A 57,671-nucleotide genomic window follows, 5' to 3' on the forward strand; every position below is an offset into this window, starting at 1 on the left:
AATGCCCAAAATATTTTTAGAATCGCACAACATAAAAAACCTCAACTTTGGTTTTGGACAATTTAATTACCATTTAATTAAAGCGCTTTCAAAAAAAATTCCATCGAATTACAATGTAACGCTTTATGCTAAAAATATTGACAAGCTACAAGCTGAACTTGGTCAAACATTTTCTTATAAGAAATACCATTCTTTTAGGCGCTATCGATTATTTAGGATAAGAAAAAAATACGATTTATGGCATAGTTTAAATCAGAATACAAAAATAGAACCTTATCACGATATTCCTTATTTATTAACGGTTCATGATGTAAATTTTATGGAGGAATTAACAGGCGAAGACTTAAATAAAAAAATACATGCATTTAACGAAAAACTTAACCGAAGTCAAGCTATAACCTATATTTCTAACTATGCCAAAAGCATGACTCACAAGTATTTTAAGGTGCCCAATGTGCCCGAATACATTATTTATAATGGTAGTCCTGAAATTAACACGCTACAAACTTTTATGTCTCCTGAATTTTCTCCTAAATCGCCTTTTTTATTTACAATTGGTGAAGTATTGGAAAAGAAAAATTTTCATGTTTTAGTTGAAATGATGACACATTTACCCGACAAACAATTATTAATTGCTGGAAAAAACACTACTGAATATGCCAACAAAATTTCAGAATTAATAAAAAATTATAAGCTTGAAAATCGTGTGTTTTTATTAGGAAAAATAAGTGAAAATGATAAAAACTATTACTACAAACATTGCGAAGCTTTTGTATTTCCTTCATTACGCGAAGGTTTTGGAATACCTCCTATTGAAGCGATGAGCTTTGGCAAACCTGTATTTTTATCAAACAAAAGTTCGTTACCCGAAGTTGGCGGAAAATGTGCTTTTTACTGGGATAAATTTGATGCTTATTACATGAGTCATATGTATAACAACAGTATTGAAGAATTTAATAAAAACCCAGAAGAAAATGCTCAAAATATAATTGCTCACGCCAAATCATACTCTTGGGATAAAACTGCTGAGCAATATTTAGATGTTTATAAAAGTTTACTTGAATAAAAATTTAAACCATTGGCCAAAGTTTTTTTTCCAAACATAAAACTTAGTAGGCATAACCTGTTTTGCCATAATATTCTCTCTCAATTCTTCTAAAGTAGTACCAGCAACAAAATCTAACTCTGGCCATTTTTCAGGTTCTATATAAAAAAAGTCCTTTCTTTCTTTATAATTAGTTTTATTGGTTGTTCGCCATTTAGTCATAAAAGCCTCTCTGTCTTTTATATCTACATTATGTCCCCAATTATCAAATTTTGTGATAAGTTCTTTTTCATCTCTAGCTACACACTCATGCATTAAAATGTTTTGTGTATAAACTATTCGCCTTCTTGTATTTCTGGCGACTTTATAATTTGGATAATTAGTAGCCATTATACCTCGTGTTGGTTCACTTACATATAACACTCCATTGTCGGTGTATTTATACATGTTAACCAAGAAAGCTGCAATTTGAATATTATTTTTTTTGGGATTTTCTAAATAACTATCATATTTTCTTAAATCATCCACAAACTTTTTAAAATCTAAAAAATACTCATCACTATCTACCTGTACCAGCCAATTACCCACTCCCATTCTTAAAGACAACATGTGTCGCTCTCTATTATCGTTTTCTATTGCAGAAAGTTCAGGTACATAAAAATCGTCTTGATAAATAGTAATCTTGTTATCTACATCAAACGCTTCAAGCCATTCAAAAAAAGACTCCTCAACTGTAAATGTTTCGCCTGACCAAGTTCGTAGTTTTTCATCCATTGCGATAAAAATCTTATCGGCTTCATTATAAACAGGAGGTATTGAATATTTCAATTTCTCATAATCATAGGATAATAAATAACCTACATGTATATTTTTCATAGTGCCTTTTCATAGTTTATCTGTCACAAAGATAGTTTATCTATAGTAAATACCTATTTTTGTCAAATAATGTTGAAAACATGCCTGAGTTAACTGTTATTATGCCTGTTTATAATGGCGAAAAATATTTAGAAGAAGCCATAGATAGTGTATTACATCAAACCTATACCAACTTTACACTTTTAGTATTAAATGATAACTCCACGGACAGTACGCCAGCTATTCTTAAAAAATATCAAGAACAAGACCATAGGGTTCATGTTATAAGCAAAAACGAAAACCAAGGCCCTGCAAACTTAAGAAATGAAGGCATTAAGTTGGCCGAAACAGAGTTTATTGCGCTTTTAGATGCCGATGACATTGCATTGCCTACTCGGTTTGAAAAACAAATAGATTTTTTAAAATCCAATCCCGATGTGGGCGTTTGCGGTACTTGGTTTACTGTATTTGGTGATAAAAAAGAAAAGATATTAAAACATGCCGTAGACCATGAGGCTCTTAAAATACAATTTTTAAGTAGTTGTGGTATTGGCAACCCAACGGTTATGTTTAGGAAATCGGTATTAGGTGATTTACAATTCGAACACCAATATGTTCCTGCTGAAGATTACGGCTTATGGAGCCAATTAATTGCTAAAACTAAGTTTCATAATATACCCGAATCTTTATTGCGTTACAGATGGCATCCGGGAAATATTAGTCAAACAAAAAAAGACAATTTAATAAAATCTGAAATCCTTATAAAAAAGCGCCAATTAATACATTTAGCAATTGATGAGAATGATGCTAATATCAATTACTATTTACATGCTGTTTCATTAAAACGAAACTTGCCCAAAAATGATATTAAGCAAGTTATTAAAGCTGCTAAAACACTTAAAAACTTAAATTTAAAACATAAGTACTATAATCAAGAGTTATTTAATGCACACATAGACAAAATTTTGATACGAACCATTAGAAATGCCGAAAGCTATAATATGGCATTCTTTAATTACTTAAAAAAAGAGTCTGGTTATTTCTCTAAAATGCCCATTATAGATAAGATGGTAATTTTCTTTAAAAGTTTATTTTAATAATATGACAAATAAAAATATAGCATCACCTTTTGTGAGTATTATAGTACCATGTTATAATGTAGCACGTTTTATAGATAAAGGGTTAGGAAGCGTTTTAAACCAGACTTATATAAATTGGGAGTGTCTAGTTGTTAACGATGGCAGCAAAGACAATACAGAAAATGAAATAAAAAAATGGGTAAATAAAGATGCGCGGTTTAAACTAATTTCTCAAGAAAACAAAGGACTTTCTGGCGCACGAAATACAGGGTTAAAACACGCTAAAGGTGATTGTATTTATTTTTTCGATCCAGACGATATGTTAGATAAAAATTGTTTGGAAAGCCTAACCAATTTATATCAATCAAACGTTGATATTGTTATAGGAAAAAACGCTTCCGTTCGTAACCAAACAACAACAATTATTAACACTTTAGAACATTATAATACAACAAATACATTACTTGAAAATAAAAATTTTGTAGAGCTCGCCTTAAAAACACCTTTTAGTGTTGTCGCTTGGAATAAGCTATATAATACTGATTTTATTACCACTAATAATTTGTGGTTTAAAGATGGTTTTGTCCATGAAGACGAACTTTGGTTTTTTGAAACCATGTATTATGCTAAAAAGATTATTTTCAACTCTAAAGTTATCTACTATTATAATATTGGCAATCAAAGCTCTATAACAAAAAATTACAGCTTATACAATCTTACATCGTATTTAACGGTTATTGAAGATATTTATACTAAATATTATAAGCCCGAAAAAGACAAGCAAAGTAAATTAATTACAGGCACTTATATTTTAAACTTTCAAATTACAGTAGTTGCTGCTTTTTACAGATTTATAAAAAAGAATAAGAATATTACATATAAGGAAGAAGGCACAGCTTTAATAAAAAAACATCTTGAACATTTTAGAATTGAAGATTTCCTGCAATTCAATGCCAAAAAAACAAAACAGTATAACCTTTTTAAACGTTATGCCATTAAAACTCCAGAAATAGCTTTTAGGTTAATTAGAAACACCAATAAAAATAGTATTTTAAAGCGTTTTGAAAGTTGGTATTTAAAAAAGCGCGTTTAACACTAGCCGTTTTTAATAACCTGATACATGTTTATATCCTTAGAAAAACGTTTATTAAACGCATTACTTTTTTTTAGTTTCTGAAGAATTTCCTGTGGAATTTTTTTATTGTTAGTGTTAAGCTTACTTGCCTTTTCACCTGTTTTTTTATTATAGTTTTCCAGTAAAGTAACCGCTATACCTCCTAGAACTTCTTCAACACCTTTTTGTAAATAAAACGATTGACTCCTAAAATGCCTATCGGATAAATAATCGGGTAATTTCACCACTTTCTTGAGAAACTCATCAAAACTTATTTCGCTTTTAATACCAAAAAAGTTGGTAAGTCCTGAAGGGTCTTCATACATTACATTTTTGTTTGTAACCACATCTAAAAAACATGAATAGATACGTTCATATGGGTTTCTTATTACTAAATGCGCCACTTTACCACGACTAAACTTGCGGTATTTTTTAAAACTATAAAAGCGCTTTCTTAATACTTTGTCATTAGTTTCTAAAGCAGGATCAACCTGATGTATTTCAGGAAATTTACTTGTAAAATCGGGTTTGTAACGTCTAATAATATCTACCTTAACTGTGGAACAACCAGATTTGGATATTATGGGATAAAACGTATTTGTTTCCGGTATATAATAAACCTCGATAGAATCTATAAGTCTTGTTCCTATAAATCCTTTTATAAATTTAGAAAGCGTTAATTTTCCTATTCTCATATCATTATTTTACCAAACAAGGGAATTTTAAAACACTTTATTAGATAGTTTTTGGTATTGTTTTTCTGTTAACACACCCATGTTGTTTAGTTTTTCAATACAGTCATAATCTTTTTCTAAATACTGTATCAAATTATTAACAGCTAGATTCGATAAGTCAGTTTTCTTTTTATTTTTCTTTAAATGACTTTTAAGTGTAATATTAAAATGAGTCTTCAAGTCTTCGCTTAACGTTTCGGTTGCAAGAACAGCTACAATTTGTTTCTTTTTACACTTCTTTAAAAAATCTGCTAAATAAAAGTCGATATCTTCCTTAAGATGATGAATATAAAATTCGTCATTTTTAAAATCTAGCACAAGATTACCTTCTTCATCATAAATATTTTCAGCTAAGTTATTTATATCGCTATACTTTTCAAGAAGTTCTTTTTCACCTAGATATAAATCTTTTTGAGTTCCGTCTTCAACCACAAGTTTATAACGCCAATTAAACGCCGATACAAATCTAGATATCGGATTTCTAATAACAATAATATACTTTTTATTTCTTCTATAAGTTACCTCTCCTACATGCTTTTCAAAAAACTTAAGGTCTCTTTTATTTAATTCCTCTATAACGGAAGACCCACCACATTTTCCTATATGTATAACAACTTTATCTACTTTTTCTTTTCTTTTAAGCTTATCTACCAACCTCATTAGGTTATTATTAAATATTAAATTAGCCGGTAAATGTAGTAAAGTTAAATTAACTAAAGAAAGTTATCCATCTTAATAGAGAATACAACTTTTGGAATATCTTATTTTGTTAGTATAATTTAAAACCAATTAAATTATTTTTGCACTATGCAAAACGAAATAAACACCACCCTAACCGCCTTAAAACAAGGTAAAACTATTCTTTACCCTACCGATACCGTTTGGGGTATTGGCTGCGATGCCACTAATTACGAAGCTATAGAAAAAATTTTTAAACTTAAGCAACGCGACGAGAGCAAAGCATTGATTTGCTTGGTAAGCGATTTTAAAATGTTAGAACAGTATGTAGAAAACGTTCCTGAAGTCGCTTACGATATTTTAAAATATGCCAATAAACCCACTACTATTATTTACGATAAACCTATTCGCATTTCGGAAAACTTAGTCGCTGCAGATAACACTCTGGCCATACGCGTTGTTCGTGAAGGCTTTGCTAATAAACTTATTAGAAAGTTAAGAAAACCCTTGGTATCAACATCGGCAAATATGAGTGGCGAACCTACTCCAAAATCCTTTAAAGAAATAAGCGACCATATTTTAAAAGGTGTGGACTATGTTGTAAATTTGCAAAACGTAAAATCGGCTAATAAACCATCGTCTATTATTAAAATTTCAAACGACGGTATGGTGAAGGTTATACGAGAATAAAAACTCAAATTTCAAACAACAAACCATTATTGAAATTTGAATCCTATGAATTACAGAGACGCCTTACAACATAGTATTTTCAAGATTATATCAAAGTCTGCCAAAACGCTTAACCTAGACAGCTATGTTATTGGTGGTTTTGTTCGTGATTATTTATTGCAGCGGGACTCTAAAAAAGATATCGATGTTGTAGCTATTGGTAGTGGTATTGCTTTGGCCAAAGAGGTTTCAAAAAACCTTCCCAACAAACCAAAAGTAAAGGTGTTTAAAACTTACGGAACAGCCATGTTACGCCATGACGACTTGGAAATTGAATTTGTTGGCGCACGTAAAGAAAGTTACACCAAGGATAGTAGAAATCCCATTGTAGAAAATGGCACACTTCAAGACGATCAAAATCGTCGCGATTTTACCATAAATGCATTAGCCCTAAACTTAAGTGAAGACCGTTTTGGTGATTTATTAGATCCTTTTAATGGTATTTCAGATTTAGAAACTAAAACCATTCGTACACCTTTAGATCCTGATATTACATACAGCGACGACCCATTACGAATGATGCGCGCCATACGATTTGCTACGCAATTAGATTTCTGGATAGAAGACGAATCACTAAACGCCATTACCAGAAACAATCACCGTATAGACATCATCACCAAAGAACGTATTGTTACCGAACTTCATAAAATACTGGAAAGTAAAACACCGTCAAAAGGGTTCTTACTATTAGAAAAAACAGGACTTCTTGAGCGTATTTTACCTGAACTTACCGCTCTTAAAGGTATTGAAGAAAAAGAAGGACAACGCCATAAAGATAACTTTTACCACACTCTAGAAGTGGTTGATAATATTTCTGAGAACACAGACGATGTCTGGCTACGCTGGGCTGCTTTATTGCACGATATTGGCAAGGCACCAACCAAACGTTTCGATAAAAAAATAGGTTGGACCTTTCACGGACACGAGTTTAAAGGTTCAAAAATGGTGTTTCATCTTTTTAAAAGATTAAAAATGCCATTGAATGATAAGATGAAATTCGTTCAAAAAATGGTAAGAATGAGTTCTCGCCCTATTGCTTTGGTTGATGAAGAAGTGACTGATTCTGCCGTACGACGCCTAATTTTTGATGCAGGTGATTATATTGAAGACTTAATGACGCTTTGTGAAGCCGACATCACTACAAAAAACCCAAAACGTTTTAAGAGGTACCACAACAATTTCAAAATTGTACGTGAAAAAATGGTTGAAGTTGAAGAACGTGACCGCATTCGAAACTTTGAACCACCAATATCCGGGGAAGATATTATGACAACGTTTAACATTGGACCAAGTCGTGAAATAGGTACGATTAAAGAAACTATTAAAGAAGCTATTCTAGATGGTAAAATACCAAACGAGTATGAAGCCGCTTACCAACTGATGCTTGATAAAGGAAAAAAAATAGGATTAACAGCTGATGAAAAAAGACAATAAACGCGTTATATACTGGTTACTTACGGGCTGTTTGCTCATTTTTATAATGGTTTTAGTTGGTGGTATTACCAGACTTACCGATTCTGGACTATCCATTTCTAACTATAAGTTAATTACAGGAACCGTACCACCTTTAAACGATGCTGAATGGCAACAAGCATTCGAACTTTATAAACAGTACCCCGAATACCAAAAACTTAACTACCATTTTGAGTTGGAAGATTTCAAACAAATCTATTTTTGGGAATGGCTACACCGTGTTATCGGACGTTTGATTGGCATGGTATTTTTTATCCCATTTCTATATTTTTTATTAACCAAACAACTCACAAAAAGTACCATAAAAAAGAGTTTAATTTTAATGGGATTAGGTGCTTTTCAAGGCTTTTTGGGTTGGTATATGGTAAAAAGTGGTTTGGTAGACAAACCCGATGTTAGCCATTTTAGATTGGCGGCACACTTAATAACAGCATTTCTAACATTTGCAGCAACACTATGGGTTGCTTTAGATTTAATTTACCCTAACCGAAAACCTATAGAGTTTCCAAAGTTTAGGAAACTTATTATTATTAGCTTTATTATTCTTATTGTTCAAATTATTTATGGCGCTTTTGTGGCTGGCTTAAAAGCTGGTTTATTACACAACCATTGGCCCTTAATGAATGAAGGAAAATTTATGCATCATACGGTTTACATATTCGAACCATTTTACAAAAACCTTATCGAGAATCCTAGCGGCATTCAATTTATACACAGAACCATAGCTTATTTAGTTGTAGCTTTTATTATTATTCTTTGGGTTAAATCTAAAAAACTACAACTTTCCAAACTGCAACAGCAAGGCATTCAAAGTCTTTTAATTATTGTTTTTGTTCAGTTTGTATTAGGCGTATTTACTGTTTTACTTCAAGTCCCTTTATGGCTTGGCGTAGCACATCAAATAGGTGCTTTTTTCTTGCTTTCGGCTATGACATTTACACTACATAGGTTTAGTAAATAGCACTAAAAACTTTTCTAAAAACATATTACATAATTTTAAATCTCGCTTTGCAAGTAAATAATGGAAATGACGTAACTTTGCGGCAGATTTTTTTGAGATATGATTTATAGATTTAGAATAGTATTAGACAACGACACCGAAGACGATATTTTTCGCGACCTAGAAATACGTGAAACCGACACTTTAGAAGACCTTCACAACACCATTACACAATCGTTTGGTTTTGATGGCTCTGAAATGGCTTCGTTTTACGTAAGCAATGACGAATGGGAACAAGGTGAGGAAATTTCATTATTCGATTTAAGCGACAATGGCCAGGCGCGTTTAATGAATGAAACAACACTTAACGATGTAGTACATGAAGCACAAACCAAGCTAATTTATGTATATGATTTTTTAAGCCTTTGGACATTTTTTGTAGAATTGGCTGAAATTGTTGATGAAGCTGAAGGTACCGACTATCCTAACCTCATGTTTGTGCATGGACAAATTCCAGACGAAGCTCCAGAAAAAAACTTTGAAGCTGAAAACTTAGATGAGTTTAATGAGTTTGATGATGATTATGATGTTAATGATTACGATAATCTAGATTTTGACGAAAACTGGAATTAAAAAAAGTTTTTCATATTCATGCCTTGGTAATTTCGTTTAACGAAATCCAGGGCATTTTTCATGATATCCCCCATCGTATTACTTCGTCTAAATTCAACGTCCAGCGTGTAATTGTATATCTCTTCTTTTAATTGCATAATATTTTCTGGCGTAGAAAGGGTATCTCCTTCCATACATTCTAGTAGCTCCCCTATTCTATCATGATAACTAATCATACGCCTAGCCACAATAGAGCGTTCTTCAATTTTATATTGCTGGATAGATTCTTTTTGAATTTTTTCACGCACCAAATTAACCATTGCAATATTTTCCTTGAAAAACTGTGGTCTATATATATTTAATTTGCCTTCGTAGCATTGCTGATCAAAATCTATAGCGCGAATTTTATATACTACATGATCAAAATCGTGTGTTGGCACGATAACATAGTTATAAGAACGCATGTCTCCTAAAAGCCTAATCATACAACGCTCGTTAAACTTAACAAACTCTTTCGCTATTTGCGATTTCTCGGAGTGTGTACACTTTGGCAATATATTTTTTATAAACTCATCGCCTGGTATGCCTGCAATGTGCTCTTCTATTAGTGTGTCTTTATAAACTAAAAAATTAAGATTGTATGGTGAAAGCATATGTTCGAACTCTAAACCATAAACACGAGAAGCATCAGCTTTTTTCACATAAAAATAGGTGTAGTTATCGTTTAAAATATTTCTAATTTTTACTCGAAAAGGTTTAGAGTTTCCAAATGTGCAAAAATCTATAGCATCAACATTTAAGTATTTAAATATATTTTCGTTACCATCTGAAATTAAAATGGAATATACCCGCTTTAAAGCTAAATCGATTTCTTCTCTTTCAAACTCATTAAAATATACCCTAACCCAAAGTGTATCTTCATCATTTTTATCATACACTACTACAGAGCCTTGAAAGCGCAATAAATCATCATAAAAAATAGGTAATCGTATATTGCGATTATACTCCTGCAAGTAATCGTGTAATTTGTTTCCTATTGGGTAGGAAGGCTTCTTTTTCGATATCTTTAAATCGTCCATAACATAAAATAACCAACAACTAATGTAATGTTTTATAAATTAGTTTGTAACATTATGTGGTTAAGTTCGTCATATTTTTAACTAAACAATCTAGAAACACTTTGGAATCAATTCTTACAATTAACAATCTCACCAAAAAATTTGGTTACCTCACTGCTGTAAAAAACCTATCATTTACGATTAACAAAGGTAATGTTTATGGTATTTTAGGACCTAACGGAAGTGGCAAATCTACAACTTTAGGAATCGTTTTAAATGTGGTAAATAAAACATCTGGCGATTTCCATTGGTTTGATGGTAATATTTCTACTCACGATGCTCTAAAAAAAGTTGGCGCTATTATAGAACGTCCAAACTTTTACCCTTACATGACAGCTTACGATAATTTAAAGCTTGTTTGTAACATTAAAGGTGTGGATTTTAGTAAAATTCAAGAAAAGTTAGAGCTTGTTGGTCTTTGGGACAGAAAAGACAATAAATTTCGCACCTATTCATTAGGGATGAAACAGCGTTTAGCAATTGCCTCGGCCTTACTTAACGATCCGGAAATTTTAATTTTAGACGAACCGACTAATGGATTAGACCCACAAGGCATTCATCAAATCCGTTCTTTAATTAAACAAATTGCTGCTAATGGCACAACTATTTTATTGGCCTCACATTTACTGGATGAAGTAGAAAAAGTTTGCTCGCACGTTGTGGTGTTACGAAAAGGTGAAAAGTTATATTCTGGTCGTGTGGACGAAATGATAAGTAGTCATGGATATTTAGAATTGAAAGCTGAAAACCAAGAGCAGCTTTTAAAGTTCCTAAACGACAAAAACATATTTGGCAAAATAAATGTTGAAGACGATTTAATAACCGCTTTTCTTGATGAACCTTTAGACGCTAAGTCTGTAAACCAGTTAATGTTTGATAACGGTATTGTACTTACACATTTAGTAAAACGCAAGGAAAGCCTTGAAGAACAATTCTTACAACTAACAGATAACAACTAAAAACATCAATCAATATATGCTACGTCTTATAAAACTAGAACTACAAAAACTTTGGCTTAACAGAACAAGTAAGATTTTAATATTTATATCGTTTATTTTACCCTTTACGGTTTTAATTCTATCTTCAATAAAAATTAACTTTTTTGGTTTTTTTACTTTGGAATTAGGCGAGCTAGGCATTTTTAACTTCCCTATCATATGGCATATCACCACATTTTTCGCCTCATACTTTAAGCTTTTCTTTGCCATTGTTGTGGTAAGCATGATAGGAAACGAATACAGCAACAAAACACTTAAACAAAACCTTATAGATGGGCTAAGTAAAAAAGAATTTATCCTATCTAAATTTTACACCATTGTTTTTTTCTCTTTAGTGGCTACAATTCTTATTGGAGTAGCTACATTTTTTATTGGACTCTATTATTCCAGCTACACCGAAGTGTCGATAATTTTTAGAGAAACCAGCTTCTTATTGGCTTACTTTGTGAAGTTAGTAGGCTTTTTTAGTTTGTGTTTATTTTTAGGCATGCTACTAAAAAGATCGGCTTTTGCATTAGCATTTTTATTCATTTTATACATTTTTGAATGGCTTGTTTTTTGGGGAGCATACGAAGTTTTTGGCACTACCGAAACAGCTTGGAAAGTTAAAAACTTTTTACCGTTAGAGTCTATGTATAAGCTTATAGACCAACCTATGCAGCGTGTAGTTATGACAAAATATCCAGACAAAATTGATTTAACTTACGACTATGGTGTTTATTGGTATGAAATATTAATCGTTATTGTTTGGATAGGGGTATTTACCTTTTTATCGTACAGATTATTAAAAAAGCGAGATTTATGATATCTTTGGTAGCCATTTAAATTTGCTATCAAAAATGAAAAACTACATATTTTACTTTGCCTTAATTCTATTTACATTTTCGGGCTTTTCTCAAGATGAGGCTGCCAACTGGTATTTTGGAGAGAATGCAGGAATTCACTTTAATGATGATGGCACTGTCAACTCCTTAAATAATGGGCAATTAAACACTCGTGAAGGTTGTTCCTCTATATCTGACAAATACGGTAATCTATTATTTTACACTGATGGTGTAATTGTATACAATAGCAACCATAGTGTTATGGAAAACGGTATGGACTTAAATGGAGATTCTTCAAGTACGCAATCTGCCATTGTTGTTCCTAGACCCAATAATCCAGATATTTATTACATTTTTACTGTTGGATCCAATCAAACACTAACAGGCTTTAATTACTCTATCGTAGATATGTCTGCCAATAATGGATTAGGAAAGGTGGTAACAAAGAACATTAACTTATTAGATCATTGTGCTGAGAAAATAACTGCTGTTTTAAAAGATTGTAATTCTGGTGATATATGGGTTGTTGTTTTATCAACAACTAACGGCAACGCGACAGGAACTAACTTAAATACCTTCTATGCCTATGAAATTAGTAGTACTGGTGTAAATACAAATGCTATTACTTCTACATTCTCACAATTATCTACCTCAGATTTAAGAGGATATTTAAAAATATCACCTGATGGCGCAAAACTAGCCTGTGCCAACGTACAAGACGGACTCTATTTATTTGATTTTGATCAATCCACAGGGCAATTATCTAATATTCAACCCCTATCCATTAATGAAGCCAACAATAAGGCTTATGGTTTAGAGTTTTCTCCAGATAATACCAAACTTTATGTTACAGCTACTAATGATTTTAATGGAGCTGGTTCAACAAACCCTAGTAATCATCATTCTGTTTTAGTCCAATTTGATGTAACATCCAATGACATTCAAAACTCTCAAATAACTATAGATCAACAGACGTTATATCGTAGTGCTTTACAATTAGGCCCTGATGGTAAAATTTATCGTTCAATGAGTGAAACTTATAATCAAGGGTCCCCATTTTTAAGTGTTATTAACGATCCTAACGAACTTGGTACTTTGTGTAATTATCAAAATAATGCTATCAGCCTAGGACAAAACGACTCCACCCAAGGGCTTCCGCCGTTTATAGTATCTTTCTTTAGTGAAAAAGTTGACATTATAAACAACGGAAGTAATTCCAATAGTCTTGTACTATGCGAGGGAGACTCTTATACTTTATCTGCGGATCCTATACCTGGCGCAACTTACACATGGTATATGGATGGCGTTCATTTAACCGAAACCGACAATGACTTGGTCGTTACACAAAGCGCTGAGTACACCCTTCAAATTGAATTTGCTGGTGCTGGTGAATGCGATTTTATTGAAGGTGAAGCCTATGTTGAGTTTAACGAAAACCCTGATATTAATAACGCTACGCTTGTTCAATGTGACGACAATAATGATGGTTACACTACTTTCAACCTAAATCAAGCACAAGATGTATTATTTACTGATGTTCCTGAAAATATCGAATTAGACTTTTACGAAAGCCAACAAGACCTACAAAATGATACTGCCATTTCATCAGAAATTTACAGTAACATATCAAACCAACAAGTCCTTTTTGTAAAAGCTATTGATACTGAATCTGGTTGCTTTTCAACAGCACAATTAACTTTAGATGTTGTTCCTTCATCACAAATTAATGACATTGTAATTAATGATTGCGACATATTAGACTCTGAAGATGGTATTAACACTTTTAACCTTGAAGATATTACCACTCAAATTCAAACAGACAACAATATCACACTTCCAATCACGTATTATGCCTCTAGCAATGACGCTTTACTAGAAACCAACTCATTAAGTTCCCCTTACAATAACACAACACCATATTCGCAAACAATTTTTGCTAGAGCAGAAAATTCTAATGGTTGCTATGGTATAAGTGAAGTACAACTTAATATTGAGCCTTTACCAAACTTGGAAGATGACGAAACACTTTTATATTGCCTAAACACTTATCCACAAACCATAACATTAAACTCTGGCGTTATTGGAAATAGTAACAACTACACCTATTCTTGGTCTAATGGCGAACAAACTGAAAGTATTCAAATTAATGAACCAGGGACTTATACTGTAACGGTTACCAATAGCACACAATGTTCTAAAACAAGAACAATTACCGTTGAAGCTTCCAATATTGCTACAATCGATAATATTAATGTGGTAGACATTTCAGAAAACAACTCTATTACTGTTATTACTTCTGGTGAAGGTATATACGAATATGCTTTATTAAACGAAGACGGCACCATATATGCCAACTATCAAACTAGTAACACCTTTAATAATATTGAAGCTGGTATTTACACTGTAAGTATTAGAGATACTAAAAACGATTGTGGTATTGTTTCTGAAAGTGTTGCCGTTATTGGCTATCCTAAATTTTTCACTCCAAATGGCGATGGGTACAACGATAGATGGAATATTAAAGGCATCTCAAACACCTTTCAACCAAATACAAAACTTAAAATCTTTGACCGCTACGGAAAACTACTTAAACAAATAAACCCACTTGGAGAAGGCTGGGACGGATCTTTTAACGGTGAAATTATGCCTACTGATGATTATTGGTTTTCGGTTGATTTACAAGACGGAAGAACATTTAGAAGTCATTTTACTTTAAAACGATAACCGTTTAGTATGCTTAAACACTTAAAAAAAGGAATATTTGCAATATTCTTTATCACTTTCACAGTTCAATCCCAACAACCAACAGATTGTGTTGACGCTGTAGTCGTTTGTGGAAATTCTGAAATCAACCTTGATGTTAACGGCATAGGGACTCAAGAAGTTAGCGGATTAAATAGTTGTTCTAGTGGCGAAAACAACAGCCTATGGTTAAAAGTAACTGTTGTAACCGATGGTACTTTAGCCTTTACACTAACACCGCAAAGTACAGCAATAACAGAAGATTATGATTTTTTTATTTTCGGCCCAACACAAGACTGTAGCAATTTAGGATTTGCTATAAGATGCTCTACAACAAACCCTCAAGCTGCAGGACAAGGCAATAATCTTACGGGACTTAGCACTAACGAATCGGAGTCTTCAGAAGGCCCTGGGCAAGATGGAAATAGTTTTGTTAGCGCTATTAATGCTCTAGCTGGAGAAACATATTTTATAGTAATAGATAGACCCATAGGTAATAGTCCATTTTCTTTAGAATGGACAGGAACAGCAGAATTTTCTAGTCCTCCCAACAATGAATTAGGAAATCCACAAGCCCTTAATTTAGAAAAATGTGATACGGTAGAACCTTATAATGATGGCATTACTACATTTGATATTGAAGAAAACACAAATAATATAATTGGTAATCAAACAAATGTTCAAGTAACCTATCATGAATCAGAAAGTGATGCTAACATAGGGATAAATGCTATAACATCACCTTACAACAACATTTCAAACTCACAAGAAGTTTATGCTAAATTAACCAATACTGTTACTGATTGTTTCGAAATTATTCCGTTCACATTAACGGTAAATAGCGGCCCAAATTTTGCGACACCTTCAGATTTTGAAATTTGCGATGATTATACAGATAACGATGCCTTTAATGGGCAAACAACCTTTAACTTAACTAATAAAAATAATGAGATTTTAAACGGGCAAGACGCATCAAGCATTAACATTTCTTATCATGAAACCTTAACTCAAGCCGAAAACAACACAAATCCCTTAAACAATCAATTTTACAATACAACACCTGACGAGCAAACTATTTTTGTAAGAATTGAAGACGCTACAAATCAAGTTTGCTTTAGTACAACACCATTAACGTTAAGAATATTAGAAACACCTTTATCAAACAACATATCTTTATTCCAATGCGATGAAGATGGCATATCTGATGGAATTACAACTTTCAACCTATTGCAAGCTGTTAACGATATTACTAATGGTAATAACAATGTATTTACCACATTTTTTGAAACCTTTTCTGATGCCGAAAACGATATAAACGCTATCACCTCTCCCGAAAGCTATTCTTCGAGTGCTCAAACTATATTTGCACAAGTGAAAGACAACAATTCACTTTGTTATAGTATTGCTGAAATTGCTTTAGAAGTTAGTGCAACACAAATTCAAGATTTTATAGCCCCAATAGTTTGTGATGAATTAAACTCTGAAGATGGTTTAAACACTTTCGACCTTTCAAATTACACGCAAGATATTCATGATATTAATGGCATTAGCTTCCCTATCGTTTATTATGAAACTTATGAAGATGCCTTGCTTGAACAAAACCCTTTACCATCAATATTTAACAACACAACATCATATTCGCAAACAATTTTTGCTAGAGCCGAAAACAACAATGCTTGCTATGGCATAAGTGAAGTACAACTTAATATTGAGCCTTTACCAAACTTGGAAGATGACGAAACACTTTTATATTGCCTAAACACTTATCCACAAACCATAACATTAAACTCTGGCGTTATTGGAAATAGTAACAACTACACCTATTCTTGGTCTAATGACGAACAAACTGAAAGTATTCAAATTAATGAACCAGGGACTTATACTGTAACGGTTACCAACAGCGTACAATGCTCAAAAACAAGAACAATTACCGTTGAAGCTTCCAATATTGCTACAATCGATAATATTAATGTGGTAGACATTTCAGAAAACAACTCTATTACTGTTATTACTTCTGGTGAAGGTATATACGAATATGCTTTATTAAACGAAGACGGCACCATATATGCCAACTATCAAACTAGTAACACCTTTAATAATATTGAAGCTGGTATTTACACTGTAAGTATTAGAGATACTAAAAACGATTGTGGTATTGTTTCTGAAAGTGTTGCCGTTATTGGCTATCCTAAATTTTTCACTCCAAATGGCGATGGGTACAACGATAGATGGAATATTAAAGGAATCTCAAACACCTTTCAACCAAATACAAAACTTAAAATCTTTGACCGCTACGGAAAACTACTTAAACAAATAAACCCACTTGGAGAAGGCTGGGACGGATCTTTTAACGGTGAAATTATGCCTACTGATGATTATTGGTTTTCGGTTGATTTACAAGACGGAAGAACATTTAGAAGTCATTTTACACTTAAACGATAAAGGATTTTAGTATTTTTAACACAGCAACGTGTTAATTATGCACTGTATAAAGACGTACTTTATTCTATTAAGCATATTTTTTTGCAGCCCTGTTTGGGGTCAAGACATTACGTTATTTAACCAATTTAATGGACGATACGACTACCTAGCCATAGGTAATACTTTAAATGAAGTTGAAAACAATCTGGTGTCTGGTTACTGTGAAACCTTACCATCTTCTTCTGCTGTATTAAATCTACCTGAAAACACAACCATTATTTCGGCTTATTTATATTGGGCAGGCTCAGGAAACGGTGATACTGAAATCACTTTAAATAATACAGATTTTATTGCCGACAATACTTATACAGTTGATTATTTTGACCAAAACTATGGTACGCTTAATTATTTTTCGTGCTATAAAGACATTACTGATTTTATTGTTGATAATGGTGAAATTGCATACGAACTATCAAACCTAGATATTACTCAAACAATCACCAATAATCCTGGATATTGTAATAATAGTACCAATTTTGCTGGATGGTGTATTTATGTTATTTACGAAGATGCAAATTTACCACTAAATCAAATTAATTTATTTCAAGGCCTAGAAATTATAAACAGAAATGAACAAGAAAAAACCATAACACTAGAAAATATTAATGTATTAGACAACGAAGGTGCTAAAATTGGTTTTTTAACTTGGGAAGGCGATGCCAACTTAAACTATGGCGAATCGCTTTTTATAAACAACAATCTACTTTCTAACCCACCTCTTAATCCAGCCGACAATGCTTTTAATGGCACAAACTCTTTCACCAATTCTAACGAGCTATACAATTGCGATATAGACTACTACAACATACAAAACTATATAAATATTGGAGACGAAACAGTTGATATAAAACTAACCACTGGTGCTATTAATGAGTTTGGCTCATTTTCGGCTGACTTAATTATAATTAACAACGTTATTACCGTGTTAAACAGCCAGCTTCCAGATGCAACAGCAACTATAAATAATTATGAGCTGGAATGTGGCAACAGAAATATTTCTGTCAACTTTACCGTGTTTAATAATAATAGTACCGATGTACTCCCCCAAAATACTCCTATCGCATTTTACGCCAATAATATATTAATCGGCACAAGCCAAACCAATAACAATATTGCTATTGGCGAATTTGAAACGCAAGATATAACGCTTAATATCCCCGAAGGACTGGGAGACATAATAAACCTTCAAATTATAGTTGATGATATTGGAAACGGTTCTGGTATTGTAACCGAACTTAACGAAACAAATAATTTTCACGACATTAATTTAGAGCTACTAACAATCTCTAATACACCTATTCCCAATATGGAAGCTTGCGATGAAAGTTTTAATCAAGCTTTTTTCGATTTAACATCGCAGCTATCATTTATAGAAACTAATGGCTTTGATTATAACTTTTATACAACCTTAGAAGATTTACAAAACAACACCTTGGAAATTATTAATCCGTCAAATTTTCAAAATACGACATCCCCTCAAACCATTTATTTAAAAGTTAACACAGAAAATTGCTATAAAATATTTAACTTCAATCTTATTGTAAAAAATTGTCCTCCTATTATACCTGAAATATTCACACCTAACAATGATGGTTATAACGATTGGTTTAATATACAAGGGCTATATGATATTTTTGAAAAACACAAACTTTTAATCTATAACCGCTATGGTACATTAATTTTTGAAGGTAACAATAACATTAAATGGGAAGGAAAAGCCAACAAAGGCCTAAACAACAAAGGAAAACTCCTACCAACAGGCACTTATTTTTATGTATTATACTTAAACGATAATAATTTTGACAATATAGTTGGTTGGGTTTATTTAAATAGATAACAAATCCTTAAAATACATTTTATCGATATTTTTTGCATTTAATCCGATATTTGTTTACATTTCCAACCATTTAGCCCTAAAAAAGAAAAAATTGAATTTTAGAAAGAAAAAAATATACTTTATAAAAAAAGCTGAGAAACTAATATTTATTGTTTGTCTTCTTTTTCAAGTTATAGCAAGTTACGCGCAACAAATTTCTGTTGATGACACCTATACACCACAACAACTTATAGAGAATAATCTAATTTTAGGCTGTGTAGAAGTGTCAAATATTCAATCTACAATTAATGGCCAGGTTAATCAAATATCTAGTTATGGTTATTTCGAGCAATCTACCTCAAATTTTCCATTTCAAAATGGTATCTTATTATCTACTGGCGCTGCCTTTTCAGCGGGTAATACCACAAACGCCAATGTTCTTAATGAAGGGGATACCAACTGGGGAACCGATAGCGACTTAGAAACCGCTTTAGGCATATCAAATACATTAAACGCAACAGCTATCGAATTTGATTTTATTTCGGTAGCCAATCAAGTTCAATTTAATTATATATTAGCTTCAGAAGAATATTTTGCCGATTACCCTTGCCAATATTCAGATGGGTTTGCCTTTTTAATTAAAGAAGCTGGAACAAATAACCCATATACCAATATTGCCGTTATTCCAGGTACAAACACGCCTGTTAACACAAGTACAATTCACGAAGAAATTGTAGGCTTGTGTCCTGCCGAAAACGAACAATATTTTGATGGTTATAATGTTGGCGACACAAATTTTAATGGTAGAACGACAGTTTTAACAGCTTCAGCAAGCATACAACCTAACGTGCAATATCATATAAAATTAGTTATTGCAGACCAAAGTGACGAAAACTATGACTCTGCCGTATTTATTGAAGGGAATAGTTTTAATGCTACCGTAGATTTAGGTCCAGATATTGTTACTTGTGCCGATAATACAACTTTAAATGCAGACATTAACAATCCTTTGGCTAGTTACACCTGGCTATTAAACGGACAACCAATTGCTAACGAAAATGCGCCACAACTTACCACCACAGCATCTGGAAGCTACACCGTACAAATATCTATTCCTATTAATAATACAACTTGCGACATTGAAGACTCTATAGAAGTTACCCTAGGAACAGAACAACCTGCTATTCCTATTTCAGATTTTGCAGTATGTGATACCGATGGTGATGCCGTTGAAACATTTGACCTTTCTACTAAAGATAATGAAGCTCTATCCATAGTACCACCTGGCAACTACACTATATCATATCATAATTCACTTACTAATGCTCAAAATAATGATAATCCAATAACAGCTCCAATCCAAAATCAAACAAACCCACAAACTATATATATTAGGATTTTAGATGCAGACAATGGTTGTGTTACCTATTCTAGCTTTAACTTAATTGTTAATGAACTACCCGATATTGTAGACCCTGCTCCTGTTGAAATTTGCGATGACAGTGTTTCGGATGGAGTTACACAAATAGATTTAACACAATACAATAACGATATTACAAATGGGAATACGGCATTATATGTAAGTTACCACTACTCTCAACAAGATGCCAATACTGGAGACAATCCTATACCAATGCCGTATGTTAACACAAACCCTCAAGAACAAATTTTTATTCGAGTTATTGATGGCAATACAGGCTGCGAAACGACTAGTTCTTTAAATATTACAGTCCTAGAAACTCCAGATATTAACGCAAACCCAGAAAGTATTAGTGCTTGTGAGCAAGATGAAGATGGATTTGAGTTTTTTGACCTTTCCCCTGCTATAGATGATATTCTACAAGGCGCCACCAACACTACAATTACATTTCATACTAGTTTAGACGATGCCAATACAGGAAACAATCCTATTCAAAATATAGAAAACTTCCAAAACACGACGCCTTACGAACAAGTTATTTATGTAAGAGTTGTTAATAATGATACAGGATGTCCTTCTATTACGAGTTTTAACATTTACACCAACATCCTTGAGCAGGAAAGTGATATAAGAGATTTTCTAGTATGTGATGACAGTTCTAATGATGGTATTGCTAATTTTAATTTAGAAAATATAGGCAACTCCATTTTAAACAATTTGGAAAATGCCACAATAACCTTTTATGAAAATGAAACCAATCAAGAAAATGGCACAAACCCAATAGACCAAACCGTTCCTTATCAAGTTTCTAATTCAGCGCAACTTTTTGTAACTATTAGCAATACAGAATGTGACTACAACACTAGCATAAACTTAATTGTAAATCCTGCTGTTTTCATACAATCTTTAGAGCCTCAAGATTACTGCGATACAGATGACGATGGGTTTACATCTATCGATTTAAATGTATTCGACGACTACGTATCAACAGGCATACCTAACCCAAGTGTTACTTATTTCCTTAATCAAACAGATGCCGAAAATAATGTAAACTTTTTACCGCCTTTTTATACTAACACAAGTAATCCACAAACGTTTTATGCTCGTGTAACAGATGCCACAACTGGCTGTTATGATATATCGCCTCTAGAAATTAATATTTTACCTGCACCAACAGTTTCTCAGGCTCAAGACATTTTAATATGCGATAACGACCAAGATGGGGTTTCTACAGTAAATTTAGACAATAAAATACCCGAAATTATAACCAACACTAATGGGGTAAGCATCGACTTTTTCACTACAGAAGATAATGCCAACAACAACATTAATGCTATTAACACACCTGATAATTTTTCAACAAATACAACCCCTATATTTACACGAGTAACCAACAATACAACAGGATGTTTTGCCATATCTACTTTTATGGTATATATAAACACCCAACCTGTTTTTACAGACATAGCTGATTTCACGAACTGTGAAACTGATGGTAACCAAACCGCAGAATTCCTTTTTATTGAAAAAGATGCCGAAATACTTAATGGGCAAACCGGAAAACAAGTCTTATATTTTTTAAACCAAAACGATGCTATAAACAGACAAAATATTATAGATAAAAATCAACCTTACCAAAACATATCTAGTCCACAAACTATTCATGTAAGAGTAGAAAATATAACCGACCAAGATTGTTATGGCGTTTCATCTTTTATTATAGAAGTTGGTGCAATCCCAATCTTTAACGCACCAACAGATTTATCGCTTTGCGATGACATTACAAACGATGGTCAAGAGGAGTTCAATCTTGCCGAGGTGATAAATACCATATCAGAAAACAGCCCAGAAAACCTAAGCATTACATTTCACACATCTTACGATGATGCCGATAATGGAACCAATACAATAGATTTAAACTACACCAACACCGAAAATCCACAGCAAATTTTTGCTCGAGTTGAAAATGGCACATATTGTCATGGTATTGCAGAATTTGGCTTAAACGTTATTCAAGTACCATTGGTTAACGCTCCATCCGAAATGACTGTTTGCGATACTAATTATGATGGTATTGCAACCTTTGATTTAACCATAGCAGAAACCGAAGTTTTAGGAATAAGACAAGACAATGTCGAACTTACTTACCACGAATCTATTGCAGATGTAGAAAATAACATCGAAATTCCAACACCAGCATCATACAACAATATTGAAAACCCACAAACGGTATACATTAAAGCTACCAATACTATTTCTAACTGTTATGTCTATGTGCCTTTGGTTTTAAATGTTAATTTACCACCTAGTATAAATGCTGTTAATTTTGAAATATGTGACAATTCAACAAACAGTTACAACCTAAACGATACACTATCACAGCTATTAGACACCCAAGAAAACATTGATGTTAATTTTTATGCCACCCAACAAGACGCCCAAAACAATACTAATGCCATAAGTACAGACTACACATATACAAGTAATAATACAACCTTATACATAACTGCTACAAATAGTAATACAGGCTGTCGTGCTACACAATCGTTTAACTTAACAGTAAACCCAACACCTATTGCTAACCAACCGCAAAACCTAATTTCTTGCGACGATAACTTTGATGGATTTTATACCTTTGATTTTTCCCAACAAACCAACACTATTTTAGGAAATCAAAATCCCAATCAATTTAATGTGTCATATTTTGAAACCGAAAATGATGCTCTGGAAAACACCAACCCAATTACCAATTTAAACTACAGTGCTTCTAACGGACAAACTATTTATGTTAGAGTAGAAAACGTAATTACAAATTGTTTTTCTACAACATCGTTCTCCACCATTGTTCATAGAAAACCCGAAGTTAATATCGGTAATCAAACCATCTGTATAGACAATTTACCATTAATCGTCTCTGCCGAAACAGGCTTTAATACCGACACTTATTTATGGTCAACTAACCAAACAGCTTCAGAAATTGAAATCACACAAATTGGCAGCTATTCAGTCACAGTTACTACAGAAAACGGTTGCGAAACCACCTCAACTTTTTCGGTTATCGAATCGGAACAAGCTACTATAGAGTTTACAGAAACTATTGATTTTTCCGACCCCAATAATATTACAGTAACTGTAAGTGGTATTGGGAATTATCAATACAGTATCGATAATGGGCCACCGCAAGACTCCAACGTATTTTATAACGTAACTTGGGGACCACACATTATCGAAGTTAAAGACTTAAACGGTTGCGCATCGGCAATAAAAGAAATCGTGGTAATCGATGCGCCATTATTCTTTACACCTAATAACGATGGCTACAACGATTATTGGCATATCGCAGGCGTAGAGCAATTAGAAGGTACCGTTATTTACATTTTTGATAGATTTGGTAAACTACTAAAAACACTAAGTCATAGCTCTCAAGGTTGGGATGGCACTTATAGAGGCGAAAATATGCCAACAAACGACTATTGGTTTTTAGCCGAAGTAAAAAAAGGAGATATCTCGTTTGAAGTAAAACGACATTTTACCCTAAAACGATAACAAGTCTTAACATTTTAAAAAAATAAAAACTTTTTTTATTCCCTATCTTTGCAAGTCGAAATCATGACAATAATGAAACATTGGGAAAGTTTACTTTTTTTTCTCTTTATAACGTTTGTTAGTTTTGGACAAAATGTTCAAGTAGATGCGCAATCCTATACGGCACAAGAACTCATTGAAGATATTCTTATAGGAAGCAATTGTATTAGTAACATTAATGTTACCAACGTTGTTGGTGGCGACTTTGGCGGTACCGACCAAAGTTATGGCTACTTTAATGGCAACAACTCTAGTTTTCCATTTTCCGAAGGTTTGGTGTTAAGCACAGGAAGGTTGTCAAATGTTGAAGGTCCAAATACCTCGTTAAGCGATGATGATGCCAATAACTGGGGCGGCGACCAAGACCTAGAAAATGTGTTAAACGAACACAACACACTTAATGCCACTATTATCGAATTCGATTTTCAATCTATTGCAGAGCAAATTACATTTCGCTACATTTTTGCTTCCGAAGAGTATCAAGAAGGCAATAGCAACACCTGCCAATATTCCGATTTATTTGGGTTTCTTATTCGTCCAGAAAACGAGCAACAGTACACCAATATAGCGGTTGTACCTAATACACAAACCCCTGTGAAAGTAACCACAGTTCACTCAGGTATTCCTGGTGCTTGCGACCCAATTAACGAAGCCTATTTTGGCAGTTGGAATAACAGCAATGCCCCTATAAATTTTAATGGACAAACGGCTATTTTAACCGCCACAGCCAATGTTGAAAGAAACCAAACGTATCATGTAAAATTAGTTATTGCCGATGAACAAAATTACCGTTATGATTCGGCAGTGTTTTTAGAAGCTGGAAGCTTCCAATTAGCAACCGATTTAGGTCCAGACCGTTTAATAGCCAATGGTACCGCTTTATGTGAAGGAGAAACTTATCAATTAATAGCTCAAGAACCTGGCAACACAAACACCTACCGTTGGTTTAAAGATGGTGTAGAACTTATAGGTGAAACAGGAACAACACTCAATGTAGATTCTGAAGGAACCTATCAAGTAGAAGTTAACATAAACGGATGCATTTTGTATGGTGATGTGATTATAGAATACACCCCAACGCCACAAGTAAACAACACGACACTTACCCAATGCGATACAAATCAAGACGGCCTTTCGGTCTTTAATCTTTTTGATGCCGAAAATGATGTTCTAGCAGAAAATGGTACCTATGTAACGAATTTTTATAACTCATTAAACGAGGCTAATAATGCAATTAATGAGATAAATACACCAACAGCCTACAATAATACCACACCAAACGAAATTGTTTTTGCCCGTGTAGAAAATCAGTTTGGATGTTATAATGTAGCTGAAGTGACGCTTAATACAACTTACAACCCAATATCGCTACAACCATACCAAACATGCGACGATAATAACAATGATGGTTATACCGAATTTGACCTCAACCTAGTGGAAGCTCAAATTGCACAAAGTGTTCCTGCAAATTCTCAAATACGTTTTTATGTATCAGAAGAAGATGCCTTTTTAAATAATAACCCTATAAATAACGCTTATATAAATACCATCGCTTACTCTGAAAATATGGTTGTTAAAATAACAAACAATCAATCATGTTATGCGGTTACCACAATTCGCCTGGATGTTTTAGACAATCCTTACTTACTCCCAGACGAAGAAACCTATTATTGTACAAATTCCCATCCGCAGCAAATTACATTAAATGCTGGTGTCGTTAATCAATCAGGAACCTTTAACTATCAATGGGAGTTTAATGGCAACGACTTAGGATTATCTTCTGAAAACATTCAAATTAACGAGATAGGAACTTATACTGTTACCGTTACAAATAGTAATAATTGCTCTTCAACAAGACATATAGAAGTATTGCCTTCCAACGCTCCAACAATAGAAGATATCATTGTTGTAGAAGCAAGCAATAATAACTCCATAACTATTCTAGTTAGCGGTGATGGCAATTATGAATATGCCTTAAACAATGGTGTTTTTCAAACATCAAATACCTTTACAAATCTAGCTCCTGGTGTTTATAACGTTACCATTAACGACACCAATAATTGTGGTGCAATAACCGTTGATGTTTCTATTTTAGGGTTTCCGAAGTTCTTCACGCCTAATGGCGATAATATTAATGACTATTGGATTCCAAAAGGCATTAATCAACAAAACCCTAATCTAAAAATTAGCATTTTTAACCGCTATGGAAAGCTTCTAAAAATTTTAGATAACTATGAATATGGTTGGGATGGTACTTTTAAAGGAAAGCTTTTACCTAGTGATGATTACTGGTTTAAAACCGAATTATCCAATGGTAAAACATACACTGGCCATTTTACATTAAAACGCTAAATAACCTTAGCTTAACACAGCTTTTCTCTTTTATTTATTTATTTGCCGTCCCAATTTTAATTATGAGACATCTAACTTTACTTTTTATTTTTTTAGGACTTTGGTCTAACGCTATATTTTCTTCAAACTGCCCTGATCCAGTTATTACCAGTTTTAGTCCAACAACAGGACCAGAAAACACTAGCATAACAATTTCTGGAAACAATTTTAACGCTACAGCAAATGTTACTATTGGCGGTATAAATACTAGTTACACGATTATTAACGACACTACCATTATGGCCTTCATCCCTAATGGTGCCAATGGCTTGTCTAGCATTTCCATAACTAGTAATGGAGGATGCGTAGGAAACGCAACTACCGATTTTGACGTTATAACTTCTGAATGTAATCTAGGTGATTTATACATCTCTGAAATTTATGATTCGGAGCCAGGAAGTTATGGCATTATAGAACTTTACAATCCTACAAACACATCTATAAGTTTAGATGGCGTATATGATATAGAACGCTATGGCGATATTGGAAACCCAACACCTTCTATAACAGTTCCTTTAGTTAACTCTGTTGCGCCTCAACAGACTTATATTATACAAATGGGAACAAACGGAAACGCGTGCGCGATTACTCCTGATACAAGTGCAAGCTCTGGTTTTAACGATAACGATGAGTTTAAACTACTAAAAAATGGTACTGTTATTGATGTTGTTGAAGCCCCTACCGAGAGAGGTTACAGCATTATAAGAAACGCTAATGCTAACGAACCACAAGCCACGTTTAATAGCAGTAACTTTACAATAAACTTAAACGAATCTTGTTCAAATTTAGGATTTCATACTGCAGATCCTATAACTGATAACACTCCAGCAATTGCAAACCCTGTTTCCAAAACCGTTTGCGAAAATGGTTCTTTAACATTTTACACGTCAATAAACAACAGTATTTTTCAATACCAATGGAAAGTTCTCGACGCCTCAGGAAACTGGATAGATGTTCCAAATAATGGGAACTACTCTAACCCTAATGAAGCATGGCTAGATATAACAAATGTACCTTTAAGTTTTGACGGTAACCAATACTATTGTGAAGTTACTTCGGCATCATGTGTTTTTGTTACTAGCGTCGCTCAGTTATATATTGACACTCCAGAAGTTGACACAATTCCCAACCAAACCGTTTGTCAAGAGTACACACTACCTGCTTTAACCAATGGAAATTACTATACAGGAGCAAACGGAACAGGCACACAACTTAATGCTGGAGATGTGATTTCTACTTCACAAACCATTTATATTTACAATCAAATTGGAACACCTCCAAATACGTGTAGCAACCAATCTAGTTTTGAGGTTATTATTTCTGGAACACCTAATGTAGACTCCTTGTCTAACCAAACCATCTGTCAAGAGTACACGCTGCCAGCTTTAACCAATGGAAACTATTTTACAGGAACTAATGGTACAGGCACACAACTTAATGCCGGAGATGTGATTTCTACATCACAAACCATTTATATTTTTAACCAAATTGGAACGCCTCCAAACACGTGTAGTAACGAATCTAGTTTTGAGATTATTGTTTCTGGAACACCTAATGTGGATACCTTGCCTAACCAAACCGTCTGTCAAGAGTATACGCTGCCAACTTTAACCAATGGATATTACTTTACAGAAGCAAATGGAACAGGCACACAACTCAATGCTGGAGATGTGATTTCTACTTCACAAACTGTTTATATTTACAACCAAATAGGAACGCCTCCAAATACGTGTAGCAACCAATCTAGTTTTGTGGTTATTGTTTCTGGAACACCTAATGTGGATACCTTGCCTAACCAAACCGTTTGTCAAAATTACACACTACCTGCTTTAACCAATGGAAACTATTTTACAGGAACTAATGGTACAGGCACACAACTTAATGCCGGAGATGTGATTTCTACATCACAAACCATTTATATTTACAACCAAATTGGAACACCTCCAAATACATGTAGTAACGAATCTAGTTTTGATGTAACTATATTACCAAGTATTGATTTTCAATTAAATGAAAACAACTTAATTATAAATGAAAACGCTTTAACTGTTGTCATGACAAATACCTCTATAACTTATGAATTCGCTATAGACAACAATAGTTTTCAAAGCAATAATAACTTTACCAATCTATCCGAAGGTTTTCATACACTATACGTCCAAGACAGTAATGGTTGTATTATAAAGTCTATAAATTTCAATATTGAAACGTCATATATCGAAACCCTAGATATTCCTCCATTCTTTACCCCAAATGGAGATAGCTTTAATGATGTTTGGCAAATTTCTGATCCTAATAACACCATTAAAGAGGTATATGTCTTTAATAGATTTGGAAAACTACTAAAACAAGTGTCTACATCTCATTTAAGTTGGGATGGCACATATAACGGTAATATCTTAGAAACTAACGATTATTGGTATTTAATTAATCTAAAATCCGGTAAGCAGCTAAAAGGTCATTTCTCGTTAAAAAGATAATCTAAAACATCATATCCTCCAGTTAATTTTATGTAATTTTGAAGGTATGAAATTTAAGGTAAAATCAGAGTTTAAACCTACTGGCGATCAGCCTCAAGCTATTAAGCAACTTGCTAACGGTATTTTAAATAACGATAAATACCAAACATTACTTGGTGTTACCGGCTCTGGAAAAACATTTACAGTTGCCAATGTTATTGAGCAAATACAACGTCCCACTTTAGTTTTAGCACATAATAAAACGTTAGCAGCACAATTATACTCTGAATTTAAACAGTTTTTTCCCGATAATGCTGTCGAATATTTTGTATCGTATTACGACTATTATCAGCCAGAAGCTTATATACCTGTTTCTGGAACCTACATAGAAAAAGACCTCTCGATAAATGACGAAATTGAAAAACTAAGGTTAAGCGCTACATCTTCTTTATTGTCTGGAAGACGCGATGTTTTAGTCGTCGCTTCTGTATCGTGTTTATACGGTATTGGAAATCCTGTTGAGTTTCAAAAAAATGTTATTTCTATAGAACGTGATCAAGTTATTTCACGCACAAAATTATTGCATAAGCTAGTACAAAGTTTGTACTCGCGTACCGAAGCCGAATTTAATCATGGTAATTTCAGGATTAAAGGCGATACCGTAGATATTTTTCCAAGTTATGCCGATAATGCCTTTAGAGTTCATTTTTTTGGAGATGAAATTGAAGACATTGAAGCGTTTAATATTCAAACTAATGAGGTTATTGAACATTACGACAGATTAAACATTTACCCTGCCAATATGTTTGTAACTTCACCAGAAGTGCTTCAAAATGCTATTAAAGATATTCAAGACGACTTAGTAAAACAATACGACTATTTTAAAGACATAGGAAAGCATCTTGAAGCTAAACGTTTAAAAGAACGTACCGAATTTGATTTAGAAATGATTCGCGAATTAGGCTATTGCTCAGGTATTGAAAACTACTCGCGTTATTTGGATGGCAGACAACCAGGCTCTAGACCATTCTGTTTATTAGATTATTTTCCAGACGATTATTTAATGGTGGTAGACGAAAGTCATGTGACTATTTCTCAGGTGCATGCTATGTATGGTGGCGATCGCAGCAGAAAGGAAAACTTGGTCGAATACGGATTCCGTTTGCCTGCAGCTATGGATAACCGTCCATTAAAATTTGAAGAATTTGAGGCGCTGCAAAATCAAGTCATTTATGTCTCGGCAACACCAGCTGATTATGAGCTTGAAAAAACCGATGGTATTTACGTCGAGCAAGTTATTAGACCAACAGGCTTACTTGATCCTGTAATTGAAGTGCGCCCAAGTTTAAATCAAATTGATGATTTAATTGAAGAAATTCAACAGCGTGTAGAAAAAGACGAACGCACCTTAGTAACTACCCTTACTAAACGCATGGCGGAAGAATTAACCAAATACTTGGCCAGAATTCAAATTAGAGTACGGTATATTCATAGCGATGTGGATACGTTGGAACGCGTAGAGATAATGCAAGATCTACGTAAAGGATTGTTTGATGTTTTAGTTGGTGTAAACCTCCTTCGTGAAGGTCTAGATTTACCCGAAGTCTCGTTAGTTGCTATTTTAGACGCAGATAAAGAAGGCTTTTTACGTTCGGCACGTTCGCTTACACAAACTGTAGGTCGTGCTGCAAGAAACCTTAATGGGAAAGCTATTATGTATGCTGATAAAATTACCAAAAGCATGCAAAAAACCATTGATGAGACAAATTACAGACGAGAAAAGCAAATTGCTTATAACACAGCAAATAATATTACTCCCAAAGCCTTAAATAAAAGCTTAGATAGCGCATTAGCTAAAAACTCGGTAAGCACATATCATTATGAAATGGAAGCAGCAAAAGCTGCCGAACCAGAAAGCGAATACTTATCGAAACCAGAGTTAGAAAAGAAAATTAGAGACAGTAGAAAGCATATGGAAAATGCCGCTAAAAACTTAGATTTTATGGAGGCTGCAAAATTTAGAGATCAAATAAAAGCTTATCAAGAAAAATTAGAAAAGCTAAAAGCTTAATTGTAGTGAACTTTAAAAATGTCTATTAAAACATCTGGTGGAATAATCTTATTGGGAAAACTCTCCATTAGGTACAATACTTTATTTATAGATTCATGACTTAACCCCATACGTAATCCAAAGTTATGAAGTTTGGTGATTTCTTTAGATGTGTTTTCGCCATCGCTATCCATTAACAAAACAAGACGGTGAAATTGCACAATCCGTTCGCTATGAGATTCTAAATGAATATAATTAATCGGGTTATTTATTAAATAGTCAAAATCTTCTCTAGAAATCCTTAATTGTTTAGCTATGGCTAATAAAAAACTGTGTTCTAATGGTTTAAGAATATTTTCACTCTTAGCAAAAGAAATCATTTCAGATAGGAGACTTAGCTTTTCAACTCGATTTATCATAGAAAAGAAGGGATTAAGTAATTGTTTTATAAAATTAAGCAGATTTATACTTTCTTAATCATTCATTATCTGCAACTTATCGAAAAAACGGCTACCATTCATCGTTGATTTATTACGATACAGCAAAATACAAATAATAAAACACTGATTCACAATACTTTAATATTGCATTTGTGTTTTTCTATAAATAGAAAAAATCTAAATAAGAATGTATTTACTATCTTGCCAAACAATTATGACAAACAACGATATATTTAAAAAGTTACGCGTAGCGCTTCAACTTCGTGATGACGAGATAGTAAAAATTTTGGAATTGGTAGATTTCAGAATATCAAAAAGCGAATTAGGTGCTTTTTTTAGAAAAGAAACACATCCCAAATACAAGGAATGCGGCGATCAGATTTTAAGAAATTTCTTAAATGGCTTAGTTATTCATTTACGTGGTCCTAAACCATCTAAAAAACAGAAAACAATACCACAAAAAAAGAGCAACAAATAACTGTTGCTCTTTTTTTATGAGATTTGGAATATCTTGTTAAGATAATACTTGTTGTACTTTATCTGCAGCTTCTTGAAACTCGGTAGCACTTAGTACATCTAATCCCGAATTATCAATTAATTCTTTAGCGATGTCTGCATTGGTTCCTTGTAAACGTACAATAATTGGCACTTGAATAGCGTCTCCCATATTTTTATAAGCATCTACAACACCTTGCGCTACACGATCACAACGTACAATACCACCAAATATGTTAATTAAGATAGCTTTTACATTAGGATCTTTTAAAATAATTCTAAAAGCAGCTTCAACACGTGCAGCATCTGCTGTTCCTCCAACATCTAAGAAGTTTGCTGGTTCACCACCTGCTTGCTTAATTAAATCCATAGTTGCCATGGCTAAACCAGCTCCGTTAACCATACAACCTACGTTTCCATCAAGGTCAACATAGTTTAGGCCTAATTCGCCTGCTTCTACTTCTATTGGGCTTTCCTCGCGTAAATCACGTAATTCGGCTAAATCTTTATGTCTGTATAAGGCATTGTCATCTAACGTTACTTTAGCATCTACAGCCATAATTTTATCGTCGCTAGTTTTTAACACTGGGTTAATTTCAAATAACGAGGCATCAGATTTGTCGTAAGCTGTATATAAAGCGGTTACAAATTTTGTCATTTCTTTAAATGCCATACCGCTTAACCCTAAGTTAAAGGCAACACGACGTGCTTGAAATGGTAAAATTCCTGTAGCAGGATCTATTTCTTCAGTAAAAATTAAATGTGGGGTTTTCTCGGCAACTTCTTCAATGTCCATTCCACCTTCGGTAGAATACATAATCATATTACGACCATTACTTCTGTTTAAAAGCACAGACATATAAAATTCGTTTGGCTCTGAGTCACCTGGATAATAAACGTCTTCTGCTACTAATACCTGGTGTACACGTTTACCTTCGGCAGAAGTTTGAGGTGTTACTAAATCCATACCTATAATTTGGCCTGCAATGTCTTTAACTTCGTCTAGGTTTTTAGCTAGCTTAACACCGCCACCTTTACCACGCCCTCCGGCATGAACTTGGGCTTTTATAACGTGCCAACCTGTTCCTGTGTCTTCGGTTAATTGCTTAGCTTTTGCAACTGCTTCCTCTGCATTTTGAGCGACTAATCCGCGTTGGATTCGTACACCAAAACTGCTTAATAATTCTTTTCCTTGATATTCGTGTAAATTCATAATTCGCTATAAAGTTTAAGAGCCACAAATGTAATTAATCGCAATAACTTACCCTAATATTTTAATTACGAAAAACCCTCTTAGACAACAGATTTCTTCATGATGTTAAATAATTAACACTATGTTTAAATTGTGTGATATTTTTAAGAATTAATTTCTAATTACACACAATAAAATACCTTTGGCAAAAATTGCTTAAACATCATGTTAGAAAAACAATTATTACATATCGCTCAAGAATTTGGCAGTCCAGTTTATGTTTATGATTCCGAAAAAATCATATCGCAATATAATAGGCTAACTCAAGCTTTTAGTAAGGTAAAGAATTTAAGGATTAATTATGCGGTTAAGGCATTATCTAATATTTCTATTTTAAAGCTTTTAAAAGGGCTTGGATCTGGATTAGACACGGTATCTATTCAAGAAGTAAAGTTAGGATTAATGGCAGGGGTTGCTCCTGAAAATATCATCTACACCCCTAATGGTGTCTCTTTAGAAGAAATAGAAACTGCAGCTAAATTAGGAGTACAAATTAACATTGATAATCTATCTATTTTAGAGCAATTTGGCACAAAATATCCTAATGTTCCGGTATGCATTCGTATAAACCCGCATGTTATGGCTGGAGGAAATACCAATATATCGGTTGGACATATTGATAGCAAATTTGGGATTTCTATTCATCAAATTCCGCATATTCTTCGTATTGTAGAAAACACAGAAATGACCATTAATGGCATCCATATGCATACGGGAAGTGATATTTTAGATATTGATGTATTCCTTTATGCTAGTGAAATTTTATTCGACACAGCTAAGCATTTTAGCAATTTAGAATTTTTAGATTTTGGCTCTGGCTTTAAAGTACCTTACAAGGAAGGCGATATAGAAACTAATATTGAAGAATTTGGAAAAAAACTTACTAAGCGTTTCAACCAGTTTTGTAAAGAATACGGTAAAGAACTCACACTTGCTTTTGAACCAGGTAAGTTTCTAGTTAGCGAAGCAGGATACTTTCTCACCAAAGTTAATGTGGTTAAACAAACCACCTCAACCGTTTTTGCTCAAGTTGATTCTGGTTTTAATCATCTTATACGACCAATGCTATATGGTGCACAACACAACATTATAAACGTATCGAACCCTAAAGGACGTGAACGATTTTACTCGGTTGTAGGTTATATTTGCGAAACCGATACGTTTGCCAATAATAGACGTATAAATGAGATTTCTGAGGATGATATTCTGGCCTTTAAAAACGCTGGGGCCTATTGCTACTCTATGGCATCAAACTACAATTCACGGTATCGTCCTGCTGAAGTGCTATGGCATAATAGTGAAGCAAAATTAATTAGAAAGCGCGAGACCATGGATGATTTGGTAAAAAATCAGGTTGCGGTTGAATTATAAGCTAATTTCTAAGGGCCCCAGTAAATTGATTAATATTTGAATTTATTGGATTTCCAGAGGTTCTTCTATAAGAAGCTATTTGCCCACAATGCCAAATGGCATCGGCTATAGGACCGTTAATAGCATTCCAAAACGGATAGGTTTTCCCGTCTCCAAAATCAATACTAAAATCCGATAAATCGTCTGCTTTTCTTAAGATGTCTGAAGCTTGTTTTAAGTTAAATAGCACGTTCTTTCTAATATCTTGAGCACTCATATTGGAGGCATCAGTTTTATTTACAGGTTTCTGTAATGCAGCACTTAAAATAACTTGAGATAAGTTAAAGATATGCTGAATAGTTTCTTTAGTTGACCGTGCTTTATCATTAGGTTTATATGCTAAATCATCTACATTTAAACCCTCTGTAGCCCAATAAAACCGAAACCCTAAACCGTCAATCTGTCTTGACGCCATAGTTCCAGCAGTGTATTTTTTGGGCGCTTCTGGAATTTCATAATAAGGTAATGTTTTGTCTTGTGATTGCATAGTACTACCAAGTATTAAAGCTATAAATAAAAAGATATGTTTCATCAATCCTTCAATTCATTTTTATGAGAAATGGGGGCAATTCCATATTTATCAAACAAGTACACTAACGACGTCATGGTTGCTGCTCCTAATTCAAGCTCACGTTTATTCACAGCATCAAAGGTATCGTTAGCTGCATGATGATGATCGAAATACCGTTGTGAATCTGGTCTTAAACCAGCAACAACATTGGTCTTTGTTTTTAATGGCCCTACATCGGCGCCACTTCCTCCTTGCTCAAAATAATGAATTAAATACGGTTTAAATAAAGGTTTCCAATTTTCAATTTTTGAAAAAACAGCATCGCTACAATCAAAACTAAATCCTCTTGGGGTAAAACCTCCAGCATCACTTTCTAAAGAAAAAATATGGTTTTCGCCTTTTTGTTTGGCCACTTCGGCATACTTTGTAGCACCACGCAACCCATTTTCTTCGTTCATAAACATTACTACACGAATGCTACGTCTTGGTGTTATACCTGTTTCTTTAAATAAGCGCAAGACTTCCATAGACTGCACAATACCCGCACCATCGTCATGCGAGCCATCACCTAAATCCCAAGAATCTAAATGGCCACCAACTATAATATATTCATTAGGAAATTCACTCCCTGTTATTTCTCCAATCACATTGTAAGACTTAACATCTGGTAACTGCTGGCAGTTTTGTTTGAAATAAAACTTTAAAGTATTGTCCAACTTTAGCATACTACTTAAAAGTTCGGCATCGTTTGTACTTATCGCTGCCGAAGGAATTCGCTTAGAGTTTGGTAAATCATCGTAGGTCATGCTTCCAGTGTGTGGCAAATCGTCTAATCGTAAATTCATAGAACGCACAATAACGCCCACAGCACCATATTTTGCCGCTTCAACAGCACCTTTATAACGCTGATTAACACAACCGCCATAGGCTTGAAAGGTTTGTATTAAATCGGCCTGCATTGGACGATTGAAAAATACTATTTTCCCTTCTACTTTATCACGACCTAACTGTTCTAATTCTTTAAAATTATGCACCTCAACAACCTCTGATTCTACGCCTAATGGGTTTGTGGCAACCGAACCACCTAAAGCACAAATATTAACACTTGTTGTTTTTCCAGAGCTTGATTTTACATAGGCATATTCCTTGGCACCTCTTATCCATTTTGGCACCATAACAGGTTGTAACCATACTTTATCTAAACCTAATTCCTTAAGTTCTTTTTCGCCCCATTCTACAGCTAATTCGGCATTTACTGAGCCAGACAACCGCCCTCCTATTTGGTTGGATAAGTAATCTAACCACTCATAACTTTTTCCGTTGGTGAGTGAGGTTTTATAAATATTTTTTAATACCGCTTCATCGTTTTGAGAATAAATTGTTGTTGAACATAGTAAGGCTACGACGAATAAAAGTAATCTCATAGTGTTAAATTTTGTGACTAATATACTATTTCTATAAAGTGATTTTGTAAAAGAAAGCATAAAAAATCCCGCGTATGCGGGATAAAATTATTCTCGTTCTAATTGTTTTTTATAAGCTTCTAAATTAGCCATAACTTCGGGTTCTAGTTCTGGCTCTTTAATATCCTTGTATGTTTTTAAGGTATCGTAAAGTATTTTTGCCACGATATATCGCGCTGTTGGCTTATCGTCTGAAGGAATTGTATACCAAGGCGCATGAGGTTTAGAGGTTCTATTAATAGCATCTTCAAAATACTCTTGATAGCTATCCCAAAGTTCACGCTCGTCTAAATCTCCAGGAGAGAATTTCCAGTTTTTCGAAGGTTTTTCTAAACGACGCAACAATCTATTTTTTTGTTCTTCTTTAGATAGATGAAGGAAAAACTTAAAGATAATAGTTCCATTATCCGAAACATGCTGCTCAAAGTTATTTATTTGTTCGAATCGTTTGTGCCAAAAAGCATCATTAATATCTTCCACTCTATCTATCCCTGGTATATTTTCGTTTAAAATATATTCTGGATGTACTCTAGTTACTAAGACATTTTCGTAATGTGTTCTATTAAAAACCCCAAATTTTCCACGAGCTGGCAATGCCAGATAATGACGCCAAAGATAGTCATGTTTTAGCTCTAATTTAGTAGGCGTTTTAAAACTATGCACCATAACACCTCGCGCATTTAATTCTTTAAACACCTCACGAATCATACTATCTTTTCCAGCCGTGTCTGTACCTTGAATACAAATTAACACAGCATATTTACCATGTGCATACATAGCGTTTTGTATATCTGCAAGGTCTTCGCAAACCTCTTCCATTTCATCTTCAATCTTGTCTTTATCCGCATCTAAGTCATAGGTTGTGGAAATATCCTTTAAATGAATAGGTTTGGTAACTTTAAAATCGTTTATATTGATAGTTTTCTTCATAATCTTTTAATTATTTAGAGGCAAATAGTTTCACGTCGCTCTCGCTTACCTCTTTCTCTCCTAAAATAATTAAACGCTCGACAACATTACGCAGTTCACGTATATTTCCGGTCCAATCGTATTCTTGTAATAATTTAATGGCTTTTTTAGAAAATGATTTTTTAGCGGTTCCTTGTTCTGAAGCGATTTTACTTGAAAAGAAATCGATAAGTAAAGGAATGTCGTTTCGTCTATCATTTAAAGCGGGAACTTTAATTAAAATAACGGCTAAACGATGGTATAAATCTTCACGAAATTTCCCCTCTTCTATTTCCTTTTTTAAATCTTTATTAGTAGCTGCAACAACACGTACATTGACTTTAATGTCTTTATCGTTTCCTACTCTTTGAATTTTATTTTCTTGTAAAGCGCGCAACACTTTGGCTTGTGCCGATAGGCTCATATCGCCAATTTCATCTAAAAAAATAGTTCCGCCATTAGCTGCTTCAAACTTTCCTGCGCGGTCTTTGTTAGCGCCTGTAAAGGCTCCTTTTATATGCCCAAACAATTCGCTTTCTATTAATTCGCTAGGTATAGCAGCACAGTTTACCTCGACCATAGGGCCTTTATGGCGTTCGCTTTTTTGGTGTAACCAATGCGCCACCAACTCTTTTCCGGTACCGTTTGGTCCTGTAATTAAAACCCGAGCGTCTGTTGGGGCGACTTTTTCGATCATGTCTTTGATTTGAAGAATTTCTTTGCTATCTCCAATCATTTCATAATTCTTACTAACTTTTTTCTTAAGTTTTTTATTTTCAACAACCAATTCTTTTCTATCTAAAGCATTACGAACAGTATTTAACAAGCGGTTTAAATCTGGCGGTTTGGAAATGTAATCGAACGCTCCTAAACGCATCGTATTAACGGCTGTATCTAAATCGCCATGACCAGAAATCATAACAAAAGGGACTTCTGGCTTTATTTTTTTTGTGGCTTCTAAAACCTCTACACCATCCATTTTGGGCATTTTTATATCGCAAAGTACAAGGTCGAAATCCTCGTTCTTTATGGCTTCTATACCTTTTAAACCGTCTTCGGCTTCTTCTACTTGATAAGAATCATTTTCTTCGGTTAAAATTTTAACCAAGACACGACGAATAGCCGCTTCATCTTCTATAACTAATATTTTAGGCATATTTTAGTCTTCTTTAGGTTTTGATATAATATTAATATCGCGTTGCGGAAATGGTATAGAGACGTTGTGTTCTCTAAACAGTTTATCTATTTCAAAACGGATATCGCTACTAGGAAATTGTGCTTTAAAACTATCGTTAAGCGTAAAAACAACTTTAAAGTTTAATGAGCTATCGCCAAATCCCGTAAAAAGCACTACAGGTTCAGGGCTTTTTAATACGCTTGGATGCTTTGAGGCAGCTTCTAACAACAGTTTTTTTACCAATTGCACATCGCTGCCATAAGCCACACCTACCGAAACACTTTCTCGTGTTGATGTTCCGTTTTGTGTCCAATTGTATAAACTATTGGTTAAATATAAATGGTTAGGTATTACCAGTACTTTATTATCTATAGTTACAGCTCGTGTTGTTCTCAGTTTTATTTCAACTACGCGACCTACTTTATCTTCAATTTCAATAATATCGCCTACGTGCAAACTTTGATCAATAAGTATAAACACGCCTGAAAGTATGTCTTGAAACAGTGTTTGAAGTGCTAAACCAACGCCAACTAATAATGCTGCTGAAGCGGCAAAAATAGCCGTAACATTTATACCTATAGAATCGAAAACAACTAAAATAACAACAACGTAAATAAACCATCGCGCAAACGAAAAAACGGTATTGAATTTTGTACGGTCTTGCTCTGGTAATCTTTTAGAATACAATCGTTTAAAAAACCTAAGTACTAAAGAGGTTATTAAATAAATAATAAAAACTAAAAGTACTAGTCCAACTGTAATTCTTACGGGGCTTTCGGTTTCTTCCCCAAAAGTAATGCCTAGCTTTAAAAACTCTACTATGGACTCCCAAACGCTGCTCTCTTTAACAGCTTCTTCTATTTCTTCAATTTTATTTTGCATACTTAGTATTTTAACCACTTATACAGTTCTTTATAACTTGGTTTTTTACCGTACATTAATATACCAACGCGGTAAATTTTGGCTGCAAACCATACGGTGAATATAAATGTACCTATTAATATAGCTAAAGATAATAATTGTTGCCAAATTGGAACCCCAAAAGGAATTCGCATAAGCATAACTACAGGCGATGTTAATGGTATAAAAGAAAATACGGTTGAAATGGTTCCGTGTGGATCTTCTATAACCGTAAAAATGCCAATGTAAACAGCCAGTATTAATGGCATTAATATAGGAAGCATAAACTGCTGGGTATCGGTTTCATTATCAACTGCTGCCCCAATGGCGGCATATAATGAACTATATAAAAGGTAACCGCTAACAAAAAACAGAATAAAGGCTACAATTAAATTAAAAATAGGTAAATTATAAAAAGCATGTAAAGCATTTTGAATTTCTAATCCTACATCTGGACTTTCTACAGCCTGTTTCATAAGTTCTTCTTGACCAGCTGCTGATTGAGTTAAATCTATTCCTAATATCATCGACACTACCGACATTAATACGCCTCCTAAAACAATCCAAATAGCAAATTGGGTTATTCCTGCTAACGACGTTCCTATTATTTTCCCCAACATAAGTTGTATTGGTTTCACCGAAGAAATAATGACTTCTATAATGCGGCTTGTTTTTTCTTCAATAACACTACGCATAATCATATTTCCATAAATAATGATAAACATGAATAGTAAATATCCAGCAGCGCCGCCAAAAATAAGCTTTACAACACTATCTATTTTCGAGGTTTTTTCGCCCACAAAACTTTCTTGACCAATCGTTACATTTACTCTAGAGGCTTCTATTTTAGCAATATCAATACCTTTTTGCGCCATTTTTAAATCGGTAAGCTGCTTTTCTAATTTATTTTCTAGACTTGATATTAATGTTAACGACGGAAGTTCTTTAGAATAAAACTTAATGTGTTTGCTTAAATCGTCTATATTGTCTAGACCTTTTACATAAAGGAGTCCGTAATGTTCGCCTTTTTCGGCGACAATTTTAGCATCTTCTAAATTTAGATTCTCTAAAAACTGATACGTGGTCGTTTCAGTATCTTCTAAAGTATTTTTAAGAAGTCCTGATTCGTCTAAGACAGAAATGGTACGCTCGGTAGTATTGTTAAGTTGCGATAAATAGGCTACAACAGCTATTAAAGCAATCATAATTATGGGACTTAAAATAGTCATAATTATAAACGACTTATTTCGCACTTTGGTTAAATACTCTCTCTTTATAATTAATGATAAGTGATTCATGCTTAGTTATTGTTCTTTACAGCTTGTATAAAAATATCGTTGGCGCTAGGTATTAACTCTACAAAATGAGACACTTCGCCTTTACTAGATAAATACCCTAATAAGTCGTTTGAGGTATCGTGTTCAGACAGCTTAATATTTAACATTAAATCGTCTTCTAAAGTTTTAAAATTAGTTGGTGCAATCTCAAATTTAGTACTTAGTTCTTTTTGAAGTTGTTCCTTATGCTCTGTTCGCAAACCAACCTCATAAGTTTGTGTTCTGTATTGCCGTTTTATATCGGTTAACTTACCATCTAAAATTTTATTCGATTTATTAATTAAAGCAATATGATCGCACAATTCCTCTACCGATTCCATACGATGTGTTGAAAAAATAACTGTTGCGCCTTGGTCTCGTAACCGAAGAATTTCATCTTTAATTAAATTGGCGTTTATAGGGTCGAAACCAGAAAAAGGCTCATCAAAAATCAGCAATTTTGGGTTATGCAATACGGTAACTATAAACTGTACCTTTTGGGCCATTCCTTTAGAGAGCTCTTGTATTTTTTTATGCCACCAATCTCCTATTTCTAAACGGTCGAACCAATATTGCAAACGTTCTTTAGCCTCTTGCTTGCTTAGTCCTTTTAATCTTGCCAAATACAACGCTTGTTCACCTACTTTCATAGATTTATACAAGCCGCGCTCTTCAGGTAAATAGCCTATATCTTTTATATGTTCGGGTTGTAACGATTTGCCATCTAAGGTAACATGTCCCGTATCTGGCATCGTTATTTGATTTATAATTCTTATTAAGGTAGTTTTTCCTGCGCCATTAGGTCCTAACAAACCAAAAATACTTCCCTTAGGAACCGAAATAGACACATTATTTAAGGCTGTAAACTCGCCAAATTTTTTAGAAACACTATGTGCTTCCAATAAATTATTCATACAATTTATTCTTTTTAAAATGATACGTTAGGTAAATATATTAAATGTAGAAGAGGTGACGCTAATAAAACATTAATAATTAGGATTGCCAAAAAAACAAAACCCACCCTTAATCTTATAATAGTTTAAGGATGGGAAAAAATTGCTATGAAAAAGAAAAATTACCACTATTAAAAATAGTGATAAATCAAATATAGTGTTTTTTTACTTATAATGAATGAAAACCTGTAAATATTCCTGATAATCAAGCTTAAAACAAGTAACTCACACTATGAGAACATATCTTTTACTTTTTCAAAAAATGACTTATCGCTACTTTCTGGTTTTGGGTCGAAATGCTCATCTTCTCGCATAGACTCAAAGAAAGCTTTTTGTTCTTTGTTTAATGTTTTTGGTGTCCAAACATTAACATGTACAAGCAAATCGCCTTTACCATAACCATTTATGCTAGGAATACCTTTTCCGCGTAAGCGTAAAATTTTACCAGACTGCACGCCTGGTTCAATCTTAATACGCACTTTACCTGTTACGGTATCTATCTCTTTTGAGTTTCCTAAAACAGCATCTGGTAAACTTACATATAAATCGTAATGTAAATTATCGCCTTCACGTTGTAGTGTATCGTGTTTTTCTTCGGTTATAGCAACTAGTAAATCTCCTGGCACACCATTTCCTGGAGCATCATTTCCTTTACCAGAAACTTTTAATTGCATGCCATCCACAACACCTGCAGGTATTTTAATAGACACGGTCTCTTCTTTTACAATTAATCCGTGTGCATCGGCATCATTTGGTTTTTTGTCTATGGTTTGCCCACTACCGCCACAAGCATTACAAGCACTTGCTGTTTGCATGCGCCCTAAAATAGTATTCGTTACTCTGGTAACTTGCCCTGTACCATTACAAGTAGCACATGTTTTATAAGTTGTTCCTGGCGCTTGAACTTTACGTTTTACTTTAATTTTTTTCTCTACACCATTGGCAATTTCTTCTAAAGTTAATTTAACTCTAATACGTAAATTACTTCCTTTTACTCTACGTTGGCCACCGCCAAATCCGCCACCAAAGCCAGAAAATCCACCGCCGCCAAAAGCACCACCAAAAATATCACCAAATTGACTGAATATATCATCCATATTCATACTGCCACCGCCAAAACCACCAGAACCATCAAAGGCTTGATGACCAAATTGGTCGTATCGTGATTTTTTATCTGGGTTACTTAATACTTCATAAGCTTCAGCTGCTTCTTTAAATTTAGCTTCGGCTTCGGTGTCGCCCGGGTTTTTATCGGGGTGATATTTTAAAGCCATTTTTCGGTAAGCCTTTTTTATTTCGGCTGCCGAGGCAGATTTATCTACTCCTAGTATTTCGTAATAATCTCTTTTTGCCATAATTTACTGTCCTATAACTACTTTTGGGAAACGAATAATCTTATCACCTAATTTGTATCCTTTTTCCACAACGTCAATAATTTTTCCTTTTAAATCATCGCTTGGTGCTGGTATTTGTGTCACAGCTTCGTGGTTATCTGGATTAAAGTCGTCTCCTTGTTTTAATTCTATTTGCTCAAGACCTTTACCTTGCAACGTGTTTTTAAGCTTATTACTTATTAACTCTACACCTTTTAAGAGGTCTTTCTCTTGGGTTTTACTTATCTCTGCATAAGCACGATCAAAATCGTCTAGCACAGGTAATAGAGACACCATAACATCTTGACTGGCTGTTTTAAACAACTCAACACGTTCTTTTGCCGTACGGCGCTTGTAGTTTTCAAATTCGGCAAAAAGGCGTAAAAACTTGTCTTTTTCTTGTTGCAAGTTATTTTGCAATTGTTCTTCTGCGCTTACTTCTTGCTTAGTCTCATTCTGAGCCTGAGACTCTGTATTTTTTGACGTCTCCTGATCTACAGCGACATCGTCTTTTTTATCTTTTTTACTCATCGAAATGTATCTTTTTTCAATCTATTTTTAAGTGGCAAAAGTACTGCCATTATATATAAAATGTCAAAATGTCACCTAAAAATTTTAGTGTTTTTTTAAATAAATTTTATTAACTATTGGTTATTTTTGTATCTAACACTAAAATCAAAATATTTAATCTTATGAGAAAACAGTTTTTAAATATCTTAACTGTAGTTGCTATTTCTGTAGCATTAGTTGGTTGTAAAAAAGCAAAAGAAGCTGAAACTACGACCGCCGAAGAGGTTGCAGAAACGCCTTCTGTGGCAACAAAATACAAAGTAGACACCGAGGCTTCTTCTATTACATGGAAAGGATACAAGCCAACAGGTAGCCACAACGGTACTATTGCTGTTGAAAGCGGTGTGATTAACATGAAAGATGACGCAATTCAAAGTGGAACATTTTTAATTGACATGAATTCTATTGTCGTTAAAGATATTCCTGCTGAAGATGAAGGTAACGCTAAATTAGCAGGACACTTAAAAAGTCCTGATTTCTTTGATGTAGAAAAATATCCTTCTGCTGCTTTTAGCATAACTGAATTTAAAACCGTTGAAGGAAAAAGCACTCTTTCTGGAAACTTAAAAATGAAAGATGCTGAAAATAACATTACTATTCCTGTAACTGTTACAGAAAATGGTAACACAGTATCTATTAAAAGTGAAACGTTCACTATAGATCGTTCTAAATGGAACGTTAAATATGGTTCTAAATCGTTCTTTGATGATTTAGGTGATAAGTTTATTAACGATGAATTTGAATTACAAGTAAACATTGTTGGTAATAAGTCATAAATCACTTTATTACAAAAACTTAAAAAGCCTGTTTTTTTTAAACAGGCTTTTTTTATGACTAAAAAAATATGTTTTAAAGCAACTCTTGCAAAGCAGGTTGCAACGTATAATATGTAAAGGTAAATCCTGCTTCTTCTATTTTTTTACTACTTACACGTTGGCTTTCAAAAAGAAGAATATGCATCTCTCCTAAAAGCAAACGCATGATAGATTTGGGTATATTAGGTAACCACAATGGTCGCTTTAATTGCTTTGCAACAGCATTTGTAAGTTCTTTATTACTCACAGGGTTTGGAGCCACACCATTATAAATACCTTCTAACTGTTCTTGGGCTACAAAAACAAATAATCGTGCCAAATCTGTAACGTGGATCCAAGATTGCCATTGATTTCCATGACCAAAAGCAGCCCCTAAACCTAACTTAACAGGTTTTGCTATTTGTGGCAAAGCACCTTCTTCATTATCTAGCACCAAACCAATACGTACTTTAGATATTTTTAAACCAAGAGTTTTAAAGGAATCCACGGCTGTTTCCCATTTAGAAACTACATCTCCTAAAAACGAAGAAGACACTGCTTTCTCACTTTCGTCGTAATAATTGGTTAAAGAATCTGGGTAAACGCCAATGGCACTTGCCGAAATAAGATGTGATATATTATTGGCTGTATTTTTAAGACCTGTGTATAATGTGTTTAAAGAATCTATTCTACTATTTAATATAACCGTTTTATAACTTGAGATCCAACGCTTAGAAATAGTAGCCCCAGCTAGATTTATAATAACCTCAACACCATCAAAACAAGCAGTATCTATACTATTTTTACTAGGATCCCATAAAAATCCTTTATAATTTTCTTTATGCTCTAACTTGTGTTTAGAAGTAGTTAAATAGTGTACACATATACCTTTTTCATGACAAATATGTACAATATTTTGCCCAACCAAACCAGTCGCTCCTGTAATTAAAATCTTTTTCATAATCCTTATTTATAAAGTTACGAAGTGCGATGTGTTTAACCGAATATTTTAGCTAGCTTTAACACATTTAACGAAATTTTAGGTATAAAAAAGCTTTTTACTTAATGGCACGAAGCATTTCTCGTTTCCCTGGCGGCCCAGGTAATTTTTCAACTTGAAAACCGACTTCCTGCATAGCACGTCTTGCCGATCCTTTAGCAGAATATGTTACTAATACACCTTTGTTTTTAAGTGCCTTATACATACGTTTAAAAATGGGAACTTCCCATAACTCTGGTTGCACACGAGAGCCAAAAGCATCAAAATAAATAACATCAAATTGATTATTGAAAGTTATATCCTTAAAAAACATTTTAACCTTCGTCAATGAAAATTCTTTAGACAAAAAACATGGCTTTTCCCAAACACACGTATGCATTTGTTTAAAAATCGTTTGTTCTTCTTGGTTTGTCGACAATAACTCGGCATAATTAAGCTCGGAAATTTCATCTAATGAAACGGGATAAGCTTCTACACCAGTATAAGCTATTGGAATGTGATGTTTTTGCGATTCTAAAAAAGTTAATAAGGCATTCAACCCTGTCCCAAATCCTATTTCTAGGATAGATAATGATGGATTGCTCGTGTTTTCAATCTCTGATAATTTAAAAGCCAAACCGTGTTTCAAAAACACATGCTTGGCTTCTTGTATGGCTCCGTGAGTGGAATGATATTGTTCATTCCAATCTTCTATATGAATGGTTTTAGAACCGTCCTTTGTTGTAATTATTTTTCGCTTCAAACTACGATTTAATCAATAACTTTTTAATTCTTGGAATAGGCCCTGTACAGGATGTTTCATGGCATGAAATACAAGCGTTTACTGCGGTATTAAAGCGTGCTTCCAAAGGAGCTTCAGAGTCTTGATTAAAAATATCTTTTTCGGCTGTAATAAAAATTTTCGAGAACTTTTCAAAGGTTTCATTACGCTGATTAGCCTTGGTTAATTCGGCCGAATGGATATCCATAAAATTTATAGGAAATTCTGTTGGTATATCGCCATTTAAGATATCTTGTTTTATCTTAAGATTATGTGCATACATCTGATTCATAAGAATGGCCATCTCAGAAGGCTTATACATATCGTAAACAACCTCATCTTTAGACGCCTCTTCAGAAACATCTGTTTTCACATCGTCTTTACAAGCTGTTAAGCACGCCATAAAAACGAATAATAACCAAAGCGATTTTTTCATTGTAATAAAGGTTATTTTTCTACTAATAAAACACCGTCAGCTACAAAACTATACGTTTTTTTAGGCTCGGTAATAGCAGCTATTTCATCTTCAGATTTTCCTGCATCTTCTGCATAATGTTTAAGATCTTGTACAGACATTTCATCAACAAAAGCTAGACCATCAACAATAACTTCTTTCCCCGCAATGTTTTTTGGCATAAAAAAGCCGTAATCTTTAAACCTAACCATAACTTCTTGGTCGTTACCTAAATCTAATTTCATCCAGCAGCCTTTTGTTTGGCATACACTATTTACTGTTGCCGTAAGTTTTGTGTTTAAGCTATCGCCTACAGGAAGCGCTTCGAAAGTTTCCTTCATTTTAGCCGCATCTATAGCATTATCAGCTTCTATCTTGGCTCCAAAAGGCACATAAGTTGCTTCAGCTACTTCTTCTGTATTTTCTGTAGTTTGTTCTGTGTTTTCTTTTTGCGCGTCCTTGCAAGATACTAACACGCTAATCACTAATAATAGTCCAAAAATCTTTTTCATAAAAATAATTAATCGGTTTAATGCCCAAATATACAGCTTTTTTAAAGAAACATTATATTTTTTATAAGGGTTAAATTCAGTACTTTTGCATACATAAAACAGGTAAGATATGACAACAATTTCAGAGCAAGATATTACAGTTGAAAAAACTCAAAACTCAAAATTAAAAGACACTGATTTTAATAATTTACCATTTGGTAAGGTTTTTTCGGACCACATGTTAATATCGCGCTACAAAGAAGGTTCTTGGAGTATTCCTGAAGTTGTGCCTTACCAACCCATTACTTTAGACCCTTCGGCTAAAATTTTTCATTATGGGCAATCTGTTTTTGAAGGTATGAAAGCTTACAAGGATGACAACGATGATATTTATTTATTTAGGCCTCTGGAAAACTGCAAGCGTTTAAACATTTCATCTAAACGTTTAGCCATTCCTGAAATTCCTGAGTCCTACTTTATGGAAGGCTTAAAAAAACTTTTAAAAGTAGACCAAGACTGGATTCCTACAACATCTGGTAGTGCTTTGTATATAAGACCTTTTGTGTTTGCTTCTGGAAACGGATTTCATGCGTCTCCTGCTAACGAGTATATTTTTATTATTGCTACAGCACCTTCGGGAGCTTATTTTTCTGGAAAAGTTACTGTGGCTATTGAAGAAAAATATTCACGCTCTGCTAATGGTGGCGTTGGGTATGCTAAAGCTGGCGGAAATTATGCGGGGCAGTTTTATCCAACACAATTAGCCATAGATAAAGGATATAATCAGGTTATTTGGACCGACGATACAACACACGAATATATTGAAGAAGCTGGTGCGATGAACATTTTTGTTAGAATTAACGACACCTTAATCACAGCGCCAACTAGCGACAGAATTCTTGACGGAATTACAAGAAAGAGTATTCTTGAAATTGCCAAAAAAGAAGGTATTAATGTAGATGTTAGAAGAATCTCTGTTAAAGAAATTGTTGAAGCTGCCAAAAATGGAAGTCTTAAAGAAATGTTTGGATCTGGTACAGCTGCAGTAATTTCACCTATTTCTGGTTTTGGTTACAAAAACAAAGATTACACCTTACCAGAACTTGACGATAGTTATGCCAATAAACTTAAAACATTAATTACCGATATTCAGTACAACCGATCTGAAGATCCATTTAATTGGAGAACTAAAATAGACTAAAACAAAAAACGGGAACTTAATTAAGTTCCCGTTTTTTTATTCATCTTCAAGAATACGTGCAATATTTGGTTTAAAATAATTAGGCCCTTTAAGTACTTTACCATCTTCTCTATAAATAGGTTCGCCATCTTCGCCTAATTTACTCATGTTACTACGTTGAATTTCTTCAAATACTTCTTCTATTTTATGCTGTAAGCCATGCTCTATAATGGTACCACATAAAATATAAAGCATATCACCTAGGGCATCAGCTACTTCTACTAAATCATTATCATTTGCAGCATCTAGATATTCTTCGTTTTCTTCTCGCATTAATTTATAACGAAGCATATTTTTATCGGTGCCTAAATGGGCTTTTGGCGTATCGCGATACCCAATTTTAAAAGCGGTGTGAAAAGCTTTAACAGCATTAATTTTATCTTTCATGATGATGTGTCTTTTTTATTTTAAACCGAAAATAGAATTAATTCATTAAGTGTCACACTAATACCACAAAAATTATCATATTCATACAGTTTAACGGTTTATTTTGAAAATTTTTGAATCCATTTAATTATTTTTGCACTCAAAACAATACGTTATGTTCTCGAGTGGTCAATGGACATTTGGAATCCTTTTTTTTATAGCCTTTGTAATTATTATTGCCTATACTTACCGTAAGGATTTAAAACTACACCGCAAGTATTACACAGGAACTGTATGGGTACTTATAGCGTTTATTGCTTTTATTGCCTTTATTGCGGCTATAAAATTTATCTTCATGTAGTTGCTTACGACAACTTTTTTCGATGAAATACTCAAATTGAGTATTGAAATTATCATGTTATAAAAGTATTTTTAGGGGTTCTTATTACAGAACTTATAAATAAACTCCTAAGTTTATTTAGTAACCCTAAACAAAAAAGCAGCGAATTTATAAATTCGCTGCTTTTCTATTTTTTACAGAATAACTATTTTTAATTAACTGTTGGTAAAAAGCTGTGGTTTTTACTGTAGTCTAACATTTGCTCAGGAAAACCTGCTGGTTGCGTTACTTTTATAGTTGTAATATCTCCAGCATCATTAGTTTCTGGCACTAATACAGGATTCACAAATCCGCTATAAGGAGCCGATGTGAATTGTTTATTACGCTCTAAAACTTCACTATGAATATCTTGATCTACTTTTACGCCATAACCTTCTACTAAAGCTTGTACCGCTTCAAAATCACCTTCAGATTTGATACGCTGTGTTTCGCGTAATAGTTGACCAAACAATTCGTGAAGTTTATCATAATCATTAATATTAAAGTAAGTCTTACCATCACGAGTTACTTTTTCAATAACATTATCGGCTTGACCTTTTTCAAAAACCCAAGCACTAACCCATTGGCGGTTTCTCATATGTGCTTCTTCTACATCGTCTCCTAATTCTAAACGAATTAATTGTGTCATTAAACCATTTCTAATATAACCATCGTAAGCTGCTTTACCAACAGACTTCCAATCGTCCACCAATCCTAATTCTTGTAGTTTAGGAGTATATAAATAGTATAACCCGACTAAATCGGCACGACCTTCTTCCAAAGTTGATGCATAATTTTTTAAGGTTTCTTTTGTCTCGCCTACCCCAGGATTTAACTGCCCTGAAGCATGACCAATAACTTCGTGTAAAGCGGTATGTAACTTATCAGCTAATTGTCCATAAGCATCTTCTAGTTGAATTTCCTCTTCATCATGGGCAAATTCTTTTAAGCGTCCAGAACCACCTGCGTTGTTGTAAGCATTAATAATATTTCCTAAAGATACCGACTTACTTCCTACAGCTGCACGAATCCAATTAGCGTTTGGTAAATTTACGCCTATTGGTGTACTTGGAGAAGCGTCTCCAGCTTCGCCAGAAACGTTAACAACTTTGTATGTAACACCAACAACGTTTTTCTTTTTGTGGTCTTCCATTAATGGAGAATTATCCTCAAACCATTGAGCGTTTTCAGATAAAACCGCCATTTTTTCAGACATATCAAAATCTTTAATTTGAACGATAGTTTCATAAGATCCTCTATACCCTAATGGATCGTTATACACTTCAATAAAACTATTAATATAATCTATATTACCTTCGGTTGCAGCTGTCCAAGCTACGTTATAGTCATCCCAAGTTTGTAAATCGCCTGTTTTATAATAGGTAATTAATAGTGCAAGAGCATCGGCTTGGGCTGTATTTTCGGCAACAGATTTTGCTTTTTCTAACCAACTAACTATTTCATCAATAGCCGAACCATATAAACCACCCGATTTATAAACGCGCTCTTTTAGTTCGCCATCCTCTTTAACCAGTTGGGAGTTTAACCCAAATGATAATGGCTTTTCTGGATTTGGCGATGTTTTCTTTGCGTAAAATGCCTCAACATCGGCGTTTGTAACATCTGGTCCATAAAAATTGGTTGCAGACATAGCAACATTATCAATATTTTTTGCCTTGTTAACTTTCTTAGTGTCTTTATCGTTAAAAATAGCCTCAAAAGCTTCGCCTTCTAAAGTGGCGCCTGTTTCCGTTAATAAAGTGGTTAAATACTCTGAAGAAAATCCTGGTTTTAATTTTGTGTTAGAGTAATGATGATGAATACCATTACTAAACCATACACGCTTTAAATAAACTTCAAACGCTTTCCAATCATCAGTTGTTTTGTCGCCTTTGTATTGTGTATAAACTTGCTCTAAAGCTTCACGTATTTTAAGGTTATGACGATAGTTTTGATCCCAAATAATATCTCTCCCAGCTAATCCCGCTTGCGTTAAATAATAGACAAGCTTTTGTTCTTTTAAAGTCAGGTTTTCCCATCCTGGAATTTGGTATCTTAATACTTTAATATCGGCAAACTGTTCAACCGTATAGTCAAAGTCTTGAGCGACTTCAACAGGTTTGGTTTCTACAACTTCAGGTTGCGATGCCTCTTCTTTGCACGAAAAAGCCATAATAGCCAACAAGGCTACTGGTAATATCGATTTAAATTTCATTAATTAGTGATTTTATGTTATTCCTACAAATGTAAACAATATAACAACATTGCTAAAATTGATTATCTTTGAGTAACTAATTAACAACTTTATGAAATTTTTAAAATATCTACTCTTTATAATCTTAATAGCCATTATAGGTATGGCAATTTATATTGCTGTACAACCTAATGAGTTTGAAGTAAAAAGGACTAGAACGATAAAAGCACCTGCTAAGGTGATTTACAATCAGGTTATTGACTTTAAAAACTGGGAAGCTTGGTCGCCTTGGTTAGAAAAAGATCCGACAACTAAGTTAACCTATGCTGAAAAAACAAAAGGTGTTGATGGGGCATATTCTTGGGAAGATAAAGATGGTGTTGGAAACATGAAAACTATTGGTGCTAGAGAATTTTCTGATATTGAACAAGAACTTCAATTTGCTGATTATACGCCTTCTAAAATAACTTGGAAGTTCACACCTACAGAAGATGGCCAAACACAAGTTACTTGGAAAATGAATAGCGATAATATTCCGTTTATGTTTAAAGGCTTTGCAGCGTTTATGGGTGGTTTTGATAAAATGATTGGCCCTGATTTTGAGCGTGGCTTAGAAAAACTAGATAGCCTTTCCACAGCAAAGCTTAAAGAATATAGTATTAAAGTAAATGGCTTAACACAACATGGCGGCGGCTATTATATTTACACCACAGCTTCATGCCGAATAGACGATATTAAAAATAAAATTCCAGAAATGATGCCAAAAGTAGGGGCTTTTGCGGCTAACAACAACATCTCACAAGCTGGCATGCCATTTACCCTATACCATGATTGGAATGAAGAACAAGGCACCGTTATTTTATCGTGTTGTATTCCTACTACCGAAAAAATTATTATTCCTGAAGGCGATATTCTTACAGGGCAGTTAGAACCGTTTAAAGCTGTAAAAACAACCTTAAAAGGCGATTACAATAACCTATCGGAAGCTTGGGAAAAAACCATGACATATGTCGAACAATATAATTTGGAGTTTGCAGATAAACATACTATGGTAGAATCGTATGTAACAGATCCTGGTAAAGAACCTAATCCAGCAGAATGGATGACCGAATTATTTATAGCTGTTAAATAAAGGTATGCTTAAAAGTTTAGTATTCGTTTTTTTAGGTGGCGGCATTGGTAGCGTATTACGTTTTTTATTGGGTAAATATCTTAATAGCTCTCAAACAGGCATTCCTTATGGTACTTTTTTAGCCAATATATTGGGAAGCTTGCTTATTGGTATTATTCTTGGTTTGGCAGCAAAAAACAATACTCTATCACAAAATCAAACATTATTATTAGCCACTGGATTTTGTGGCGGTTTTACAACCTTTTCAACATTTGCTTATGAAAACCACGTCTTTTTAAAATCGGGCGATTTTACAAGCTTTGCGCTTTATACTATAGCTAGTTTTATTGTTGGCTTTTTAGCTGTGTTTCTTGGTATTTACTTAGCTAAATAAATTATTTTTTAAAGGCTTTTACACCTGCTGTAATATTGGTATCAAGATAATTTACCCTAGGAACAATAGGGCATGAATATTTTTCGTTATAGGCACAATATGGGTTGTAAGCTTTATTAAAATCAATAACAATAGTATCATTTTTAGGAATACGCAAATCTATGTAGCGTCCACCGCCATAAGTACTATCGCCATTGGTATTATCTAAAAACGGTAAAAACAGATAATCTTCAAACCCTTCGCGTGTCATTAAATCTTTACCTTGATATACATTAAGTTTATAAGAGGTTCCTTTTAAATTAAAATGTAGAATACCATATACGCGCTCTTCACTTATACGACTAGTTGTTGTTTTCATTTTAAACCATTTACTGTCTGGCGTGAGTTCTAATCTAGCTTGTACCACAAAATTAGAGTCTACTTTAAAAAAATCTAGTCCTTTAAAGTGTTTTCTATCTTTTGATTTCAAAGGTGATTTAGTAGCATCTTTAAAATCGGCATTTTGTTCACGCTGCCAATCGGTATCACCCAATAAAGGCTGTTTATCTTGGGCACATGCAAATAATGTAACTACAAAAAATAAGCTTAAAATAAATCTCATAAAAAAAGGTTTATACAAAGATAAAAACAAACCTATATAAACAAGAAAATATGCCTAAAAGCGGCTAAGTTATTTGTTTTAAATGTACATTTGCCATGTGAGAAAGCATTTAACATATCTAACTAGTTGTATTATACTACTTGCTTATAGTATTGGCATTTGGGTTAGTATTGGTGCTATAAACAGTAGTCAAAAGACTACTAGTGGCCTTACAAATGAAGCACAACATAGGTACGAAAATAATGCTGTTAGTGTATTGTCTCATACTTTACCATCTTCAGAGTATTTATCATTCTCAGACAACACCTTATCAACATCTTTAAATCTAGAGGATACACCAAGCTCTATGCTTGGCACTTTATGGCATAAAGAGCAACAGCTTAATGCCGTTTATAAACAATACACATTACATGATGTAACTACCTTACTATCCCACAGAAAAAAAGATATTATTTATCCTTTTCACGATTTCTGGTAAAACATATCCTAAAGTCTTAAAACAATAAGCTTATTTAAATAAGCCTATCATCGTGTACAATAATATCATATTGTATACATCACTATTTCAATTATTTAAAACAATTAAAAATGAATTCAGGAATCACTCTTATAGAGGCTGTGCTTATAGCTATATGTGCCTCACCTTTTATCCTTATGGCTATTAACAAAGCAAAAAACAATAAAAAACATCTGTTAGAGCTTTCAACATTAGCTAAGCAAAACAATTATCAAATTACACAACATGAGGTCTTTGCAAATATTTCATTAGGATTAGATACTATAAAAAATCAATTACTTTTTGTAAGAAACGACAATAATATAATCACTCAAGAAAGTATCAACCTTTCAGAAATAAAACATTGTACTGTATTAAAACATAACGACAGTAAAAATCAAAAAAACGTTAGTGAAATAAACTTGGTTCTGACACCAAAAGAAACCAAGCACCCCGAAAAAAAACTAACATTTTTTAATATACAAACCGAAATGATGCTTAGTGGACAACTACAAGTTGCTGAAAAATGGAAAGACATAATTGATATACAATCAAAAAAATAACTACCTTAGCAAAAGCTAATTATAAAAATAACATGACACGTACTGTCAATACATATAAACAGTCTACCAAAATTCTTTACGAGTATTGGGCTATCAATGTATTGTAGTAATGTAATTATAACATAAAACAATTGTAAAAAGTCCAACGTCACCGTTGGACTTTTTATTTTTATATACCTGTTAAACAAATGAAACGACTATTTAACAATTACATAAATACCTTTGGCGGGCTATCCAAAGAAATATGGTGGTTGGCACTAATCATGCTCGTTAACAGAGCAGGCACGATGGTGGTTCCTTTTTTATCATTATACCTAACCACCAATTTAAATTTTACAGTAAGTGACGTCGGATGGATTATGTCGGCCTTTGGCTTAGGGTCGGTAGTGGGGTCTTGGCTTGGCGGAAAATTAACCGATGTTATAGGCTATTACAAAGTAATGATGCTTAGCTTATTTACAACAGGATTGGCTTTTATAGGGTTACAATATCTACAAACGTTTAACATCATTTGTTTAGGTATATTTATAACTATGATTTTGGCCGACACCTTCCGGCCAGCAGCTTTTGTGGCTATGAGTGCTTATAGCAAAACCGAAAATAAAACACGATCGGTAACCCTTATTCGCTTAGCAATTAATTTAGGTTTCTCTGCTGGACCTGCTATAGGCGGGATTATAATCACCAATGTTGGTTACAACGGTTTATTTTGGTTAGATGGTATAACGTGCATTGCTGCTGCTTTCTTATTAATTAGAGTACTTAATCCTAAAAAAGCAAAAGTTCTTGATGAATATAAAAACAGTAACCCAAAATCGGCATATAGCGACATGCCTTTCATGATTTTTATTTTGGCTATGGTACTATTCGGCATTGTATTCTTACAATACTTTTCCACCATGCCTATATACTATAAAAACATACACCTATTAAATGAAGTAGAAATAGGACTTTTATTAGGCTTAAGTGGTCTTGTTATATTTTTACTTGAAATGCCTATAATTAAATGGCTTGAAACTAAAAGCTATTCTAAAATAACACTTATGATTCAAGGTGCCATCCTTCTTGCTATAAGTTTTTTAGTAGTCATTGTATTTTCTTGGACTGGGGTTTTGGTAATTGGTATTTTATTAATGACCTTTGCCGAAATGGTTATGTTTCCATTCTCTAATGCCTTTGCTTTAGACCGCTCTAAACGAGGAAATCAAGGGGAATATATGGCATTGTATAGCATTGCTTTTTCCATATCCCACATTTTTGGACACAATGCTGGAATGCAAATGACAGACACGCTTGGATACAACAACACATGGCTAGTAATGGTATTTTTATCAGTAGTTTGTATAATACTATTACAATGGTTAAAACATGCCATAAAACCTAAGATTAACACACAATTACCTAAAAAAATTCTATAAAAGTGATAACAACAAAAGACGTAATAATTATTGGTGCAGGTCCTATTGGTATTGCTTGCGCTTTAGAATGTAAAAAGAAAGGCCTAAGTTATATCGTTTTAGAAAAAGGAGCTTTAACAAACTCCTTGTTTAACTATCCATTAAACATGACTTTTTTTTCTACCTCAGAGAAGCTAGAAATTAATAGTATCCCTTTTATAAGCAACAATCCCAAACCTAACCGTAATGAAGCTTTAGAATATTATCGTCGCGTTGCAACTTCAAATGAATTACATATTAATTTATATGAAAAAGTACTAGCCATAGAAAAAGTTAATAATGAATTTATAGTAACTTCAGAAAAACAAAATTACAACACCAAAAACGTTATTATAGCAACAGGCTTTTACGATATCCCCAAACTATTAAATGTTCCGGGAGAAGAGTTGCCAAAAGTTAATCATTATTATAAAGAAGCACATCCATTTAGTATGCAAAACGTAGCTGTTGTTGGGGCAAGTAACTCTGCTGTGGATGCCGCTCTAGAAATTTGGAGAAAAGGCGGCAATGTTACCATGATTGTTAGAGGAGCAAATATTGGCGAGCGTGTAAAGTATTGGGTACGCCCAGATATTGACAACCGTATTGAAGAAGGTAGTATTAAAGCCTACTTCAATTCAGAAATTAAGGAAATAGAACAAGACAAAATCGTTATAAAAACACCAAAAAAAGAAGTAACAATTCCTAACGATTATGTGGTTGCATTAACAGGTTACCGCCCTAACTTCGAATTTTTAGAAAATGCTGGTATAACATTATCCAAAGACAATAACTATATTCCCACCTACAACGGAAAAACAATGGAAAGCAACGTAAAAGGATTATATCTAGCTGGCGTAATTTGCGGCGGCTTAGAAACCCACAAGTGGTTTATTGAAAATTCACGAATCCATGCTAAAATTATAACAGAACATATTGTTAATAAATAACAAAAGTTAACCATTTATCGAGATGACTGCTCCGTCTCTCACTACTTCATTAAGAACTATTTGTGTTTTAGTTTCACCATAAATAATTAATTGGTCTATAAATTGCTCCAAATGTTTTTGATTTTTTAAAATAACAACCATAACAATGTTTTCATTACCCGTAATTCGATAACAATTTAAAACTTCATTAAAAGTCTTTACTTTCTCCAAAAAAGGTTTCAACTTTCCCATAAAAGCACGTATAGTTATTATGGCCTTAAGTTGATAACCAGCTTCAAAATACGACACAGCCGTTCTGTAACCTTCAATAACACCTGCATCTTCCATTTTTTTTATACGCTCCGAAACTGCAGGAGAACTAATACCTACCTGTCGCCCTATTTCAGTATTACTCTGTCTAGCGTGGCGTTGTAAACAACCCAGAATCTTCCAATTTAAAGCGTCTATATACATTTAAAGAAATTTAAAAAAATAAAATAATAATTAAATCA

General features: G+C 33.7%; 49 protein-coding genes. 26 read left to right on the plus strand and 23 right to left on the minus strand.

The annotated features are described in order from the left end of the window. The first annotated feature begins 1 nt into the window (after position 1). Positions 2 to 1,066: a glycosyltransferase family 4 protein gene (locus EJA19_RS06890; protein WP_125467611.1), complete on the plus strand. Its 1,065-nt coding sequence runs from the start codon at positions 2 to 4 to the stop codon at positions 1,064 to 1,066. On the opposite strand, the gene EJA19_RS06895 is transcribed toward EJA19_RS06890, so the two are convergent. Next, positions 1,055 to 1,921 (minus strand): hypothetical protein, encoded by an 867-nt coding sequence (locus tag EJA19_RS06895; protein ID WP_125467612.1) that lies wholly within the window; start codon positions 1,919 to 1,921, stop codon positions 1,055 to 1,057. The two genes, EJA19_RS06890 and EJA19_RS06895, sit on opposite strands and share 12 nt — an antisense overlap. A gap of 80 nt (positions 1,922 to 2,001) precedes the next feature. Here EJA19_RS06895 and EJA19_RS06900 point away from each other — a divergent pair, with 80 nt between their 5' ends. Beyond that, positions 2,002 to 2,997, plus strand: a complete 996-nt coding sequence (locus EJA19_RS06900; RefSeq protein WP_125467613.1) for a glycosyltransferase family 2 protein — start codon at positions 2,002 to 2,004, stop codon at positions 2,995 to 2,997. Positions 2,998 to 3,001: 4 nt separating this feature from the next. Further along, the gene (locus EJA19_RS06905) at positions 3,002 to 4,072 is read left to right on the plus strand and encodes a glycosyltransferase family 2 protein (RefSeq protein WP_125467614.1); all 1,071 of its coding nucleotides are present in this window, start codon (positions 3,002 to 3,004) and stop codon (positions 4,070 to 4,072) included. A gap of 2 nt (positions 4,073 to 4,074) precedes the next feature. Here the strand turns inward: EJA19_RS06905 and EJA19_RS06910 are convergent, their stop codons facing one another. After that, a complete protein-coding gene (locus tag EJA19_RS06910; RefSeq protein ID WP_125467615.1) occupies positions 4,075 to 4,788 on the minus strand; it encodes a sulfotransferase family protein in 714 nt (237 codons plus the stop codon). Positions 4,789 to 4,815: 27 nt separating this feature from the next. Continuing rightward, positions 4,816 to 5,487 (minus strand): sulfotransferase family 2 domain-containing protein, encoded by a 672-nt coding sequence (locus tag EJA19_RS06915; RefSeq protein ID WP_125467616.1) that lies wholly within the window; start codon positions 5,485 to 5,487, stop codon positions 4,816 to 4,818. A gap of 147 nt (positions 5,488 to 5,634) precedes the next feature. Between EJA19_RS06915 and EJA19_RS06920 the strand changes: the two genes are divergently transcribed. The 4 genes from EJA19_RS06920 to EJA19_RS06935 all read left to right on the plus strand — a co-directional run bounded on the left by EJA19_RS06920 (position 5,635) and on the right by EJA19_RS06935 (position 9,280). Next, a complete protein-coding gene (locus tag EJA19_RS06920) occupies positions 5,635 to 6,195 on the plus strand; it encodes an L-threonylcarbamoyladenylate synthase (protein ID WP_125467617.1) in 561 nt (186 codons plus the stop codon). Positions 6,196 to 6,240: 45 nt separating this feature from the next. Continuing rightward, positions 6,241 to 7,668, plus strand: a complete 1,428-nt coding sequence (locus tag EJA19_RS06925) for a CCA tRNA nucleotidyltransferase (protein WP_125467618.1) — start codon at positions 6,241 to 6,243, stop codon at positions 7,666 to 7,668. Beyond that, positions 7,652 to 8,668, plus strand: coding sequence for a COX15/CtaA family protein (locus tag EJA19_RS06930; RefSeq protein WP_125467619.1), 1,017 nt, complete (start codon positions 7,652 to 7,654; stop codon positions 8,666 to 8,668). The genes EJA19_RS06925 and EJA19_RS06930 overlap by 17 nt, the downstream gene beginning before the upstream one ends. Before the next feature lie 99 nt (positions 8,669 to 8,767). Then, complete coding sequence (locus EJA19_RS06935; protein ID WP_125467620.1) at positions 8,768 to 9,280, plus strand: IS1096 element passenger TnpR family protein; 513 nt, start codon at positions 8,768 to 8,770, stop codon at positions 9,278 to 9,280. On the opposite strand, the gene EJA19_RS06940 is transcribed toward EJA19_RS06935, so the two are convergent. Beyond that, positions 9,277 to 10,338 (minus strand): hypothetical protein, encoded by a 1,062-nt coding sequence (locus tag EJA19_RS06940; protein ID WP_125467621.1) that lies wholly within the window; start codon positions 10,336 to 10,338, stop codon positions 9,277 to 9,279. The two genes, EJA19_RS06935 and EJA19_RS06940, sit on opposite strands and share 4 nt — an antisense overlap. A gap of 101 nt (positions 10,339 to 10,439) precedes the next feature. On the opposite strand from EJA19_RS06940, the gene EJA19_RS06945 reads away from it, so the two are divergent. The 9 genes from EJA19_RS06945 to uvrB all read left to right on the plus strand — a co-directional run bounded on the left by EJA19_RS06945 (position 10,440) and on the right by uvrB (position 31,164). Further along, positions 10,440 to 11,336, plus strand: a complete 897-nt coding sequence (locus EJA19_RS06945) for an ABC transporter ATP-binding protein (RefSeq protein ID WP_125467622.1) — start codon at positions 10,440 to 10,442, stop codon at positions 11,334 to 11,336. 16 nt (positions 11,337 to 11,352) lie between these two features. Then, positions 11,353 to 12,180, plus strand: a complete 828-nt coding sequence (locus tag EJA19_RS06950) for an ABC transporter permease (protein ID WP_125467623.1) — start codon at positions 11,353 to 11,355, stop codon at positions 12,178 to 12,180. Positions 12,181 to 12,214: 34 nt separating this feature from the next. After that, positions 12,215 to 14,923 carry a T9SS type B sorting domain-containing protein gene (locus EJA19_RS06955; protein WP_125467624.1) on the plus strand — a complete coding sequence of 903 codons (2,709 nt, stop codon included), beginning with the start codon at positions 12,215 to 12,217 and terminating at the stop codon, positions 14,921 to 14,923. Positions 14,924 to 14,932: 9 nt separating this feature from the next. After that, positions 14,933 to 17,383, plus strand: coding sequence for a T9SS type B sorting domain-containing protein (locus tag EJA19_RS06960; RefSeq protein WP_125467625.1), 2,451 nt, complete (start codon positions 14,933 to 14,935; stop codon positions 17,381 to 17,383). 37 nt (positions 17,384 to 17,420) lie between these two features. Beyond that, a complete protein-coding gene (locus EJA19_RS06965; RefSeq protein WP_125467626.1) occupies positions 17,421 to 19,259 on the plus strand; it encodes a T9SS type B sorting domain-containing protein in 1,839 nt (612 codons plus the stop codon). Between the two features lie 91 nt (positions 19,260 to 19,350). Next, positions 19,351 to 24,204, plus strand: coding sequence for a T9SS type B sorting domain-containing protein (locus tag EJA19_RS06970; protein ID WP_240640235.1), 4,854 nt, complete (start codon positions 19,351 to 19,353; stop codon positions 24,202 to 24,204). 72 nt (positions 24,205 to 24,276) lie between these two features. Beyond that, entirely contained in the window at positions 24,277 to 26,595 is a 2,319-nt protein-coding gene (locus EJA19_RS06975; RefSeq protein ID WP_125467627.1) for a T9SS type B sorting domain-containing protein, read from the plus strand. A gap of 62 nt (positions 26,596 to 26,657) precedes the next feature. Continuing rightward, the gene (locus tag EJA19_RS06980; protein WP_125467628.1) at positions 26,658 to 29,114 is read left to right on the plus strand and encodes a T9SS type B sorting domain-containing protein; all 2,457 of its coding nucleotides are present in this window, start codon (positions 26,658 to 26,660) and stop codon (positions 29,112 to 29,114) included. A 46-nt stretch (positions 29,115 to 29,160) separates the two neighbouring features. Further along, positions 29,161 to 31,164, plus strand: a complete 2,004-nt coding sequence (uvrB, locus tag EJA19_RS06985; RefSeq protein WP_125467629.1) for an excinuclease ABC subunit UvrB — start codon at positions 29,161 to 29,163, stop codon at positions 31,162 to 31,164. On the opposite strand, the gene EJA19_RS06990 is transcribed toward uvrB, so the two are convergent. Beyond that, a complete protein-coding gene (locus EJA19_RS06990) occupies positions 31,161 to 31,562 on the minus strand; it encodes a TerB family tellurite resistance protein (RefSeq protein ID WP_125467630.1) in 402 nt (133 codons plus the stop codon). The genes uvrB and EJA19_RS06990 overlap by 4 nt on opposite strands. A gap of 235 nt (positions 31,563 to 31,797) precedes the next feature. Here EJA19_RS06990 and EJA19_RS06995 point away from each other — a divergent pair, with 235 nt between their 5' ends. Next, positions 31,798 to 32,061, plus strand: a complete 264-nt coding sequence (locus tag EJA19_RS06995) for a DUF1456 family protein (RefSeq protein WP_125467631.1) — start codon at positions 31,798 to 31,800, stop codon at positions 32,059 to 32,061. 36 nt (positions 32,062 to 32,097) lie between these two features. On the opposite strand, the gene sucC is transcribed toward EJA19_RS06995, so the two are convergent. Continuing rightward, positions 32,098 to 33,291, minus strand: a complete 1,194-nt coding sequence (sucC, locus tag EJA19_RS07000; protein ID WP_125467632.1) for an ADP-forming succinate--CoA ligase subunit beta — start codon at positions 33,289 to 33,291, stop codon at positions 32,098 to 32,100. 204 nt (positions 33,292 to 33,495) lie between these two features. Here sucC and lysA point away from each other — a divergent pair, with 204 nt between their 5' ends. Then, the gene (lysA, locus tag EJA19_RS07005; RefSeq protein ID WP_125467633.1) at positions 33,496 to 34,701 is read left to right on the plus strand and encodes a diaminopimelate decarboxylase; all 1,206 of its coding nucleotides are present in this window, start codon (positions 33,496 to 33,498) and stop codon (positions 34,699 to 34,701) included. A gap of 1 nt (position 34,702) precedes the next feature. Here the strand turns inward: lysA and EJA19_RS07010 are convergent, their stop codons facing one another. The 9 genes from EJA19_RS07010 to EJA19_RS07050 all read right to left on the minus strand — a co-directional run bounded on the left by EJA19_RS07010 (position 34,703) and on the right by EJA19_RS07050 (position 43,912). Then, the gene (locus tag EJA19_RS07010) at positions 34,703 to 35,272 is read right to left on the minus strand and encodes a hypothetical protein (RefSeq protein WP_125467634.1); all 570 of its coding nucleotides are present in this window, start codon (positions 35,270 to 35,272) and stop codon (positions 34,703 to 34,705) included. After that, the gene (locus EJA19_RS07015; protein WP_125467635.1) at positions 35,272 to 36,675 is read right to left on the minus strand and encodes a M20/M25/M40 family metallo-hydrolase; all 1,404 of its coding nucleotides are present in this window, start codon (positions 36,673 to 36,675) and stop codon (positions 35,272 to 35,274) included. The genes EJA19_RS07010 and EJA19_RS07015 overlap by 1 nt, the downstream gene beginning before the upstream one ends. Positions 36,676 to 36,762: 87 nt before the next feature. Continuing rightward, on the minus strand, positions 36,763 to 37,644 hold the full coding sequence (locus tag EJA19_RS07020) for a PPK2 family polyphosphate kinase (RefSeq protein WP_125467636.1): 882 nt from the start codon (positions 37,642 to 37,644) through the stop codon (positions 36,763 to 36,765). A gap of 10 nt (positions 37,645 to 37,654) precedes the next feature. Continuing rightward, entirely contained in the window at positions 37,655 to 38,818 is a 1,164-nt protein-coding gene (locus EJA19_RS07025) for a sigma-54-dependent transcriptional regulator (RefSeq protein ID WP_125467637.1), read from the minus strand. A 3-nt stretch (positions 38,819 to 38,821) separates the two neighbouring features. After that, complete coding sequence (locus tag EJA19_RS07030) at positions 38,822 to 39,721, minus strand: mechanosensitive ion channel family protein (RefSeq protein ID WP_125467638.1); 900 nt, start codon at positions 39,719 to 39,721, stop codon at positions 38,822 to 38,824. A gap of 2 nt (positions 39,722 to 39,723) precedes the next feature. Then, a complete protein-coding gene (locus EJA19_RS07035) occupies positions 39,724 to 41,037 on the minus strand; it encodes an ABC transporter permease (RefSeq protein WP_125467639.1) in 1,314 nt (437 codons plus the stop codon). A gap of 2 nt (positions 41,038 to 41,039) precedes the next feature. Next, positions 41,040 to 41,969: an ABC transporter ATP-binding protein gene (locus EJA19_RS07040; RefSeq protein WP_125467640.1), complete on the minus strand. Its 930-nt coding sequence runs from the start codon at positions 41,967 to 41,969 to the stop codon at positions 41,040 to 41,042. Positions 41,970 to 42,238: 269 nt separating this feature from the next. Beyond that, the gene (gene dnaJ, locus EJA19_RS07045) at positions 42,239 to 43,363 is read right to left on the minus strand and encodes a molecular chaperone DnaJ (protein ID WP_125467641.1); all 1,125 of its coding nucleotides are present in this window, start codon (positions 43,361 to 43,363) and stop codon (positions 42,239 to 42,241) included. Positions 43,364 to 43,366: 3 nt separating this feature from the next. Next, on the minus strand, positions 43,367 to 43,912 hold the full coding sequence (locus tag EJA19_RS07050; RefSeq protein ID WP_125467642.1) for a nucleotide exchange factor GrpE: 546 nt from the start codon (positions 43,910 to 43,912) through the stop codon (positions 43,367 to 43,369). Positions 43,913 to 44,073: 161 nt separating this feature from the next. Between EJA19_RS07050 and EJA19_RS07055 the strand changes: the two genes are divergently transcribed. Then, entirely contained in the window at positions 44,074 to 44,727 is a 654-nt protein-coding gene (locus EJA19_RS07055) for a YceI family protein (RefSeq protein WP_125467643.1), read from the plus strand. Between the two features lie 73 nt (positions 44,728 to 44,800). Here EJA19_RS07055 and EJA19_RS07060 read toward each other — a convergent pair whose 3' ends face one another. From EJA19_RS07060 to EJA19_RS07075, 4 genes are all read right to left on the minus strand, one after another. Beyond that, complete coding sequence (locus EJA19_RS07060; RefSeq protein WP_125467644.1) at positions 44,801 to 45,706, minus strand: TIGR01777 family oxidoreductase; 906 nt, start codon at positions 45,704 to 45,706, stop codon at positions 44,801 to 44,803. 97 nt (positions 45,707 to 45,803) lie between these two features. Then, on the minus strand, positions 45,804 to 46,487 hold the full coding sequence (gene mnmD, locus EJA19_RS07065; protein WP_125467645.1) for a tRNA (5-methylaminomethyl-2-thiouridine)(34)-methyltransferase MnmD: 684 nt from the start codon (positions 46,485 to 46,487) through the stop codon (positions 45,804 to 45,806). 1 nt (position 46,488) lies between these two features. Continuing rightward, positions 46,489 to 46,941, minus strand: coding sequence for a hypothetical protein (locus tag EJA19_RS07070; RefSeq protein WP_125467646.1), 453 nt, complete (start codon positions 46,939 to 46,941; stop codon positions 46,489 to 46,491). A gap of 11 nt (positions 46,942 to 46,952) precedes the next feature. After that, the gene (locus EJA19_RS07075; protein ID WP_125467647.1) at positions 46,953 to 47,471 is read right to left on the minus strand and encodes a DUF4920 domain-containing protein; all 519 of its coding nucleotides are present in this window, start codon (positions 47,469 to 47,471) and stop codon (positions 46,953 to 46,955) included. A gap of 109 nt (positions 47,472 to 47,580) precedes the next feature. Here EJA19_RS07075 and EJA19_RS07080 point away from each other — a divergent pair, with 109 nt between their 5' ends. Next, entirely contained in the window at positions 47,581 to 48,651 is a 1,071-nt protein-coding gene (locus EJA19_RS07080; RefSeq protein ID WP_125467648.1) for a branched-chain amino acid aminotransferase, read from the plus strand. 36 nt (positions 48,652 to 48,687) lie between these two features. Here the strand turns inward: EJA19_RS07080 and EJA19_RS07085 are convergent, their stop codons facing one another. Both EJA19_RS07085 and EJA19_RS07095 read right to left on the minus strand, forming a co-directional pair. Further along, complete coding sequence (locus EJA19_RS07085) at positions 48,688 to 49,077, minus strand: pyrophosphohydrolase domain-containing protein (protein WP_125467649.1); 390 nt, start codon at positions 49,075 to 49,077, stop codon at positions 48,688 to 48,690. A gap of 530 nt (positions 49,078 to 49,607) precedes the next feature. Beyond that, positions 49,608 to 51,650: a dipeptidyl-peptidase 3 family protein gene (locus EJA19_RS07095; protein ID WP_125467651.1), complete on the minus strand. Its 2,043-nt coding sequence runs from the start codon at positions 51,648 to 51,650 to the stop codon at positions 49,608 to 49,610. Positions 51,651 to 51,741: 91 nt separating this feature from the next. On the opposite strand from EJA19_RS07095, the gene EJA19_RS07100 reads away from it, so the two are divergent. Both EJA19_RS07100 and crcB read left to right on the plus strand, forming a co-directional pair. Continuing rightward, positions 51,742 to 52,761 carry an SRPBCC family protein gene (locus EJA19_RS07100; RefSeq protein ID WP_125467652.1) on the plus strand — a complete coding sequence of 340 codons (1,020 nt, stop codon included), beginning with the start codon at positions 51,742 to 51,744 and terminating at the stop codon, positions 52,759 to 52,761. Positions 52,762 to 52,765: 4 nt separating this feature from the next. Beyond that, the gene (gene crcB, locus EJA19_RS07105) at positions 52,766 to 53,134 is read left to right on the plus strand and encodes a fluoride efflux transporter CrcB (protein WP_125467653.1); all 369 of its coding nucleotides are present in this window, start codon (positions 52,766 to 52,768) and stop codon (positions 53,132 to 53,134) included. A 1-nt stretch (position 53,135) separates the two neighbouring features. Here crcB and EJA19_RS07110 read toward each other — a convergent pair whose 3' ends face one another. Continuing rightward, complete coding sequence (locus EJA19_RS07110; RefSeq protein ID WP_125467654.1) at positions 53,136 to 53,735, minus strand: DUF1684 domain-containing protein; 600 nt, start codon at positions 53,733 to 53,735, stop codon at positions 53,136 to 53,138. A gap of 97 nt (positions 53,736 to 53,832) precedes the next feature. Between EJA19_RS07110 and EJA19_RS07115 the strand changes: the two genes are divergently transcribed. From EJA19_RS07115 to EJA19_RS07130, 4 genes are all read left to right on the plus strand, one after another. Then, positions 53,833 to 54,213 carry a hypothetical protein gene (locus tag EJA19_RS07115; RefSeq protein WP_125467655.1) on the plus strand — a complete coding sequence of 127 codons (381 nt, stop codon included), beginning with the start codon at positions 53,833 to 53,835 and terminating at the stop codon, positions 54,211 to 54,213. 110 nt (positions 54,214 to 54,323) lie between these two features. Further along, positions 54,324 to 54,794, plus strand: a complete 471-nt coding sequence (locus tag EJA19_RS07120; RefSeq protein ID WP_125467656.1) for a hypothetical protein — start codon at positions 54,324 to 54,326, stop codon at positions 54,792 to 54,794. Positions 54,795 to 54,982: 188 nt separating this feature from the next. Beyond that, entirely contained in the window at positions 54,983 to 56,212 is a 1,230-nt protein-coding gene (locus tag EJA19_RS07125; protein WP_125467657.1) for an MFS transporter, read from the plus strand. Between the two features lie 2 nt (positions 56,213 to 56,214). Next, entirely contained in the window at positions 56,215 to 57,180 is a 966-nt protein-coding gene (locus EJA19_RS07130) for a YpdA family putative bacillithiol disulfide reductase (RefSeq protein ID WP_394342048.1), read from the plus strand. 6 nt (positions 57,181 to 57,186) lie between these two features. Here the strand turns inward: EJA19_RS07130 and EJA19_RS07135 are convergent, their stop codons facing one another. Further along, entirely contained in the window at positions 57,187 to 57,633 is a 447-nt protein-coding gene (locus EJA19_RS07135; RefSeq protein ID WP_125467658.1) for an Lrp/AsnC family transcriptional regulator, read from the minus strand. Positions 57,634 to 57,671: the final 38 nt, after the last annotated feature.

This window comes from Mangrovimonas spongiae, assembly GCF_003944795.1.
In the GTDB taxonomy this organism is placed as follows: Bacteria; Bacteroidota; Bacteroidia; order Flavobacteriales; family Flavobacteriaceae; genus Mangrovimonas; species Mangrovimonas spongiae.

What these genes read in the sequence shown, in the direction of transcription:
- lysA (WP_125467633.1), top strand. Translation starts at nt 33,496, where the DNA reads ATGTTAGAAAAACAATTATTACATATCGCTCAAGAATTTGGCAGTCCA.
- EJA19_RS06975 (WP_125467627.1), top strand. Translation starts at nt 24,277, where the DNA reads ATGAAACATTGGGAAAGTTTACTTTTTTTTCTCTTTATAACGTTTGTT.
- EJA19_RS06910 (WP_125467615.1), bottom strand. Translation starts at nt 4,788, where the DNA reads ATGAGAATAGGAAAATTAACGCTTTCTAAATTTATAAAAGGATTTATA.
- crcB (WP_125467653.1), top strand. Translation starts at nt 52,766, where the DNA reads ATGCTTAAAAGTTTAGTATTCGTTTTTTTAGGTGGCGGCATTGGTAGC.
- EJA19_RS06925 (WP_125467618.1), top strand. Translation starts at nt 6,241, where the DNA reads ATGAATTACAGAGACGCCTTACAACATAGTATTTTCAAGATTATATCA.
- uvrB (WP_125467629.1), top strand. Translation starts at nt 29,161, where the DNA reads ATGAAATTTAAGGTAAAATCAGAGTTTAAACCTACTGGCGATCAGCCT.
- EJA19_RS06900 (WP_125467613.1), top strand. Translation starts at nt 2,002, where the DNA reads ATGCCTGAGTTAACTGTTATTATGCCTGTTTATAATGGCGAAAAATAT.
- EJA19_RS06995 (WP_125467631.1), top strand. Translation starts at nt 31,798, where the DNA reads ATGACAAACAACGATATATTTAAAAAGTTACGCGTAGCGCTTCAACTT.
- EJA19_RS06940 (WP_125467621.1), bottom strand. Translation starts at nt 10,338, where the DNA reads ATGGACGATTTAAAGATATCGAAAAAGAAGCCTTCCTACCCAATAGGA.
- EJA19_RS07010 (WP_125467634.1), bottom strand. Translation starts at nt 35,272, where the DNA reads ATGAAACATATCTTTTTATTTATAGCTTTAATACTTGGTAGTACTATG.
- EJA19_RS07135 (WP_125467658.1), bottom strand. Translation starts at nt 57,633, where the DNA reads ATGTATATAGACGCTTTAAATTGGAAGATTCTGGGTTGTTTACAACGC.
- EJA19_RS07040 (WP_125467640.1), bottom strand. Translation starts at nt 41,969, where the DNA reads ATGAATAATTTATTGGAAGCACATAGTGTTTCTAAAAAATTTGGCGAG.
- EJA19_RS06980 (WP_125467628.1), top strand. Translation starts at nt 26,658, where the DNA reads ATGAGACATCTAACTTTACTTTTTATTTTTTTAGGACTTTGGTCTAAC.
- EJA19_RS07095 (WP_125467651.1), bottom strand. Translation starts at nt 51,650, where the DNA reads ATGAAATTTAAATCGATATTACCAGTAGCCTTGTTGGCTATTATGGCT.
- EJA19_RS06905 (WP_125467614.1), top strand. Translation starts at nt 3,002, where the DNA reads ATGACAAATAAAAATATAGCATCACCTTTTGTGAGTATTATAGTACCA.
- EJA19_RS07055 (WP_125467643.1), top strand. Translation starts at nt 44,074, where the DNA reads ATGAGAAAACAGTTTTTAAATATCTTAACTGTAGTTGCTATTTCTGTA.
- EJA19_RS06965 (WP_125467626.1), top strand. Translation starts at nt 17,421, where the DNA reads ATGCACTGTATAAAGACGTACTTTATTCTATTAAGCATATTTTTTTGC.
- EJA19_RS06930 (WP_125467619.1), top strand. Translation starts at nt 7,652, where the DNA reads ATGAAAAAAGACAATAAACGCGTTATATACTGGTTACTTACGGGCTGT.
- EJA19_RS06935 (WP_125467620.1), top strand. Translation starts at nt 8,768, where the DNA reads ATGATTTATAGATTTAGAATAGTATTAGACAACGACACCGAAGACGAT.
- EJA19_RS07060 (WP_125467644.1), bottom strand. Translation starts at nt 45,706, where the DNA reads ATGAAAAAGATTTTAATTACAGGAGCGACTGGTTTGGTTGGGCAAAAT.
- dnaJ (WP_125467641.1), bottom strand. Translation starts at nt 43,363, where the DNA reads ATGGCAAAAAGAGATTATTACGAAATACTAGGAGTAGATAAATCTGCC.
- EJA19_RS06955 (WP_125467624.1), top strand. Translation starts at nt 12,215, where the DNA reads ATGAAAAACTACATATTTTACTTTGCCTTAATTCTATTTACATTTTCG.
- EJA19_RS07035 (WP_125467639.1), bottom strand. Translation starts at nt 41,037, where the DNA reads ATGAATCACTTATCATTAATTATAAAGAGAGAGTATTTAACCAAAGTG.
- EJA19_RS06920 (WP_125467617.1), top strand. Translation starts at nt 5,635, where the DNA reads ATGCAAAACGAAATAAACACCACCCTAACCGCCTTAAAACAAGGTAAA.
- EJA19_RS06990 (WP_125467630.1), bottom strand. Translation starts at nt 31,562, where the DNA reads ATGATAAATCGAGTTGAAAAGCTAAGTCTCCTATCTGAAATGATTTCT.
- EJA19_RS07075 (WP_125467647.1), bottom strand. Translation starts at nt 47,471, where the DNA reads ATGAAAAAGATTTTTGGACTATTATTAGTGATTAGCGTGTTAGTATCT.
- EJA19_RS07120 (WP_125467656.1), top strand. Translation starts at nt 54,324, where the DNA reads ATGAATTCAGGAATCACTCTTATAGAGGCTGTGCTTATAGCTATATGT.
- EJA19_RS06960 (WP_125467625.1), top strand. Translation starts at nt 14,933, where the DNA reads ATGCTTAAACACTTAAAAAAAGGAATATTTGCAATATTCTTTATCACT.
- EJA19_RS06890 (WP_125467611.1), top strand. Translation starts at nt 2, where the DNA reads ATGCCCAAAATATTTTTAGAATCGCACAACATAAAAAACCTCAACTTT.
- EJA19_RS07015 (WP_125467635.1), bottom strand. Translation starts at nt 36,675, where the DNA reads ATGAGATTACTTTTATTCGTCGTAGCCTTACTATGTTCAACAACAATT.
- EJA19_RS07020 (WP_125467636.1), bottom strand. Translation starts at nt 37,644, where the DNA reads ATGAAGAAAACTATCAATATAAACGATTTTAAAGTTACCAAACCTATT.
- EJA19_RS07030 (WP_125467638.1), bottom strand. Translation starts at nt 39,721, where the DNA reads ATGCAAAATAAAATTGAAGAAATAGAAGAAGCTGTTAAAGAGAGCAGC.
- EJA19_RS07070 (WP_125467646.1), bottom strand. Translation starts at nt 46,941, where the DNA reads ATGAAAAAATCGCTTTGGTTATTATTCGTTTTTATGGCGTGCTTAACA.
- EJA19_RS06915 (WP_125467616.1), bottom strand. Translation starts at nt 5,487, where the DNA reads ATGAGGTTGGTAGATAAGCTTAAAAGAAAAGAAAAAGTAGATAAAGTT.
- EJA19_RS07100 (WP_125467652.1), top strand. Translation starts at nt 51,742, where the DNA reads ATGAAATTTTTAAAATATCTACTCTTTATAATCTTAATAGCCATTATA.
- sucC (WP_125467632.1), bottom strand. Translation starts at nt 33,291, where the DNA reads ATGAATTTACACGAATATCAAGGAAAAGAATTATTAAGCAGTTTTGGT.
- EJA19_RS07025 (WP_125467637.1), bottom strand. Translation starts at nt 38,818, where the DNA reads ATGCCTAAAATATTAGTTATAGAAGATGAAGCGGCTATTCGTCGTGTC.
- EJA19_RS07085 (WP_125467649.1), bottom strand. Translation starts at nt 49,077, where the DNA reads ATGAAAGATAAAATTAATGCTGTTAAAGCTTTTCACACCGCTTTTAAA.
- EJA19_RS07110 (WP_125467654.1), bottom strand. Translation starts at nt 53,735, where the DNA reads ATGAGATTTATTTTAAGCTTATTTTTTGTAGTTACATTATTTGCATGT.
- EJA19_RS06950 (WP_125467623.1), top strand. Translation starts at nt 11,353, where the DNA reads ATGCTACGTCTTATAAAACTAGAACTACAAAAACTTTGGCTTAACAGA.
- EJA19_RS07050 (WP_125467642.1), bottom strand. Translation starts at nt 43,912, where the DNA reads ATGAGTAAAAAAGATAAAAAAGACGATGTCGCTGTAGATCAGGAGACG.
- EJA19_RS07080 (WP_125467648.1), top strand. Translation starts at nt 47,581, where the DNA reads ATGACAACAATTTCAGAGCAAGATATTACAGTTGAAAAAACTCAAAAC.
- EJA19_RS07125 (WP_125467657.1), top strand. Translation starts at nt 54,983, where the DNA reads ATGAAACGACTATTTAACAATTACATAAATACCTTTGGCGGGCTATCC.
- EJA19_RS06895 (WP_125467612.1), bottom strand. Translation starts at nt 1,921, where the DNA reads ATGAAAAATATACATGTAGGTTATTTATTATCCTATGATTATGAGAAA.